Below are 56,509 nucleotides of genomic sequence, written 5' to 3'. Positions count from 1 at the left end.
TCAACGACTACCTCGCCCGGCACCCGAAGCAGGGGGAGATCGGCCGCGAACACCCCGTCGTGCAGGAGGTGCTGGCCGAGACGGAAGACCGGCTGAACCTGCTGCTCGCCGTCGACGGCGACCGCACGCCCGACTCCTTCCACCGCGAACTCGGTGAACTGATGTGGGAGTTCTGCGGCATGGCCCGCACCGAGGGCGGGCTGCGAAAGGCACTGGAGCGGATCCCGCAGATCCGCGAGGAGTTCTGGCGGCGGATCAAGGTCCCGGGGACGGGCGAGGAGTTCAACCAGTCCCTGGAGAAGGCCAACCGGATCGTCGACCACCTCGAACTCGCCGAGCTGATGTGCCTCGACGCGCTGCACCGGAGCGAGTCGTGCGGCGGTCACTTCCGTGAGGAGTCCCGGACGGCCGACGGCGAGGCGGAGCGCCGGGACGAGGAGTTCTCGTACGCCGCCGCCTGGGAGTTCACCGGCACCGGCGCGGCGCCCGTGCTGCACAAGGAAGACCTGGTCTTCGAGTACGTCCACCCCACCCAGCGGAGCTACGCATGAAGCTCACCCTGCGCGTATGGCGGCAGCGGGCCGCCGACGCCGACGGCGCCATGTCCACGTACGAGGTGGACGACATCTCGCCCGACATGTCCTTCCTGGAGATGCTCGACACGCTCAACGAGGAACTCATCCTGCGCGGTGAGGACCCGGTGGCCTTCGACCACGACTGCCGTGAGGGGATCTGTGGGGCATGCTCGCTGGTCATCAACGGGGACGCACACGGGCCGGAGCGGACGACGACCTGTCAGCTGCACATGCGGTCCTTCTCGGACGGCGACACGATCGACGTGGAGCCGTGGCGGGCGTCGGCGTTCCCGGTGATCAAGGACCTGGTGGTGGACCGGACGGCGTTCGACCGGATCATCCAGGCCGGGGGGTACATCACGGCGCCCACGGGCGCCGCGCCGGAGGCGCACGCGACCGCTGTGCCGAAGCCGGACGCGGACTTCGCGTTCGAACACGCGGAATGCATCGGGTGCGGGGCCTGTGTGGCCGCGTGTCCCAACGGGGCGGCGATGCTCTTCACCTCGGCCAAGATCAACCATCTGAACGTGCTGCCGCAGGGGGCGCCCGAGCGGGAGACGCGGGTGCTGGACATGGTGGAGCAGATGGACGAGGAGGGGTTCGGGGGGTGCACGTTGGCCGGGGAGTGCGCGACCGCTTGCCCCAAGGGGATTCCGCTGGTGTCCATCACCGGCATGAACAAGGAGTGGCTGCGGGCCGCCCGTAAGGCCGGGAAGCGGTAGGGCCGTAAAGGATCTGTTGGTTTCGGGGTGCGGGCCGGATGTGGCCGGCCGCGCAGTTCCCCGCGCCCCTGTCGGGGCGCTGAACGTTCGCCGAAGAGTGCGGGCGGGCGGGGCCGGGTGTGGTGCTCAATCCCGGTCCCGCCAAGGTCTTCTGAACGGTGGGCGACCGAGGAGACGCCGGGCCCCGATGCCCCCAGGTCGTCGAACAGCACCCAGCAGTCGTTCTCGCTCTACTCCCGCCTCCTGCGCAACAACCGGCGCAGTGCGCGGCGTACCTCCTCGGGCGGACATCCGGACTGTTCGACTCCAGTCGGTCCCGGGCACCGCGTCCAGGGCCTCCGCCGACAGCTCCGCCACTCGTATGCCCCGACCGTGGATCAGTTGGATCAGTTGGATCAGTTCGTCGATCAGTTCTCAGCGGGACAGTCCCACGGGTCGGGAGGGCGCCCCCGGTCACGGGTCGGTCACCGGTGTCCGCCGGTCACCGCCGCGACACCCGTTCGTCGACGGAGCCGGACGCCCCGGACACCTGGTCCGAGCCGTTCAACCTCCTTACATCCGGGCTCTCGCAACCGGTCACGCGCGTGTCAGCCGGCGTCGGAAGAACTGAGGCGGCGGGCCGCACGTCCCCAGGTCCGCCCCTGACGCCGCCGAGCCGGCCCGTGACCAGGAGATGCCATGACCGCCTCCACCCTCGACAGCCCGCCCCAGTCGACGGCCCTCACCCGCTACACCGTCACCCTGGCCCGCAGCGAGGAGGACGTCCGGGCCGCACAGCGGCTGCGGCACGACGTGTTCGCCGGAGAGATGGGAGCCCTGCTGGCCGGCCCGCAGCCGGGGCTGGACATCGACCCCTTCGACGCCTACTGCGACCACCTGCTCGTCCGCGACACCCTGACCGGACAGGTCGTCGGCACCTACCGGCTGCTGCCTCCGGAGCGGGCCGCCGTCGCCGGACGGCTGTACTCCGAGGGCGAGTTCGACCTCACCGCCATCGACGCCATCCGGCCCGGTCTCGTCGAGGTCGGCCGCTCGTGTGTCCACCCCGACCACCGGGACGGCGCGGTCATCGGCCTGATCTGGGCGGGCATCGCCCGCTACATGCTCGACCGGGGCCACGAGTGGCTGGCCGGCTGCTGCTCCATCCCGCTCGCCGACGGCGGGGTTCTCGCCGCGGCTACCTGGGACCGGGTGCGGGACAAGCACCTGGCGCCGCAGGAGTACCGGGTACGGCCGCTGCGGCCCTGGATCCCGAAGGGCGAGGCCCCGGCCGGCCGTACGGAACTGCCCCCGCTGCTGCGCGGTTATCTGCGGCTCGGCGCCTGGGTGTGCGGCGAGCCCGCGTACGACCCGGACTTCGGCGTCGCGGACATGTACGTGCTGCTGTCGATGCGCCGGGTCAACGCCCGCTACCTGCGGCACTTCCTCTCCCTCGTCCCGGCGGCGTGACCCGATGAGCGTGTGGCTGCCCAGCGCGCCCTGCAGCCCCCGGGCGTGCGTGGCGGCGACCGGGCAGGCCGCCGCCGTGCCGCGGGCCGTCGCACGGTTCGCGGCGGTCGTTGCCCTGGTCGTCGTCGGGGTCCTGGTGAGCCTCGTCGGCCTGCGGCTGCCGGCCGGCGTCGTACGCCGGTGGAGCCGGTGGGTCGTGCGGGCCTCGGGGGTCCGGGTACGGATCTCCGGCGTCGCCCCGCCCACCGGCGGACTGCTGCTCGTCGCCAACCACGTCTCCTGGCTGGACATACCGCTGCTCGGCGCGGTCCGTCCCGCACGGATGCTCGCCAAGTCGGACATTCGCGGCTGGCCGGTGGCCGGCGCTCTCGTCGCGCGGAGCGGGGTGCTGTTCATCGAGCGGGACCGCATCCGCGCGCTGCCGGAGACGGTCGCCCGCATCGCCGACGCCCTGCGCGGTGGTGCGGCCGTCGTCGCCTTCCCCGAGGGGAGCACCTGGTGCGGCCGCGCGCAGGGCCGCTTCCGCCGGGCGGTGTTCCAGGCCGCGCTCGACGCCGACGTGCCCGTGCAGCCGGTGCGCCTCCGCTACCGGTCCGCCGCGGGCGGAGCGAGCACCGCGCCCGCCTACGTCGGGGACGACTCGCTGCTCGCGTCGGTGTGGCGGGTGGTGTCGGCGGACGGCGTCGTGGCAGAGCTGGAGGTACGGCCCGTCATCACCCCGGCCGGCCACCTCGACCGGCGGGCCCTGGCGGAGGCCGCGCAGACGGCGGTGATCGACGTGGCCGCCATGGTCGAGCACGTGCCGGGTGCGCGCGGCGGTAGCCGGGGAGGGCGGCCGCGTTCCACGGCCGGGTTCCCACCGAGGCCCGCGACGGAGATCGGCACCGGCCCGCGACCGGGGGATCGGATGAAGCCCGCGACGGGACCCCTCCTCGGCCTGCGGCTGAGTGGGAGGCGAGGGCGGCGATGGGGAGATCTGCCTCAGCCTGTGACTGAGGACGAGCCGAGGGCCGCGAAGAGGATCGGCTTCAGTCCGCGAACAGGGGATCAGACGAGGCCCGCGAGCCGGGACAGCCTTCGGTAGGAGTCCAGCAGGGCCTCGCGGTCGTACGTGCTCGTCGTGACCAGCACCTCCTGGGGACCCGTCTCCTTGATCACCGACTCCAGTTCGTGCGCGACCTGCTCCTCGGTGCCGTACACGTGGCCGGTCAGGCCGGACTCGTAGAAGCCCCGCTCCTTGGCCGTCATCGTCCGCCGCTCGACCTCCTCCGCCGGGGCGAGCGGCGGGAACGTGCCGTGGGTGCGGGAGTACGCCATGGCCCAGGCCTCCGGGAGGAGGACGCGGTGGGCCTGCTCCGGGGTGCCGGCGACGGCGATCGTGCCGGAGACGACGACGTACGGCTCCGCGGCCCAGGCGGACGGGCGGAACCCGGCCCGGTAGCGGTCGATGCCTTGCCGCATCCTGTCGCGGTCGCGGAGGTCGCCGATCACCATCGGCAGGCCCGCCCGCGCGGCGATCTCGGCGCCCTCGCCCATCGCCAGCACGAACGGGGGTACGGCCAGGCCCTCCGGGGGACGCGCGTGCACCCCCGTCGGGGAGGTGCCGCCGAACCAGCCGAGCAGTTCGTCGAGCTGTCCCGCGAAGTCGGCGGTGTCGGCGGCGTCCTTGTCCCGGCCCAGCGCCCTGCGGACGCCGTCCGTGAAGCCGACGGAACGGCCGAGCCCCATGTCGATCCGCCCCGGGAACAGCGACTCCAGCACACCGAACTGCTCGGCCACCACCAGCGGGCGGTGGTTGGGCAGCATCACACCGCCGGTGCCCACCCGGATGGTGTGCGTGGCCGCGGCGACGGCTGCCGCCAGCACGGTGGGGGCGGAGCCGGCCACCCCGGGGACGCCGTGATGCTCCGAGACCCAGAAGCGGTGGAAACCGAGCAGCTCCGCGTGCCGGGCCAGTTGCACGGTGTCCCGCAGGGCCTCGGGGGCGTCGTGGCCCTCGCGGGTGCGGGAGCGGTCGAGGACGGAGAAGCGGGTGGAGGAGAGTACGGAGGTCACATGGGGTTCAACGTTCTGGGGGTGGGGGGATTCCCTGACGTCGCGGGCTGTGGGTCCGGTGGGGGCTGGTCGCGCAGTTCCCCGCGCCCCTGGAAGCAGGGGCTGCGCCCCGTGCTTTTCGGCCCGAGCGGGCCGTAGGCCCTCAAGGGCGCGGGGAACCGCGCGAGAAGCCCCACCGGAGCCACAGATGACCACGCACCTCCCACCCACCAAAGCGAACCGCGCCCGGAAGGCATCCGGGCGCGGTTCGGTTCAGGTGTCGCTAGGACTCGGTGTTACTTGCGGCCGATGGTGATGCCCTTCGTCGTCGCGGCCGTCTTGTTCTCGTAGACGACCGTGCCGGTGGACTTCTTCCAGATCTTGATCTTGAAGGTGTCCGGGCCGTCGGTGGCGGTGACGCGGAAGAGGTAGCCGCCCTTGCCGTTGACCGTGCCGTAGCCCTGGTAGACGGCCTTGGAGCCGGTGACCACGAGCCAGTCGGAGCTGGTGGAGCGGAACTTCAGCTTGGCCCCGGCGAAGTCGAGCGAGGCCTTCCCGGACGGCGTGGTGTCGCTCTTGCCGTACTTGGCGGTGAAGGAGAAGTCCGCCTTGCCGGTCAGCTTCGGGCCTGCCGGGAACGCCCCGGCGGGTGAGGTGAAGCTGCCGTCACCGGTCGCGGAACCGGCGCCCCGGTCGTAGACGACCAGCTCGGGGATCGTGGTGCTCGCCGAGGCGCCGTCGTCGTCGGTGACGGTGATCACCGGGGCGAAGATGCCGGCCGTGCGGTAGGTGTGCTCGGCCTTGCAACTGCCGGCCGTGACCTTGCCGGCCGTCGGCTTGCCGCCGTCCTTCCAGTCGATCTCGCAGGTGTGCCCGTCGCGGGTGCCCGGGTCGGTGAACTTGACCCTGACCCTGGTGACCTTGCCCGTCTCCGAGGTCTTCCGGCTGGTCACCGAGGTGATCTCCGGGGCCGCGTTGCTGACGGTGACGGTGGCAGTGTCGGTGCTGCGGCCGCCGGTGAGGGTGACCTCGTAGGTGCCGTTGTCGGTGCAGGTGATGGTGGTCTTCGCGGACCTGGCGTCGGCGAAGGCACAGGGTGCGCCCTTCTCGGCCGTCCACGTGGCGGTGCCCGCGCCGGAGACCGTGCCGTTCAGCTGGATCTTGGCGCCTTCCTTGCCGGAGACGTCCGCGCCGGCCCGGGCGATGGTGACCGGGTCGATGCTCTCCAGGGTGGGGACGACCTTCTTCATCAGGCCGTCGGCGTCGAACTCCAGCTTGTCGATGGTGGTTTCGCGGTGGGTGCCGTCTCCGCCGGGGATGGCGAAGCGGTGGTAGGCGATGTACCAGTCGTCGGTGCCGGGGACATGGACCACCGAGTGGTGGCCGGGGCCCTTGATACCGAGTGAGAGGTCCTTCTCCAGGATCACGCCGCGCTTGGTCCAGGGACCGGTGGGCGAGGAGCCGGTGGCGTAGGCGACCCGGTAGTTCTCGTCACGTGTGTCGTTCTCCGACCACATGAAGTAGTAGGTGCCCTTGCGCTTGATGACGAAGGTGCCCTCGTTGTAGCCGCTCGGCGTGATGTCGGTGACCTTCGAGGAGTCGAAGGAGACCATGTCGTCGTTGAGCGGTACGACGTAGGCGCGGCCGTTGCCCCAGTAGAGGTAGGACTTGCCGTCGTCGTCGGTGAAGACCGCCGGGTCGATCATCTGGCCCGCGCGGTCACCGACCTTCAGCAGCGGCTTGCCCAGGGCGTCCTTGAACGGGCCGGTGGGCGAGTCGGAGACCGCGACACCGATGTTCGCGTCGGCGCAGAAGTAGAAGTAGTACTTGCCGTTCTTCTCCTCCATCGCCGGCGCCCAGGCCCTGCTGTCCGCCCAGGAGACGTCCGGACCGAGGTCCAGGATGACGCCGTGGTCCTTCCAGTTGACCAGGTCCTTGGAGGAGTACGCCTTGAACTTCGTACCGCTCCAGCCCTCGAAGCCGTCGGTGGTCGGGTAGATGTAGAAGGTGTCACCGAAGCGGACGATGTTCGGGTCCGCGTTGAGGCCGGGCAGGACCGGGCTCTTCAGCTCCCGGGCCGACACCGTCCAGGTGCGCTTCTTGCCGTCCGAACCGGTCACCTCGTACTTCACCGGCTTGGTGAAGTTCTGCGTGCTGCCGGAGGCGGGGCTGATCGTCGCGCCGTGGGCGAGGGTGAACTCCGGTGCCAGCTTGGTGAGATCGGTGCCCGGCTTCATCGGCAGGGTGACACGGCTGTCGGCGTCGTCGATGATCGCGTCGGTCTTCTGCGCCGGGTGGGTCACCTTGGCGATGCCCGTGGTGTTGCCGCTGATCTCCAGGACCTCGGCGGCCGTCAGGGCCCGGTTGTAGATCCGGAAGTCGTCGACCTCACCGCCGAAGTACGGGTCGGGGGAGTACATGGACCGGCCGATGTAGCCGCCGTAGTCCTTGTCCGCGTCGTACAGCTCGGACGGCTTCACGATCACGTCGGTGGCGCGGGACACCTCGATGCCGTCCACGTAGAGGACGGCCGTCTTGGAGCCGCCGTCGATGGTGACGGTGACGTGCTGCCACTCGCCGACGGTGAGCCGGGCGCCCGACAGCTTCTTCTCCGCGCCCCAACTCGCCGCCGTGATGGCCGAGTAGAGGGACGAGGAACCGTTCGAGGGGCTGGCGAACAGGTACTTGTCGCTGTCCGGGCCGAGGCCGAACAGCCACTGCCAGTTGTCGCCGCCCTTCCACTTCGCGTACGTGGAGACGGTGACGCTGTCGGCGTTCTTCAGCACGCCGCCCGGGATCTTCACGTACGGCGAGCTGGAGCTGCTGTTGCCGCCGGACATCTTGAACGAGCCGCCGTCGACGCCGGTCCCGAAGTCGGGCGTACGGACATAGGTGCCGTGGTAGCCGTGACCGCTGGAGTCACGCGTGATGTTGCCGCCGGTCTCGTCGAAGCCGTAGTGCAGGAGCAGGTCGGCCGGGACGTCCGGGCCCTCGGCGGAGACCGTGACCTCGGCGCTGACCTCGATCGCCGCGTCGCCCGGCAGGTCGCCCTTCACCGTGAAGGTGCCGGCCTGAGCGTACTTCGAGGCGTCCACGTCCTCCCAGGTGACGGCGACGGGCCGCTCGGCGCCGTCGGCGAACTCCGCGATGACGGTGGCCGGCAGGACCGGCGCGTCACCGATGCGCGTCTTGACCTTGACGTCCTCGGCGCTCGTGATGATCTGGTCCGGCTGGTAGGTCTTCAGCAGCCGGTCGTACTCGGCCTGGGTGACCGGGAGCACCGTGCCGTGACGGGGCTTGGACGGCAGGTCGTAGCCGGTGGACGGGGTCCAGACGCCGGTGTCCAGGTCGGTCGTCTCGAAGGGGATGTAGCCGCGCCCGCCGAACTCGTCGAGGAACGCGTACCACTTGTCCTCGGTGTTCGACTTGAACACCAGCGGGCCCTCGGCGGCGCTCATCGCGCCCTTGCCGATGCCCTCGGCGACGGCGGTCCAGGAGAGGTCGCGCAGCGAGTCGCTCTTCTCCTCGAAGATGAACTTGCTGTTGGGCGTGGAGGAGGAGTTGTTCCGCTCGTCCTTGGAGAGGCGGTAGTACTCGCCGTCGTGCTGGATGACGGTGGAGTCGATGACGGAGTAGCCGCGGTCGACCCAGACCTTGGGCTCGCTGAAGGTGTAGAAGTCACGGGTCGTCGCGTACATCATGCGGTTGTACGTGTCGCCGGAGTGGGCCTCGTTGTCGTACAGCTTCGACGCCCAGAACACGACGTACTCGCCGAGCTGCTCGTCGTAGTACGCCTCGGGCGCCCAGGTGTTGCCGGCCGCGTCGGGGGAGACCTTGACCAGGCGCTGGTTGGTCCAGTTCACCAGGTCGGTGGACTCCCAGACCATGATGGACTTGCTGCCGGTGCGCTGGGAGGCGTCCCAGTCGCCGTTGCCGTAGATCCTGAGGTCGGTGGCGATCTGGTAGAACTTGTCGCCCTCGGGGGAGCGGATGATGAACGGGTCGCGCAGGCCCTTCTCACCGAGCGTGGACGTCAGGACGGGCTTGCCTTCGTTCAGCTCCCGCCACTTCAGCGGGTCGTTGCCCTTGCTGAGAGCCGCGTACAGCTGCTCGCCGTCCGAGGTTCCCTCGCCGGTGAAGTAGCTGAACATGTAGCCCTTGAGGGCTTCCTTCTTGGGCAGTTCCGGCACCTTCGCGGTGAAGGCGCGGGTCTTCTTCGCGTCGCCCTTGGTGACGGTCGCGGTCAGCTCGGCGGTCGTGGCGCCGTCGCCGTGCGCGGGACGCTTGACCACGCCCTCCGCGGAGACGACGTCCGTGTTCGCGGAGGACCAGGAGACCTTCGTGCCGAAGGTGCCGGTGGTCGGGAGCGAGAGGTTGCCGCGGGCGTCGTCGAGGTTGTGCACGGTCAGTGCCTCGGCGGCCTGCTTGACGGCGGTCGTGTCGTCGAAGGTGGGCAGGACCGTGACCGCGAAGGTCTTGGTGGCGCTCACCGAACCCTTCTTCAGGGTCGCCGTCAGTGTGGCGTGGCCGTCCGGCTCACCGGCGGCGGGTCGGGTCACCGCGCCGGAGTCCGAGACCACGCCGGTGTTGTCGCTCTTCCAGCTGATGGACGAGCCCCCGGCCGTACCGGTCTTCGGCAGGTCCAGGTCGGCGGTCACGGCGCTGGTGTCGCCCAGGGTGAGGGCCGCCTTGTCGGCGGCGAGGCCCTCCTCGGCGATGGGGAGCGAGAGCTGCTCGACCTCGGAGCCGGCGAGGGCGCGGTTGTAGACCCGGAAGTCACGGATCTTGCCCTTGAAGAGCTTGTCGCTGGTGTAGACCGACTTGCCCACGTAGTTGGCGGTCGTGGTGCCCGAACCGATGGAGCCCGGGGTGGTGGTGACCGACGTGTTGCGGCCGACCTCCACGCCGTCCTCGTACAGCACGGCCGTGTTGCCGGTCTGGGTGTAGGTGAGCTGCTTCCACACCGAGCGGCTCAGGTTGTGCGAGTCGGAGGGCCGGGTGTTCTGCTCGGTCGACCAGTTGCCCGAAGCGATGGCCGTGCGCAGCGAGTTGCCGGTGGCGAAGAGGTAGCCGTTGCCCGCGCCGCTGGTGGTGTTGCCGAAGCCGTAGATGAAGTACGGGCCCACCTGCGACTCGTCCATCAGCACGTCCATGGACACGCTGATCGAGTCCATGCCCTTCATGACGTCGTTCGGCACCTTGATGTAGGTGTCCGAACCGTTGAAGGCGAGGCCCTGGCCATTGTCCGTCCAGCCGGCTGCGCCGTTCACCGTGCCGTCACGGCCGTTGCCGGAGGCGTCGACGGCCTTGGTGCCGGAGGAGGCGTCGAGCTTGTACCAGAGGGCCAGGCCGTCGGTGAGGTCGGCGGCGTCCGCGGCGGCCGGAGCGGCGGGCCCGGCGAGGCCCAGAAGCAGTGACGCGGCGGTCAGTCCGGCGAGCGGACCCGCCCAGCGTCTCGCGCGGCCGCGCAGACGTTCGATGTACGTCATATCGAGTTATCCCTGCTGAGAGCACGGCTGATGAAGGGGTGGCGAAGGAGTTGCGAAGGCAAGAAGAAGGCAAGGAGAGAGGGGGTCGAGAAGGGGCGGGAACCCTCGCCCCGGGCGTCCCGCTGTTTCGACCATGTGACGTCGTGTTGCGAGAGTGTCAATCGGTGTGTGGTGAGGCGTCAAGAGGTTTCGAACGACGTCCGACAGGTCGAACGAAAAAGCCCCGTTCTCCGTGGAGAACGGGGCCTTTGCGTGCTGTGTCTACTTGACGGGACGCACCAGCTCCCAGGTGTCGACCGCGAAGTCCAGCTTCATACCGTGCCGTTCGTAGAGGGCGAGGGCGCCGGTGCCGTTGTCGGTGTCGACGCCGAGGCCGATGCGGTCGCGGCCCAGCGCCGCGTAGTGACCGAAGGCGTGGCGGAGCAGCAGACTGCCGAGGCCCCGGCCGCGGGCCTCGGGCAGGACGCCGATGCTGGCGATCCAGGCCATGCCGGAACGGTCGTTGCGCGACCGCAGGGCCGCCGCGTCACCCACACCGTCGACGTGCGCGATCCAGATCAGCGACCAGTCGACGTGTTCGGCGTCGATGTCGTCCAGCCACTGCTCGTACGTACGCGGCTGGAAGTCGAAGTGGTCGGCGAAGGCCGCCTGGAGCAGGGCGTGGGCCCGCCTGCGGTCCGGTTCGGCGGCACAGGTGCGCAGGGTGACGCCGGGCGGGGGCGTCGGCAGCGGCTCGGCGGGGGACAGGGGGCGGGCCATGACGTGGTAGCGGCGGACCGCGCGCCAGCCGCGCCCGCGCAACGCGTCCAGGTCCATCGTGGGCGCGATGTTGAGGTGCATGTGCACCACGGCCCGGTGCGCCCCGTTGGCCGCCGCGCGCTCCGCCGCTCGGGCCTCCATCAGGTCGTACAGGTGCAGTGCGCCGAGCGGTTGGTCCGGCAGTGTGTAGTGGTCCATGTCGACGCGCTCGCCACCGGACTCGTCCCACAGCAGCCCGTACGCCACCAGCCGGTCCCCGTCGAACAGCAGCCAGGAGTCACGCTCCAGGTCCGCCTCCGGATGCTTCAGATCGGCCTGGACCTCGCCCAGTTCGGTCTCGGCGCGGCCGATCTCCAGCACGTCGATCTCGTTGAGCAGCGCGCACACCGCCTCCGCGTCGTCGAGCGTCGCCGGGCGCACGGTCAGGCCGGGCGGCAAAGGGGTGGTGTGCGTCGTCGTCATGGGGCCACTGTCGGGGGGCGGGGGTGGGGGACGCAACGGGATTTAGGGGCGTGGGTGCGGTGGGCCCGGGTCTCGGGGGGTGATCTCTGCCCGGGCTGGGCGCTGGGCTGGGAGGCGCTTGCCGGCGTCGACAGGGCGCCGCTGCGCCCACCCGTGCCGCCCCGGCGGCACGAGTGCCCGCAGCCATGCGGGGGCGGCGGAGGTGCGCCGCCGTGGGTCCTCGAAGGGGGCGCGGGGAACCGCGCGATCAGCCGCGTACGGCCCGCAGTCGCCGAACCACCCGCACCCCCGAGTCGGAAGGCGCCCCGCCCCATACTTACGCCGCCACAGGCAACCCCGGTGTCCGGAAGACCCGCCGCTCCGCGTCGACCGCGAAGACCTCGCAGCCCTCCCGGGACGCGGCCCACTCGATGCCCTCTGTGCCCATCGCGAAGGCCGCTGTCGCCGTCGCGTCGGCCTCGGTGAGGGACGGGGCCACGACCGTGAGGCTCAACAGGCCCGTCGCGGGGCGGCCCGTGCGGCCGTCGAGGATGTGGTCGCCGCGCTCGTAGCGGGCGGAGGTGGCGACCGCCCCGTCCGTGAGGGACAGGACCGTGCACAGGCGGTCGGCCCGCTCGGGGTGCCGTACGCCCACCCGCCACGGACCACCTGTCGCGGCCACGTCCCCACCCGCGTTGAGGCACAGTTTCGGCGCGCCGAGGTCCGTCAGCAGCTCGGCGGCCCGCTGTACGGCCCAGCCCTTCACCATCGCGCAGGGATCGAGCCCACGCCCCGGCAGCCGTACGTCGAACGCGCCGCCCGTCGCCACCCGGTACTCCTCGCAGAGGGCCAGTACCTCGGCCAGGTCCCGGCTGACCTCGTCCGGTGCCAGCTCACCCCGGTCCAGCCGTGACACCTCGCTGTCGGCGCGGAACGGACTGAACCGCGCGTCGACCTCGCGCAGCCAGGCGAACGCGGGCTCCGTGGCCTCGGCGGTCAACGCCCCGTTCCCGCCGTCTTTCTCGCCGTCCTCGACGAGCAGCGAGATCGGGAACCCCATGATGTGTTCGACGCGGCGCACCGGATCAGGCCTTCGTGTCGATCGCGGCCTGGAGGGACTCCCGGTAGCCGTCGCTGGTGAGCGTGGCGCCCGAGACCGTGTCGATGTCGGCGCTCTGCGCTTCGAGGGTCTCCTCGATCAGCACCGGCACCGCCGCCTCGGTCTGCGGATGGTCCGGCTGCTGGAGCATCCTGACGGCGGTGATCTTCTCGCCCCGGAAGGTCGCCTGGACCTGGACGGGGCCCTTCTCGGTGTCGATCGTCGTGCCTGTGACGACGTTGGAACCGGCCGCGGCGGACGCGGAGGCCGAAGGCGTCGACTCGGCGGTCGTCGTCGTGGACGTCGTGTCGGTCGAGGGGGCGTAACGCCAGACGGGGACCAGCGCGGCGGCGCTCAGGACCAGGGCGGGTATGACTCGTTTCACAGTGCTTTCCTCGTGTCCCTCATCCAGCCAGGCTGAAGCGTTCGAAGTGGATCTGCGGCTTGGGCACGTCCAGCTCGCGCAGGCTGCGCAGGACCGCGTTCATCATCGGCGGCGGCCCGCACAGGAACACGTCCCGGTCGGTGATGTCCGGCACCATGCGTTGCAGTTCGCGCGGAGCCAGCAGGTCGGGGCTGGCGGGGCCGGAGACCAGGTGCAGCTCGGCGCCCTTGTCGAAGGCGAGCTGCTGGAGCTCGTTGTAGAGGACGGCGTCCTGCTTCGCGGCCACCCGGTAGATGACCACGGCGTGCCCCTCGATCTCCTCCAGCAGGGCCCGGATGGGGGTGACGCCGACGCCGCCGGCGATGAGCACGGACTCCGGCCGGGTGCGGTGCATCGCGGTGAAGGCGCCGTACGGGCCCTCGGCGAAGACGCGGGTGCCGACCTTGACGTGTCGCAGGGCGGCGGAGCCCTCGCCGGCCGCCTTCGCGGTCAGCCGCAGCTGCGTGCCGTCGGGCGCGGCCGACAGGGAGAAGGGGTTGGCCTGCCACCAGCGGTCCCGGGTCAGGAAGCGCCACAGGAAGAACTGGCCGGCCCGCGCGGGCATCCGGTCCAGGTCACGGCCGGACATGTAGATCGAGACGACGTTGTCGGCCTCGGGGACGACGGCGGTGACGCGAAGCTGGTGACGCCAGTTGCGCCACAGCGGCAGCACCAGCCGACCCGTGAACACCGAGGCCAGGGCCACGCCCCACAGCACGTACCAGTACGCCGTCGCGGTCTCGGACGAGGCGAACGACGTACCCGCCGCGACCTGGTGGGTGAAGGCCAGCACCACCGCGACGTAGGTGTACAGGTGGATGAAGTGCCAGGTCTCGTAGGCCAGCCTGCGCCGGGCGAAGCGGGCCGAGACGACGCCGATCACGATGATGATGCCGAGCGCGACGATCGCGCGCAGCACTCCCTCGACGGTCTCGGCGAGGTCGACGAGCTGGCTGAGCGGGTCCATGCCCGAGGACTGGGCGTAGCCGAAGCTGATGAACACGCCGTGCGCGACCAGTAGCCACAGCACGGAGAAGCCGGTCCAGCGGTGCCAGGAGGTCAGCCGGTCCATGCCGATGCGCCGGTCGAACCACGGCAGGCGGGCCACCAGCAGCAGCTGGAAGGCCATCAGGAGGGCCCCGTACAGGCCGGTCAGGCGGCCCAGCACGATGAGGGCGTTCGAGGCGAAGCCTGCTTGCACGAAGAAGAAGGTCACCACGGCCACGTTCGCCGCCAGCACCGCGTACAGGCCGGTGCGGGCGACCACTTTGGGGCGCGCTCCCGAGCGGCTGACCGCCACGGGGGGTTGTTGGACAGTGGTCACGGGGACAGCTCCTTGATCGGGTGGGGACTACGAGCTTCGCCGGTGAGTGCTGTCGTTTTCCTGTCGGACAACTTTCAAGTTTTTATCGATCGGCTGCCAACCTGTGAGCGGCTATGGCGCGACGCGATCGGTAGCGCAGTATGAACACGTGGAAAAAGTGCGACTTCTCGTGGTGGACGACGACCCACCGATCGCTGACCTGGTGGCGACCGTCGCCCGCTACGAGGGCTGGGACGCGGTGACGGCGCACTCGGGTGAGGAGGCGCTCAGGCAGGCGGCCGCGTTCCGTCCCGACATCGTGGTCCTGGACCTGATGCTGCCGGGCGTGGACGGCTTCGGCGTGCTCGACCGGCTGCGCCAGTCCGGCACGATGGTGCCTGTGGTGTTCCTGACCGCCCGCGACGGCGTCGCCGACCGGGTCGCGGGCCTCACCCGCGGCGGCGACGACTACCTGGTCAAACCCTTCGCCGTGGAGGAGCTGATGGCCCGGCTGCGCACCGTGCTGCGCCGCAGCGCCGGGCCCGCCTTCCAGCGGTCCGTGCTCCACGTCGCGGACCTGACGATGGACGAGGACACCCGCGAGGTCCGCCGCGGGGAGAAACTCCTCACGCTCACCCCCACCGAGTACGAGGTCCTGCGCTACCTCATGCGCAAATCCCCGACCGTCCTCACCAAGGCGCAGATCCTCGACCACGTCTGGGAGTACGGCTTCGGCGGCCGCTCCAACGTCGTCGAGCTGGTCGTCAGCCGGCTGCGCCGCAAGCTCGACGACACCGGCGAACCGCTCATCCACACCGTCCGGGGCTTCGGCTACGTACTACGGCAGGCCACGGAGTGATCGCCCGGCTCAGGCAGAGCTACCGCTCCATGCGCCTCGGCACCCGGCTGGCCCTCGGCCTCGGCGCCCTGGCGCTCGTCGTGTTCGCCGTCGTCGGCAACGCGCTGACCATGTACATGCGCGACTACCTCTCCGCGCAGCTCACCGAACAGCTGCGGATCGCCCAGATCGCCCAGGCCAAGAGCATCGCGTACGACGGCACGCTCAAGGGCAAGAAGTACTGGGGCTGGTACTACGCGGTCTACGACACCTCGGGGGGAACCCCGGTGCTCCGGAAGCCCGAGGACCCCGCCGACGTCCCCAAGGACATCGAGGACTTCACCCTCGTGGCCAAGGCGCTGACCACCGAGGGCACGGAGGTCACCCGCACCGAGTACCTCAGGGGCGCGGGCCAGTACCGGCTGCGGGCCTGCGAGGTCGAGCCCGGCGTGGTCCTCGTCAGCGCCGCGCCGATGGAGGACATCGACGACACCGTGGCCCGGCTGATCACAATCCAGGTCGTCACGTTCGCCCTCGCCCTGCTGGCGCTCGTGGTGTTCGGCCGGGCCATGCTGCGGCGCGGCCTGAAGCCGCTGAGCGACATGGCGCACACCGCCCGCGGCATCACCTCGCACGACCTGACGGACTCGGCACGGCTGCCGGTCCGCCACGACAACCGCGACGGCGGCTTCGAGGTCGAGGAGCTGCGCACCGCCTTCAACACCATGCTGGAGCACATCGACGACGCCCTCGCCGTCCGCACCGAGGCCGAACAGCGGCTGCGCCGCTTCGTCGCCGACGCCTCCCACGAACTGCGCACCCCGCTGATGTCGGTGCGCGGCTACGCCGACCTCTTCCAGTACGCCGCCGCCCACAGCCCCGAGGAACGCGACAAGCACCTGGCCCGGCTGCGCGCCGAGGCCGCCCGCATGGGATACCTGCTGGACGACCTCCTGATGCTCGCCCGCCTCGACGCCGCCGACGTGGAGACCCCGCTGCGACTGGAGGAGGCCGACCTGGTGGAGCTGGCGCTCCAGGCGGCGGACGCCTTCCGCGCGGGCCACCCCGGCCACCCGCTGACCGTGACGACCGGCTCCGACCCCGTACGGCTGCGCCTGGACCCCCTGCGGCTGCGGCAGGTCCTCGACAACCTCCTCACCAACGCCGCCGTGCACACCCCGCGCGGCACGAAGGTCCGTCTGGAGGTGTCCGTCGAGTCCGGCTCGGCCGAGGTGCGGATCACCGACTTCGGGCCCGGTATCCCGGCCGACGACCAGAAGCGCGTCTTCGACCGTTTCTACCGTGTCGACAAGGCCCGCAGTCGCGACCGGGGCGGCAGCGGCCTCGGCCTCGCCGTCGCCCGCTCCCTGGTCCGCGCCCACGGCGGCACCATCACCCTGACCGGCGAACCGGGCACGACGACGTTCACCGTGCGCCTGCCGTCGGGCGAGAGCGAGGCGCCCGGGGTGTAGGGAGTGGGGCGGTGTCGGTGGCCGGTTCGGTCGACCTGCCGCAGCAGAGGGGCAGGGGCAGGTGCGCGACGGGTCGTGCCACCGGTCGCCGCAGGAGACCGGCCCCCACAGTGCACGTCGGGGACACCACAGCCGTCGGAGCGACCGGCATGACTCCGATCGGGCCCGTGCCCGTGCCGTCGTCGGCGAGCGGCCGACCGCGGTGAGTGGAGCCATGGCCCGGGCCGGGCGGGCCCTGGCGGCGAGCAACGGTCTCGAAGTGACCGTGGACGTGCGCGGGTTGGAGGAGGCCGACGGGCCGCGCCCGCCCGCCGCGGTGGAGGCCGCCGCCTACTTCGTCGTCGCCGAGGCCCTGACCAACGCGGGCGTCAGGGCCCGACAGACGGCAGCGGCCGCTGCTACGGCGGCTCTCCAGGGCCTTATCGGGGGATGTCGATCAGAACGCGGCCGCGGCCGCCGGAGTCGACGCGGTCGTGGGCCTTGGCGATGTCGGCGAGCGGGTAGCGGTCGCCGATCTCGACGGTAAGCGCGCCGACGGCGGCCGCGGAGGTCAGATCACGGGCGGCCTGGAGTTTGGCGTCGGCGGGGAAGTCGTCGCTGCCGATCAGGCGCAGGGTGACGTTGTTGAACAGCAGGGTCCAGAAGGGGATTTCGGTGCGGTCGGCGCGGGTGGCGTAGGCGGCGATGGTTGCGCCGTTGGCGGCGACGGCGTTGTCGAGGTCGGCGTTGTCGGACAGGGACACCTCGATGATCCGGTCCACACCGGCGGGGGCGTGGGCGAGGATCTCGGCGGCCGGGTCGGCGGCGTCGAGGGCGACGGCGTGGGAGATGACCGCCGGATCGACCCGGTCCAGGTCGGCTGTGCGGCGGACGGTGCCGATGACGGTGGCCCCACCCCATGCGGCGAGCTGGGCTGCCAGCGAGCCGACCCCGCCCAGGGCCCCGTTGACCAGGACGACCTTGCCATCGACGGGGCCGTCGGCGAACACGCTGCGGTGCGCGGTGATGCCGGGGATGCCCAGGCTCGCGCCGAGATCGTCGGAGAGGTGGTCGGGCAGCGGGACGGTGAGGCCGACGGGCACGACTGCGTACTGGGCGGCGGTACCGAAGGCCCGGTAGGACTGGGCGCCGTACACCCACACGCGCTGCCCGCTGCGGCGCTCGTCGACTCCGTCGCCGACCGCGTCGATCACGCCGGCGGCGTCGCTGTGCGGGATCACCCGCGGGTAGGGCATGCCGGAGCCGGTCCAGCCAGTGCGCTTCTTGGTGTCGCCGGGGTTCACCCCCGAGACGGTGACGCGGACCCGGACCTCGCCAGGGCCGGGGGTGGGGTCGGGCAGTTCACCGACCTGCAGTACCTCGGTGGCCGGGCCTTGTGCGTCGTACCAGGAAGCAAGCATGGGGGCGCCTTTCGTTGTCTGTCAGCTCGCCGATGCGTCGAGCGGGGAGGAGGCGTGTGGGTCGCGCGTGGGGCCGGGCCCGGGGGTGTCCTGGCCGAGGGACTCGCGGATCCAGGTTCGTTCGGCCTGGCTGGTGGCGCGGGCGGTGAGCAGCATGCCGCGCCGGTAGGGGTCTGCGACCTCCTCGGCGCGCAGCGGCGTCTCTCCGTCGTAGAAGAAGCTCGCCGATTCCTCCAGGAAGGCGAGCCGGCGCCTGAGCACCGCGTGCTGGTCGGCCACGTCCGGGAGCAGGGAGAGGAAGGCCAGGATCGTGAACCAGCGGGGGAAGTCGGTGAGTTCGTGCTCGGCCGGCTCGCGCAGCCGCCGGAGCATGTCCTCGCGGCCCGTGTCGGTCAGGTTCAGCACATACCGGCCGCCTCCTGCTTCCGGCGCGGGTCGCCGCTGAATCAGTCCGGCCTTGGTCAGGCGGTTGATCGCCGGGTAGAGGGTGCCGTCGCTGACCGGTCGGCTGTATCCGGTGAGGTGCGTGACGCGGCGGCGCAGCTCGTGTCCGGGAAGGGGGCCTGCGGCCAGGAAGCCGAGTATGGAGAGTTCCAGCATCCCTCCAGGGTGACATATCGAAACGAGGTTCACATCGATTCGATGTCACAGTCGTCACATCGAAACGAGGTTCACATCGATTCGATGTTATGGTCGTCATGGTCCTGCCGTTCGCTTCGAACACCACCACGCAGGCAGAGAGGCAGAGGCAAATGTCACCGGAATCCGTTGAATCAGTGATGAAGCGCTTCGTCGAGTTCATCAACACAGCCGACGAGGACCTTGCCCGGGAGGTCATCGCCCCCGACGCGGTGTTCCACGCACCCAGTCACGCTGAACCGCTGCGGGGCCCTGAGGGCTACCTGGAAATCATCGCGATGATGCGCAGCGCATTCCCCGACGTCCGGTGGACGCTGGAGGAGAGCATCACCGAAGGCAGCACGGTGGCCGCACGGTTCACCATGCGCGGCACTCACGAAGGCGAGTTCTTCGGCATCCCTGCCACCGGCAACAAGATCGCGGTCCAGGCCATGAACTTCTACTACCTGGCCGATGGACGCATCGTCAAAGAGCGGGGTCAGCCCGATCTCCTCGGGCTCATGCAGCAGATCGGCGCCGTACCGGCGCCGTGAGGCAGACAGGCGCCTCCTCCTCCCGCGCAACCGTCCTGGTCCGCGCTGCCGCCCTCCCGCAAGGCACATCATGGAATCCCTCGCACCCACCTCGCCCGCTCAGGCGATAGCCGTCCTGCCCCGGTCCTCCATTCTGGTGGCGGCCCTGTCCACCGTCGTGGAGTGGTACGACTTCACGCTGTACCTGTACATGACCACCGTGCTGTCCCGGGTGTTCTTCGGCACCGGCTCCACCTCGCTCCTGATCACCCTGGCGGTCTTCGCCGTCGCCTACCTGATGCGCCCGCTCGGCGCGATGGCCTTCGGCCACATCGGGGACCGGCTCGGGCGCCGCAAGGTGCTGCTCGGCTCGATGGCAGTCATGACCGCCGCGATGCTGGCCACCGCCCTGCTCCCGACCCACGACCAGATCGGCTCCGCCGCCGGGGCACTGCTGTTGCTGCTGCGCTGCGTCATGGGCTTCGCCGTCGGCGGCGAGTACACCGGCGTCACCGCCTACCTGGTCGAAGGCGCCCCACCCCATCGGCGCGGCCTGGTCGCCTCGCTGGCCTCCGCCGCCAGCGAGATCGGCGCGCTGCTCGCCGCCGGCGTCGCTGCCCTCACCGTCACCCTCGTCCCCGGTCCCACCCTGGACGCGTGGGGGTGGCGCATCCCCTTCCTGTTCGGCACGCTGCTCGCCACCACGGTGCTGATCGCCCGCTCCACCATGCGCGAATCCCCCGCCTTCGAGCAGCAGCCCCCGCCCGACACCAAGGGCGCGGGCCCACTGATGACCACTCTGCGCACCCAGCGCCCCGCGCTCTACCGGACGTTCGCGATCTCGGCGCTCGGCTCGGTGACGTACTACGTCGGCATCAGCTACGTCCCCACCTACCTCGGCGCGGTCAGCGGCTTCAGCGAGTCCGACGCCCTGTGGCTGTCGACCATCGCGGCCCTCGTCGTCATCGTCGTCACGCCGTTCGCGGGCGCCCTGTCCGACCGTGCAGGCCGCCGCCCCGCACTCACGCTCTTCGGTGCCCTGGCGGTGATCCTGCCGCCGGCCATGTTCGGCCTGATGACCCAGGGCAGCTTCGCCGCCGCACTGGCCGGCGCGGTCGTCCTGGCCTGCGTGGCAGGCGGCATCAGCGCGGTCGCGGCCTCCGCGATCGCCGAACAGTTCCCCGTCGCCCAGCGCCTCAGCGGCCTCGCGCTCGGCGCCACCGCAGCCACCGCCCTCTTCGGCGGACTCACCCCGTACGCCTCCCAGGCCCTGGTCGACTCCACCGGCTGGGCCCTGATCCCCGGCGCCCTGGTCGCCGCCACTGCCCTGGCCGTCCTGCCCGTCCTGCGCCGCCTCCCGGAAACCGCGCCGGCCGTCCGTGCACCCCAGCCCGGCCCTCTCGCCCCGGAACCCGAACCCCAGGCCCGCTGAGCAGACTTCGTGCGCTGCAACAACCTCACCGACGCCGCCCGGCCCGCCGCACTCTTCGCAACCCGGCACAGTCCGTACCCGGACCTTCGACACCCCGGAGCCCCGCGGCATCACCGTCCACGAGCTCAAGCGCCTGGCCCGCCGCAAGGACTCACCGCTCGACTCGCTCACCCCGCGCGAGCGCGAGGTGCTGAAGCTGATGGCCGAGGGACACGACAACGCCACCATCGCCAGGACCCTGGTCGTCACCGAACGCGCGGTCAGCAAGCACATCGGCAACGTCTTCCTGAAGCTGGGCCTGCCGACCGGCGACAGCGGCCACCGCAGGGTGCTGGCCGAGCTGGCGTACCTCGACAACAGGTAGCCCGGCCACGCACGGCGAGGGGCCCGCCGCCGGCGACGAACCGGCGGCGGGCCCCTCGCCCCTCAGGACCGCGCCGTCCTACTCGTCGAAGGTGACGACCACCTTCTCCGCCGCCCCCGGCGTCAGCGCCAGCTCGAAGGCCCGGTCGACGTCGGCGGCGGGCACCCGGTGGCTGATGAGCTCGGCGAAGCGCTCGTGGTGCTCGACGATCTCGGGGGTGACCTCGAAGATCTCCGTGGGGTAGCCCTGGGAGGCGATCAGGGTCAGCTCGCTGCGGAGCATGCCGCCGAGATCGATCTCCGAACCCTTCTTCTGCACGGCGACCATGACGAGCTTCGCGCCCCACTTGGCCGAGCCCACCACGGTGTTGAACACGGCGGGGGCCCCGGCCGCGTCGATGAAGACGTCCGTGCCGGGCCGGGGCTGGCCGAGCGCGTTGGCGGCCCGGCCGTGCAGTTCGGTGAGCCGCGCGGCGACATCCTCCTGGGCGGAGTCGATGACGGCGTCCGCGCCCACGGCCAGTGCCTTCTCCAGCCGGGAGGGGATCACGTCGGCGACGACCACGTGCTTCACACCGCGCAGCTTCAGCCAGATCGCCGCGCCGAGGCCGATGGGCCCCGCACCGAAGACGACGACCTTGTCGTCCGGTCCCGCCCCGGAACGGTTGACGCAGTGCCGGGCCACGGCCATCGGCTCGTTGAGGGAGGCGATGTCGAAGGGCACGGTGTCGGGGAAGACGGCCACGCCCTTGCCGACCTCGGCGTTCTCGATCAGCAGGTACTCGCTCATCCCGCCGTACCTGCCGCCGCAGCCGATGATGCCGGTCGGCGCGTCCTGCGGGTTGACGACCACCCGGTCCCCGGCGGCGAGACCGGTCACCTCGGCGCCGACCTCGACGATCTCACCGGCCGGCTCGTGGCCGAGCGGCACCGGCACCATCTCACCGCCCTGGTGACCACGGGCGGGCATGCCTCCCATGTGCAGGAAGGTGACGTCGGTGCCACAGATGCCGCAGGCGCGGACGCGGACGAGCACGTCCTTGGGGCCGGGCACGGGGCGCTCGACGTCCACGACCTCGACCTTGCCGACACCGGCGGTCCGGACGGACTTCATCGTCGCCATGAGGAGACTCGCTTTCTGGGGAACTGGAGGAGAGGTGCCGCCGCCGTGGGCGTGCGGCGAGAGGTGTCGCCGGTCGGGCCGTGCCCCGGAATCCGTCCGGGGCCCGGCCCGACCGGGGTCAGCCGTGGCCCGGGGCCGTCAGACGGCGGCCCACGCGTCGTCGACGGGCAGGACCACGCCGTTGACGAACGCGGCGGCGTCGGAGGCGAGGAAGAGGATCGCGTCGGCCTGCTCCTCGGCGGTGCCGAGGCGGCCGATGTTGGCGCCGATCAGCCCGCCGATGACCGCGGGGCCGTGGGCCTGCTGGTCGGCGTCGACCTGGATGTTGGTCATCGTGGGGCCGGGGGCTATCGCGTTGGCCCGGATGCCCTGCTTGCGGTACATCACCGACAGGCTCTTCACCAGGCCGACGACACCGTGCTTCGACGCGGTGTAGGCGGCACCGGCCGCGCTGCCGCGCAGTCCGGCCTCGGAGGCGGTGAAGACGATCGTGCCGCGCCCAGCCTTCAGCATGTGCGGCAGAGCGGCCCGGGTGAGCAGGAACGGCGCGGTCAGGTTGACGCGGAGGACCCGCTCCCACTCGGCGTCCGCGACGTCCGCGAGGGCCGACATCCGGTCCATGATCCCGGCGTTGTTCACCAGGACGTCCAGCCCGCCGAAGGCCTCCACGGCACGCTCGACGACCTCGTCGACGACCGACTGGTCGCTGAGGTCGCCGACGACCACGACAGCGGTGCCGCCGGCCGTCCCGATCGCCTGGACGGTCTCCTCGGCGGCCTCCTTGTCGAGGTCGGCGACCAGGACCTTCGCGCCCGCCGCGGCGAACTTCAGGGCCGCGGCCCGTCCGATGCCGGAACCGGCACCCGTGACGACGACACTGCGGCCGTCGAGACCGTTACTGCTCATGAACTGTCCTCTTTTCGTCGGGTGGGCAAGGCCGCGGGGCGCGATGATGTCCGCCCGCACCGGCCCACGATCAGTGGTCCGGTGGTTCAGGGGTGTGCCGCGAGGGCGTGCAGGACCGCGTCGGCCATACCGCGCCCGCCGCGCTCGTCGGGGTGGACGGCCGCCGCGGGGGAGCGCGGCACGAGTGGCTCGATCCAGCGGGTGTCCTCGGCGGAACAGGCGTCGTGGCCCTCGGACGGCCCGTACGTGTCGACATACCGGGCCCGGGCGGCCTCGGCGCGCTGCCGCAGCACGGTGTTGAGCTCCCGCTCCTTGTCGCGCACGAAGTCGAAGTCACCGGGGGTGAGGGGCAGATCCCGGCCGCAGTCGCCGCAGTCGCCGCCGTCGGACGGCAGGATCGCCGGGTACCCGACGACGTAGACCCGGGCCTTCGGCGCCCGCCGTTCGACCTCGTCCAACGCGCGGGCGAGCCGTCCGTCCGCCGCCTCGATCTTCCGCCGTACCTCGTCGACGTCCCCGGACACGTAGCGCTCCTCGCAGGGGGCGTCGCCGTCGCCGTCCCGGCCGCCGGTGACCTCGTACAGCACGCCGCTCGTGACGCACCGGCGGATCACCGAGGCGAAGCCGATGTCGTTGCCGCCGATGCCGACCGTGACCAGCCGGGTCGTGCGGGACAGCGCGTCGAACTGCGCGGGGTTGGTGCCGTCGTCGGTCGGCTGGGGGGCGGACAGGTCGGCGATGGTGGCTCCGGTGCAGCTGACGTCGTGGAAGTCGGACGCCTCGATCTTCAACCGCGCGGCGACGAGGGCCGGGTAGTTCCGGCCGGACCGCTCGCAGCCGGCGGGGGTGCCGCTCCGGTCGGGGATCCCCGGCCCGGCCGTGTAGGAGTCGCCGAGCGCGACGTACGGGCCGGTCGGCGGCGCCGACGCGTCTCCTCCGCCACCCCCGTCCCGTCCGGCGCTCATCGCGGTGACCAGCACGCCACAGGCGAGCGCCCCAGCCAGGCCGGCTCGTAGAGAGGTGTTCATCGGTGTCCTGTCTTCCGTCCGGGGTGGTCCCATGCGGGGGCGGGCGGTGCGCTGTTCGCTCGGCCGGGGGAGGGCGGCTGGGACGGCCGAGCGAGCTTCGGGTCGTACGGGGCTGGTGCGTGGGGAGTGGGGTCTGAAAGGGGTGTCCCCGGACCCGGCGCCGTTCGGGGGAGTGATCGGCTGCCGGGCCCGGGGCGCCGACCCCGTCCCCACGGGTGCGGCGCGTAGGGGCCGTCCCGCTCGAACGGCCCCGGTCCTTGGCCCCACGGCCGGGGAGGCCGGGGGACTCGGGTGGCGCACCACTTCCTCCGGTCGTCCGGCCATCCGACCCGGGTGCGGGAGTGACTGCGCCACGTCGCCTTGCTTGAGTTAGGCAAGCATATATGACTTACTTGAGTCAAGCAACTGAGCCCAAAACGGGATTGCTTGAGTTAGGCAATGAGAAGGGTAGGGTGATGCTCATGTCCCCATCGCCGCCGACGGCCGGTCCCGCCTCCCCGGAAGTGATCGAGATCGAACGGGCTCTGACACAGATCACCTATCTGAGCACCAGGGCCCGGCAGCACGAGCGACTGATGGCCCTCGCCGGAGTGCCGCTGGACCGGGCCGCCGTGGCGCTGCTGCGACAGGTGGCCGACTCCGAGCCGCTGCGCCCGGGGGAACTGGCGGGCCGACTCGACGTCGAGGCCTCCCATGTCACCCGCCAGGTGCAGCGGTTGGAGAAGTCCGGCTACGTCACCCGCGTCGCCGACCCCGGTGACCGCCGCGCCCTGCGTGTCCGCCTCACCCCCGCCGGCCAACAGGCCGTCGACCGCATCCGCGAAGCCGGCGCGGTCGGCATGGGCCTGGCCCTCGCCGACTGGCCACCCGAGCAGATCCACCAACTCGCCGCGCTCTTCCACCGGATGGTCGAAGTGTTCCTCGCCTACGCCGTGGACGAGGGCCAGGGCCCCGACGAGGGTCCCCCGGGTCCTCCCGACTGAGGGCGGGGGAGTGCGGGACCGCAGCCGTGGAGGGCTGGGCCGGAGCCGCGGCAGGTTGCGGGGGCGGACGCTCCGTCGGTGAGAGGAGTGGAGTTGGTGGGGGGGTGACGAGGGGCGGGTGGAGTGCACGTGGCCGAGGGGCCGGGCGGAGCGAACAGGGGGCGAAGAGTGTGCGGGAGCCGGTGTAAGGCGAGGGCGCGGAGTCCGGAGGGCGGCGAGCGCGCAGGAGCCGCCGCCGGTGAAGGGGCCCACGCGTGCGACCCCCGGCGAGTCGTCTGCCCTCGTCCGCAGCGGAGCCGCGCTCCGAAGGGGCGCGGGGAACCGCGCGAGCAACCACGCACCACCCGTACTCGCCCGCTCAGCGGCAACCCGCACGGCGAACGGGCGCCCATCGCCCCGGTTGGGCCCGATCGCCCCGAAGCCCCTGGCCGCGCACTCGAACCGGCCGACCGCCGGAGGCACCTCGCAAGGAAAGAGCCCTACACGAATGGCCTTAACCATGTACGGCAGTGCCAGTGAGAAACCCTCGCTCCCCCGGGGCGCGGGCCAGCACCTCCTGATCGTGGTCGACGACCCGGACATCGCCGAACTCCTCTCCACGACACTGGAGTTGGCCGGCTATCGGATCCAGACGGCGGAGTCGGGCACGGAGGCGGTGGCGCGGCTCACCGAGCAGCGCTTCGACCTGGTGGTGCTCGACCTGGCGCTGCCGGACCTGGAGGGCCTCGGGCGGGAGCGCCGCCCCGTCGCCCACCGCCCGCCGGTGCTGTTCCTGACGCAGTACGACTCGCTCGGCAGACTCCTCCCCGAAGTCGGCCTGGGTGAGCAGGACTACGTCACCAAGCCCTTCCGTATCGCCGAGGTACTGGCCCGCGCCCAGGTCCTGCTGCGCGGGCGGAAAGCCGTCCGGCGGGACAACGAACTGTCGTACCGCGACCTGGTCCTGGACGACCCCGCCTGCCAGGCCCTGCGCGCCGGCCGGGCGTTGAACCTCACCCCGGCGGAGTACCGGCTGCTGCGCTACCTCCTGGTCAACGCGCACAAGGTGCTGTCGAAGGAGCAGATCGGCCGCTATGTGTGGGGTGACTTCCATGGCGACAACGCCATCGAGCAGCTCGTCTCCCGCCTCCGCCGCAAGGTGGACCGCGAGGGCCCGGCGTTGATCCACACCCGCCGGGGCTTCGGCTACTGGCTCGGCAGATCCGGCGACCAGGAGCGGTGAACGAATCCCTCGACCAGGAGCGCTGAACGAATCCCTCGGCCAGGGGCGCTGAACGAATCTCTCGACCACGAGCGCCGAATGAAGCCTTCGCGGACACTTCGAGAAGCAAATGCACCCGCACCACGTCGGGATACGTGACAGCCCACGACATCGCCGGAAAGGGCGGCGCCGGAACCCCGGCGCCGCCCTTCTCCGACCCCGCAGCTCCCGCCCCGGACATTTCCGTGTACGTCAACTCATCTCCGAGGCAAGCTGGTTGAGGCGCGGCATCAGTCCCGTGCGGTCCACCGTCGAGGCCCGAGGTGTGATCTGGGTCACGTCAGGTTCTTGTCAGGCAACTGACCGGGAGCCGTCAGACCGCTCTGTTTGCATGTGCTCATCGAGGCCTCGAAGCATCCCCCGGCGCTCCACCCCACCGGAGCCCCCACCACCGAGGAGACACCATGGCCGACACACTGACCGACGCCGCGTCCGGCACGAGCGGACAGGTCCCCGAGTACCCGATGTCCAGGGCGTCGGGCTGCCCGCTCGCGCCGCCGCCGGCCGCGGCGGAGCTGCGCGGCGACCAGCCGGTCACCAAGGTGCGGATCTGGAACGGCAGTACCCCGTGGCTGATCACCCGCCACGCCGACCAGCGGACCCTGCTCACCGACCCGCGTGTCAGCAACGACGACCACGAGCCGGACTTCCCCCATGTCAACGCCCACCGGGCGGCCATCGCCCCGCACACCCCGAAGCTGATCACCAACACGGACGCGCCGGAGCACACCCGGCTGCGCCGCTCGGTCAACGCGCCGTTCCTGGTGAAGCGGATCGAGGCGATGCGCCCGGCCGTGCAGAAGATCGTCGACGACCTGATCGACGACATGCTGGCCGGCCCCAACCCGGCCGACCTGCTCACCGCGCTGGCCCTGCCCGTCCCCTCGCTGGTCATCGCCGAACTGCTCGGCGTGCCCTACAAGGACCACCACTTCTTCCAGGAGAACAGCAACCGCGTCCTGGACAACTCCCTCACCGCCGAGGAGGCCCAGGAGTCCAGCCGTGCCCTCGGCGGGTATCTGGACGCCCTGTTCCGCGAGAAGCTCGAACAGCCGGGCGACGACGTGCTGTCGGAGATGGGCACCCGGGTCAAGGCCGGCGAGATGACCCACCAGGAGGCCGTCAGCATGGGCGTCGCCATGCTGATCGCCGGGCACGAGACCACCGCCACGATGATCAGCCTCGGCACGCTCGCCCTGTTCGAGCACCCGGACCAGCTGGCCGTGCTGCGGGACACCGAGGACCCGAAGGTCGTCGCGGGCGCCGTCGACGAACTGCTGCGCTATCTGTCCATCGTCCACTCGGGTCTGCGCCGGGTCGCCAAGGACGACATCGAGATCGACGGCCAGGTCATCCGCAAGGGCGACGGCCTTCTCTTCGACCTCCAGACCGCCAACTGGGACCCGATCACCTTCCCCGAGGCCGAGCGCCTGGACCTGAGCCGCCCCGCCCGTCAGCACAACGCGTTCGGCTACGGCCCCCACCAGTGCCTCGGCCAGAACCTGGCCCGCCTCGAACTCCAGGTCGTCTACGGCACCCTCTACCGGCGCATCCCCACCCTCCGCCCGGCCGCCCCGATCGAGCAGCTGGCGTTCAACCACACGGGGACGACGTACGGCGTGAAGTGCCTGCCCGTCGCCTGGTGACACCTCGCCCGGTGACTCCCCACCCGGTGACACCCCCACCTCGCCCCCACAAGTACCAGGAACCGAGGAGCAATCCATGCGTGTGGAACTCGACGAGCCCAAGTGCGTGGCCTCCGGCCAGTGTGTGATGGCCTCCCCCGAGGTGTTCGACCAGCGGGACGACGACGGTGTCGCGATCCTGCTGGAGGAGCACCCGGCCGACGACCTCATGGACGGCGTGCAGGAGGCCGTCGCGATCTGCCCCGCCGCCGCGATCCGACTGGTGGACCGGTGAGGCGCATCCTGGTCGTGGGTGCCTCGGCCGCCGGACTGGCTGCGGCCGAGACACTGCGCCGCGAGGGCTACGACGGCACGCTCACCCTCGTCGGCGACGAACCTTACGCCCCGTACGACCGGCCCCCGCTGTCCAAGCAGCTCCTCGCCGCGGAGTGGGACACCGACCGGCTGACCCTGCGCACCACGGCCCACCTCGACGGCCTCGATCTGGAGCTGCGCCTCGGGACCGCCGCGACCGGCCTCGACCTGACAGAACGTCAAGTACGGCTCGCGGACGGCGATTCGGTGCCGTACGACGGACTGGTGATCGCCACGGGCGTACGGCCGCGACGGCTGCCCGGTGAGGGTGCGCATGTGCTGCGCACCCTGGACGACGCGCTGACGCTGCGGGAGCAGCTGACGCCGGGGACGCGGCTGGTCGTGGTCGGTGCCGGGTTCCTCGGGGCGGAGGCCGCCGCCGTCGCCTGGCGGCTCGGCGTGAAGGTCACCCTCCTCGAACCGGCGCCGGTACCGCTGGCGCACGCGGTCGGCGGGGAGGTCGGCGCGGTGTTGTCCCGGGCCCACCTCGACCACGGAGTGGACCTGCGCACCGGCGTCACCGTCACCGAGGTGACCGAGGACGGGGTGCGGCTCGCGGACGGCGGGACGGTCGAGGGCGACGAGGTGCTGGTCGCCATCGGTTCCCTGCCCAACACCGAATGGCTGGCGGACAGCGGCCTGGCCGTCGGCGACGGCGTGCTGTGCGACAAGTACTGCGAGGCCGCGCGGAACGTGTACGCGGCCGGTGACGTCGCCCGCTGGCACAACCCGCTGTTCGGCGTGTCGATGCGCGTCGAGCACCGTACGAACGCCGCCGAGCAGGGCATGGCGGTCGCCCGCAACCTGCTGGGGCCCGAGACACGCACGCCGTTCGCACCGGTGCCGTACTTCTGGTCGGACCAGTACGACATGAAGGTCCAGGCCTACGGCCATCTGCAGGGCCACGACGAGGTCGCCGTCGTCGACGGGGACCTGACCGATCGCCGGTTCGTCGCCGTCTACCGCACCGACGACCGGGTGACCGGCGCCCTGGCCGTCGGTATGCCACCCAAGGCGATCCGGCAGTGGCGGCAGGCCATCGCGTCCGGTGCGCGCTGGCACGAGGCGGTACCCGACAAGAATCCAACCCTGCGGGAGGAGGCCGAACATGGTGGAACAGCTGCCTGACCGAGGCGGTGACGTGGTCGTCGTCACCGGCGCCGGCGGCATGGGCGTGGCGATCGCGCGGCGGCTCGGCAGCGGGCGGACCGTTCTCCTCGCCGACGCCTCGCGCGGTCAACTCGACCGGGCCGTCAGGGCGTTGCGCGACGAGGGGTACGCGGTGCGGGGTGTCCTGACCGATGTGTCCGACCGCAAGTCCGTGGACGAGCTCGCGGCGGAGGCGGCCGGTGCGGGCCGGGTGGCCGCCGTCGTGCATACCGCGGGTGTCTCCGCCGTCCAGGGGTCGGCGAAGACGATCCTGGAGGTCGACCTGCTGGGCACGGCCCACGTCATCGACGCCCTCGAGGCCGTGGCCACGCCGGGGACGGCCATGGTCTGTGTCTCCAGCATGGCCGGCCATGTCGCCTCCCTCGGCCCGGAGGACGAGGCCGCCCTCGCCACGGCCCCGGTGGAGGAACTCCTCGGGATCGGTGCCGTCGAAGCCGTCGGGGACAGCCCGACAAGGGCGTACATCGTGTCCAAGCGGGCCAACCACGTGCGTGTCGAGGCGGCAGCGCTCGCCTGGAGCCGGCGCGGCGCCCGCATCAACAGCGTCAGCCCGGGGGTCATCGCCACCGCCATGTCGAAGGCGGAGGCCGAGGGCCCGAGCGGCGCGCACATGCTCGCGATGCTGGAGGCGAGCGGCGCGGGCCGCACCGGCACACCGGCCGAGATCGCCGACGCCGTGGCATTCCTGGTCGGCCCCGAAGCGCGTTACATCACCGGCACGGACCTGCTCGTCGACGGCGGGCAGGCCGCCTGGCTACGGCGCCACCGACCGGCCTGACACGACGGCGCGCCACAGGAGGGCACCACCGCACTGCCGGGAACACCGGCACCACCGGGAACACCGCACCACCCACAACTCCACACCAGACGTATCAGGACCGCAGAGAGGACACCGATGTCCACCCCCCACACTCCGACCGGCCCCACGTCCATCGACCCGGAGAAGCTGGGCTTCGACCCCGAAGCCCTCCGCGCCCGGTACCGGACCGAGCGCGAACGCCGGATCCGGCCGGACGGCGGCGCGCAGTACCGGCGGATCGCCGGTGAGTTCGTCTCCTACGACGACGACCCCTACGCCGACCAGGAGTTCACCCGCGAGCCGCTGCACGACCGGGTCGAGGCGGTCGTCGTCGGCGGCGGCTTCGGCGGGCTGCTCGCCGCGGCCCGGCTGCGTCAGGCGGGCGTCGAATCGATCCGGGTGATCGAGAAGGGCGGCGACTTCGGCGGCACCTGGTACTGGAACCGCTACCCCGGCATCCACTGCGACATCGAGTCGTACATCTATCTGCCGCTGCTCGAAGAGCTGGGCTACGTCCCGAAGTGGAAATACGCGCCGGGCGAGGAGATCAGGCAGCACACCCGGGCCATCGGCCGCCACTTCGACCTCTACGGCGACGCCTGCTTCCAGACCGTCGCCACCGAACTGCGCTGGGACGAGACCGAGTTGGAGTGGGTCGTCGCCACCGACCGCGGCGACCGCATGCGGGCCCGCTACGTCGTCGTCTCCAGCGGCACGCTCAGCCAGCCGAAGCTCCCCGGCATCCCTGGCATCGAGACCTATCTGGGCCACACCTTCCACACCAGCCGCTGGGACTACGACTACACCGGCGGCGACGCGAACGGCGGCCTCACCGGGCTCGCCGACAAGCGGGTGGCCGTCATCGGCACCGGCGCCACCGCCATCCAGGTCGTTCCCCACCTCGGGGCCGACGCGGCGCACGTGTACGTCTTCCAGCGCACCCCCTCGACGGTCGACGTACGCGGCAACGGCCCCACCGACCCGGAGTGGGCGACGACGCTCACCCCCGGCTGGCAGGGGCGGCGCATGGACAACTTCCTCAGGACCGTCACCGGCGTCCGGGCCGGGAAGGACCTGGTGAACGACGCCTGGACCAGCAGCGCCCGCCTCCAGGAGAAGCTCATCCCGACCGACGCGTACGCCGACGTACCGGCGGACGAGCGCGAACGGGCGTACGAGATCGCCGACTTCCAGAAGATGAACGAGCTGCGCGACCGGGTGGCGGCGATCGTCGAGGACCCGGAGACCGCCGAGAAGCTGAAGCCCTGGTACCGCTACATGTGCAAGCGGCCCACCTTCAGTGACCACTACCTGCAGACCTTCAACCGGCCCAACGTCACCCTCGTCGACACGGCCGACACCCACGGCGTCGAGCGGATCACCGACAAGGCCGTCGTGGTCGGCGGGGTCGAGTACGAGGTGGACTGCGTCATCTTCGCCACCGGCTTCGAGGTCGGCGTCTCGGGGCTGCTCTCCGGCCGGCTGCCGGCGTACGGCCGGGACGGCGTCGGCCTGCTGGAGACCTGGATGACGGCCGGCCCGAAGACCCTCCACGGCTTCTACAGCCACGGCTTCCCCAACCTCTTCCAGCTCGGCCCCATGCAGAACGCCAGCGCCGTCAACTACGTCCACATCCTCGACCAGCAGTCGATCCACGTCGGCGAGGTCGTCGCCGAGGCCCGCAGGCGCCACGCCCGGTACGTCGAGCCGACCGCCGAGGCCGAGGCCGCCTGGGTCGCCACCATCCGCGAGAAGGCCGCCGACCTGCACACGTTCCAGGCGGAGTGCACCCCTGGCTACTACAACAACGAGGGCCGGCCCAGGAAGCGCAGTGAGTCGTACGGCGACGGACCGGTCGCCTTCCACGAACTGCTCCGCCACTGGCGCTCCGACGGCGGCATGGACGACGTGCTCGTCGGCGCCGAGTGAGGCCGGGCGAGAGAGCGGGAGCCGACATGAGCACGCGGCCCAACCGTTACGACGGGACCGGCGATCTCCGTACCACCAGTGCCCGTTGGCGGGCGCGACGGCTCAACCCGCCCAGTCCGCTGTGGGGTTCCAACGGGGTCGCGTTCGGCCCCGACGGGCGGCTGTACGTGGCGCAGTTCCTCGCCGGGCAGATCAGCGCCGTCGACCCGGCCACCGGGGACGTCGACGTCGTCGTCCCGATGGACAGCCCGGTGCAGTCGCCGGACGACCTCGCCTTCGGAGCCGACGGCTCGATGTACATAGCAGACCTGGTGCCCGGCCGGGTGACGCGACGGACCCCGGCGGGGGAGTACAGCCTCGTCACCGACGACGTGACGAACCCCAACGGCATCGCCTGTATCGGGGACCGGCTCTTCGTCAACGAGATGAAGCCCAACGGCCGTCTGATGGAGCTGTTCCCGGACGGCGGCGACCCGGTGGTACTCACCGAGGGCCTGGCCCTCGGCAACGCGATGCAGCGCGGCCCGGACGGCCACCTCTACTACCCGCACATGATCACCGGGCAGGTCTGGCGCATCCCGCCGGACGGCGGCACGCCCGAGGTGGTCGCCGAGGACGTGCACGAGCCGGTCGCGGTCCGCTTCGACCAGGGCGGTGTCCTGCACGTCGTCTCCCGGGGCGTCGAGGGCATCGTCACCCGCATCGACCTGCACGGCAGCGGCACCCGCACGCTCGTCACCAGCGGTCTGAAGGGGCTGGACAACGCGGCGTTCGACGCCGAGAACCGCATGTTCGTCTCCAGCTATGCCAGTGGCGGCGTCACCGAGCTGTACCCCGACGGCCGCACCCGCGAGATCGTGCGCCGCGGCCTCGACGGCCCCTACGGCGTGACGGTCGACCTCGGCGGTACGGTCTACGCCGCCGACCACTACCGGCTGGCGAGCCCGGCGGCCACCGACGAGGGCGAGCCGGTCGGTACGTCCGCGGAGGCGGGGCCCGGCGGGGTGAGAACCCACCTTCTGCTGCCCTTCGCCCACGGCATCACCGCCGACGGTGAACTGCTGCACTACACCTCGCAGTTCGGCATGGTGCAGACGTACGACACCGTGAGTGCGGCGGTCCGGGAGCGGGCGCGGGGGCTGAACCGCCCCATCGGCATAGCGGTCGGACCGGACGGTTCACTCGTGGTCGCCGAGACGGGCGCGGGCCGGGTCGTGGCCATCGGGGACGAAGGCGCCACCGATTCCGGCACCGGCACCGATTCCGGCACCGCCACCGTGACCGTGCTCGCCGAAGGCCTCGACCGGCCCACGGACGTGGCCTTCGACGCGGAGGGCCGCCTCTACGTCAGCGAGGAGCGGCTCGGGACGGTGCTCCGGATCGATTCGGACGGCCGGACGGCCCTCGTCGTGGACGGGCTGGGCGCACCCCAGGGCCTGGCGGTCCTGGGCGAGGAGCTGTTCGTGGTGGAGACCGGGCCGCGCAGGCTTCGCGCGGTCTCCCTCACCACGGGGGAGCGTCGGATCGACGCGGAGGACCTGCCGGTCGGGCCGCCCCCAGGTGTCGCCCCCCGCACCGAACCGGCGCTGTTCGCGGACATCATGCCCGGTATGGCCCGCCGCTTCGCGGGCCTCGCCGCCGCTCCGGACGGCACCCTCCTGCTGTCGGCCAACGGTGAGGGCACCGTGCTGCGGCTGACGCCGAGGACGGGGGCTCAGCCGGAGCGGTAGAGCGCCGTCAGCAGTTCGATGGCGGCCGGGGTGGCGGGATGCGGGTCGTCCCGCCACCAGGCGAGCCGTACGGCGATCGGCTCGGCGTCGAGCACCGGCCGGTAGACGACGCCGGGCCGCCGGTACTGGTTGGCGGTGGACTCCGCCGTCACTCCGACGGCACGGCCCGTCGCGATCGTGGTGAGCCACTCGTCGACGTCGTGCGTCTCCTCGGTCGCCGGACGGCATCCGGGCGGCCACAGGTCGGTGGTGGTCGTGCCGGTCCGGCGGTCGACCAGCAGGGTGTGCCCGCTGAGGTCGGCGAGCCGCACCGACCGGCGGCGGGCAAGCGGATCGTCGCTCGCCATCGCGCACAGCCGCCGTTCCAGGCCCACGATCGCCGAGTCGAACCGGCGGTCGTCCACCGCCCACCGGACCACCGCGAGGTCGCAGGAGCCCTCCGCCAGCCCGGCGGTCGGGGAGTTGGCCCGCACGAACTGCAGATCCGTCGCCGGGTGCGCGGCACCCCAGCGGCGCTGGAACGTCAGCGTGTGCCGGCCGAGCGCCGACCAGGCGTACCCGATCCGCAGCCGCACCTGGCCCGAGGTCGCCTCCCGCACCAGGTCGTCCACCTCGCCGAGCACTCGCCGCGCGTGCGACACCACCCGCAGTCCGGTCGGTGTGGGCGTCACCTCGCGGGAGGTCCGCCGCAACAGACGTACGCCCAGGGCCCGTTCGAGCGAGGCCAGCGTGCGGGACACCGCCGCCTGGGAGACGCCGAGCGCGATGGCCGCGTCGGTGAAGGTGCCCTCCTCGACGATCGCGACCAGACAGCGCAGCTGTCGCAGCTCCACAACCCTGACGGCCGGGTCCGGATCGTCGCCCCGCCGCCGACGCGTGTCATCCATGACTCCAGCGTATAGATCGGGACGGGGATGCATTTTGGGCCATCGGTCGCCCGGGCGCACGATCGGCTCATGGACACCGCCGCGGCCTCCGCTCCCGACTCCTCCGGTACGGTCCCCGCCTCCCCGACCCCCACCCCGGCCTTGGCTACGGCTACGGCTACGGCCCCCGCTTCCGAGCCGGGTGGGGCCCGCCTGGCCGGGGTCCTCACCATGGTCGGCTGCGGGGTGTCCAACCAGGTCGGGGCCGCGCTGGGTTCACTGGCCTTCCCCGTGCTCGGGCCCGCCGGGGTCGTCGCGATACGGCAGTACGTCGCCGCGATCGTCCTCGTGGCCGTCGGCCGGCCCCGGCTGCGGTCCTTCACCGCGCGGCAGTGGTGGCCGGTGGCGCTGCTGGCACTGGTCTTCGGGACGATGAACCTGTCGCTGTACACGGCCATCGACCGCATCGGTCTCGGGCTCGCGGTGACCCTGGAGTTCCTCGGCCCGCTCGCCATCGCCCTGGCCGGCTCGCGCCGCCGGGTGGACGCGTGCTGCGCGCTGATCGCCGCCCTCGGCGTGGTCACCCTGATGCGTCCGCAGCCCTCCGCCGACCACCTCGGCATGGGGCTCGGCCTCCTCGCCGCCGTCTGCTGGGCGTCGTACATCCTCCTCAACCGCACGGTCGGCCGCCGTATCCCCGGCGCGCAGGGTTCGGCCGCCGCCGCCGGGCTCTCCGCCCTGGCCTTCCTGCCGGTCGGCATCGTCGTGGTCGTCCGGCAGCCGCCGACCGCCGGGGCCGTCGGCTACGCGATCGCCGCCGGCGTCCTCGCCTCGGCCGTGCCGTACCTCGCGGACGTGTTCACCCTGCGCCGCGTGCCCGCCCAGGCCTTCGGGCTCTTCATGAGCGTCAACCCCGTCCTGGCCGCCCTCGCCGGCTGGATCATGCTCGGGCAGGGCCTCGGGTGGATCGAGTGGGCCGCGATCGGCGCGGTGGTCGCGGCGAACGCGCTGAGCATGCTCGTGCCCCGCCGCTGACGCACCTGGGTGAGAGGGCCGGGGGCGGATCCGCTCGGTGTCGGCGGTCACGGCCACTTGCTCATTTCGCGCTACGCCCGCAACCCGGGCACGGGCGAGCCCCTCGCCACCGCCACGACCCTCCGCGCGGCCGACCAGAGCGTCCACCACGGCCCGGAGCAGCCCTCGGCCGTGCTCCTCCCGGTGCGCGTAGCCCTGTAAGCAGCGCGAACCCTGTGAGAACAAAATTGTTGACAATCCTGTTGCCCTGGATTTACGTTCGACAGGCACTCACTCAGGGAGGGCATCATGCAGGAGGAAGCCCGTCCGGGCACCGGCGAGCGGGCCAAACAGCTCGCGGTGGCGAAGCTGCGGCAGGCGATCCTGGACGGCGAGATGGCACCGGCTCAGCGGCTGGTGGAGAACGAACTCGCCGAGCAGTTCGGTGTGACACGGGCCAGCATCCGCGCGGCACTGATCGATCTGGCGGCCGAAGGGCTGGTCGAGCGGATCCGCAACCGGGGCTCGCGGGTGCGGGTGGTGACCGTGGAGGAAGCGGTCGCCATCAGCGAGTGCCGCATGGTCCTGGAAGGGCTGTGCGCGGCGAAGGCGGCCACGGTGGCCACCGACGACCAACTCGCCGAACTGGCCGACATCGGCACGGCGATGACCAAGGCCGTGGCCGACGGCGAACCGGTGACGTACTCCGGGCTCAACCAGCGACTGCACGCCCGCATCCGGGAGATCTCCGGTCAGCAGGTGGCGGTGGGAATGCTGGAACGGCTCAACGCCCAGCTGGTGCGCCACCGATTCCAGCTCGCGCTGCGGCCGGGACGGCCCCAGCACTCCCTGGGTGAACACCTGGCCATGATCGAGACGATCACGGCCAGGGACCCGCGGGCGGCCGAGGAGGCCGTCCGCGCCCACCTCACGAGCGTGATCACCGCGCTGCGCGCATAGCCGCGCCACGCACGACGCCCCGGGGTGGGCAGACAGGCCCGTCCACCACGGCGAGTGAGCCGAAGGGGCGCGCCTGTGTCGGGACGGCGAACGCGCGGAGGCCCGAAGGGGCGGGCACGATCGCCGTTCCCGACACAGGCTCTGGCGCCCCGGAGGCGAACCGAGCCTCAACAGGGAGTGAGCCGACACATGGCCGACGGCACGGCGTCCGCCGCCGCCCCACCTCGATCGACACTCGTCATCACCGCCCACGCGGGGGACTTCGTGTGGAGGGCCGGCGGCGCCATCGCCCTGGCGGCCTCGCGCGGCGAGAAGGTCACCGTCGCCTGTCTGACCTTCGGGGAGCGCGGGGAGTCCGCGAAGGCCTGGCGCGAGGGCCGGAAGCTCGGCGAGATCAAGGCGATCCGCCGGGAGGAGGCCGAGAGGGCCGCCGCCGCCCTCGGCGCCGGGATCGTCTTCTTCGACGCCGGCGACTACCCGCTGCTCGGCACCCCCGAACTGACCGACCGGCTGGTCGCCGTCTACCGCGCGACCCAGCCGGACGTCGTCCTCACCCACCCGCTGGAGGATCCCTACAACGGGGACCACCCGGCCGCCGCCCGCATGGCCCTGGACGCCCGCGTACTCGCGCAGGCCATCGGCTACCCCGCCGAGGGCGAGATCATCGGCGCCCCGCCCGTGTTCTTCTTCGAGCCGCACCAGCCCGAGATGTGCGGCTTCCGGCCCGAGGTCCTCCTCGACATCACCGACGTCTGGGAGACCAAGCGCAAGGCCATGGAGTGCCTGGGCGCCCAGCGGCACCTGTGGGACTACTACACCGACCTCGCCGTACGCCGTGGCGTCCAGCTCAAGCGCAACGCGGGACCCAACCTGGGCCTCGCCCACACGACCATGGCCGAGGCGTACATGCGCCCCTACCCGCAGGTCACGGGGGTGCTGGACTGATGGGCGGCGTGATCGTCACCAACCCGCCGAAGGCGGACGCCGAGGACGTCGAGGCGATCGGCCGGTACGGGGTCGCCACCGTCCACGAGGCGATGGGCCGCACCGGCCTGCTCGGAACCCACCTCCGCCCCGTCCAGCAGGACACCCGGATCGTCGGCACCGCCGTCACGGTCCTGTCCTGGCCCGGCGACAACCTCATGATCCATGCCGCCGTCGAGCAGTGCGGCGAGGGCGACATCCTCGTCGTCACCACCACCTCGCCCTCCACCGACGGCATGTTCGGCGAACTGTTCGCCACCGCGCTCGGGCGGCGGGGCGTACGCGGCCTGGTCATCGACGCGGGCATCCGCGACACCTGCGAACTGCGCGCGACGGGCTTCCCCGCCTGGGCCGCGGCCGTCAGCGCGCAGGGCACCGTCAAGGCCACCGGCGGCTCCGTCAACATCCCCGTGGCCATCGGCGGCCAGGTCGTCCGTCCCGGGGACGTGATCCTCGCCGACGACGACGGCGTGGTCGTCGTCCCCCGGGAACGGGCCCGGCGTACGGCCGAGGCGTCCGAGGCCCGCGAACGGAAGGAGGCCGCCTCCCGTGCCGCCTTCCTGGACGGCCAACTCGGCCTGGACCGCTACGGGTTGCGGGAGACCCTCGTACGACTCGGGGTGACGTACCGGTCCTACGAGGAGTACACGGGCGAGGAGGCGGACTCGTGAGGCCGTACGCGAGGTACGCGGGCGAGCGCGGCCGAGCCGGGAAGCCGCACGGGGAGCACGTCGGCGCGGAGGCCCGGCCGTGACCGGGTGGCCCGACGGGATCCGCTGCATGCTGATGCGCGGCGGCACCTCCAAGGGCGCCTACTTCCTCGCCGGGGACCTGCCCGCCGTCCCGGCCGACCGTGACGGCCTGCTGCTGCGGGTGATGGGCGGCCCCGATCCCCGCCAGATCGACGGACTGGGCGGCGCCCATCCCCTGACCAGCAAGGTGGCCGTGGTGTCCGCCTCGGCCGATCCCGAGGCCGACGTCGACTACCTCTTCCTCCAGGTCGGCGTCGACCTGGCGGAGGTGAGCGACCGTCAGAACTGCGGCAACCTGCTCGCCGGAGTCGGTCCGTTCGCCGTCGAACGCGGACTGGTGAGCGTCGGCGAGCCGGAGACGTCCGTACGGATCCGCATGCTGAACAGCGGTGATCTCGCCGTCGCCACCTTCCCCACCCCCGGCGGCCGGATCGCGGTCACCGGGGACGCCGGGATCTCGGGGGTGCCGGGGACGGCCGCGCCGGTGGTGATCGAGTTCCCGTCGGGCGGCACCCCGCTGCTGCCCACCGGCAACGCCCGTGACGTCGTCGCCGGCACCGAGGTGACCTGCGTGGACAACGGCATGCCGACCGTCCTGATCCCCGCCGCCGCGCTGAACGTCACCGGCCACGAGACCCCCGAAATCCTGGAGGAGGACCTCGCGCTCGCCGACCGGCTGCGCGGGATCAGGCTGGCGGCGGGCCCGCTGATGGGTCTCGGCGACGTCGAGCACACCACCGTGCCCAAACTCAGCCTGCTCGCCCCGCCGCAGGACGGCGGCGCGGTCGCCACCCGCACGTTCATCCCGGTGCGCTGTCACACCTCGATCGGCGTACTCGGCGGCGCGAGCGTGGCCGCCGGGCTGCGCGTGAAGGGCGGAGTCGGCGACGGCCTGGCCCAACTCCCGCTCACCGGTGACCTGTTGCGCATCGAGCACCCCACCGGCTTCCTCGACATCGAGACCCACGTGGCGTACGGCCCCGACGGCGGCCCCTCGGTGAGCCGCACCGCCGTCGTCCGCACCGCCCGCAAGATCTTCGACGGCACGGTCTTCCCCCGGCCCGCAGACCCCGCCTCCCGCCCCTAAGGAGTCACCGATGACCCCGCCGCTCGGCGACATCGCCCACCTCGGGCACGTCGAACTGCTCACCCCCGACCTCGACCGCAGCCTCTGGTTCTTCACCGAGATCCTGGGCCTCACCGAGAACGGCCGCTCCGGCGGCTCCGTCTACCTGCGGACCTGGGACGACTACGAGCACCACAGCCTCACCCTCACCGCCCACTCCACCAACGGCATCCGCCGCACCGCCCTGCGGGCGTCCGGCGAGGAGGCCCTGCGGCGCCGGGTCAAGGAGCTGGAGAGCACCGGGCGCGCGGGCCGCTGGGTCGAGGACGAACCGGGGATCGGCCCGCTCTACGTCACCACCGACCCCGACGGGCACGAGCTCGCCCTGTACTGGGAGAGCGAGTGGTACGAGGCGCCGGCCGACCTCAGGCCGGGGCTGAAGAACCAGCCCCAGGCCAAACCCGGCCACGGCGTCGGCGTACGCCGCCTCGACCACGTCAACTACCTCGCCTCCGACGTCGGGGCCAACGCCGAGTTCACCCGCGAGGTGCTCGGCGCACGCCCCACCGAACAGATCGTCCTCGACACCGGGAAGGTCGCCGCCCAGTGGCTGACCTTCACCAACAAGTCGTACGACGTCGTCCACACCGAGGACTGGACCGGCTCACGCGGCCGTCTGCACCACATCGCGTTCGCCACCGACACCCGCGAGGACATCCTGCGAGCCGCCGATCTCTGCCTCGACCAGGGCGTGTTCATCGAGACCGGCCCGCACAAGCACGCCATCCAGCAGACGTTCTTCCTGTACGTCTACGAGCCGGGCGGCAACCGCATCGAGCTGTGCAACCCGCTCACCCGGCTCGTCCTCGCCCCCGACTGGCCGCTCGTCACCTGGACGCAGGCGGAGCGCGCCAAGGGCCAGGCCTGGGGCCTGCGGACCATCGAGTCGTTCCACACCCACGGAACACCGCCGGTCGGCTGAGAGAGCGCAAGTCCCCGTCCCCGACAGGGTGAACACCCCGTGGAGGGCCGGCCCGCGGTCGCGGACCGGCCCTCCACGGGGACGTCGCCGCCCTACGACACCCTCTCCTCGAACGCCCGTCGCACCTGCTCCGCGATCAGCGGGTACACCTCGCGTGCCCTGGCCTCGTCCTGGCTGTCGTAACCGTGGTCGGCGCCGGTGACGTCGTGGTGGCCGACCAGCGATCCGGCCGTGCGGAGGCGGTCGGCGTAGGCCACGCCCTCGGCCTTGAGGAGGTCGTACTCGGCGGTGACGACGAAGGCCGGCGCGATGCCCTTGAGACCGGCGGTGTCCGAGGGGTGCGCGGGCGAGGCCAGCCGGTCGCCCCGCTGCTTCGGGTCCGGGATGTACGCGCTGTCGAAGACGTCCGCCATCCAGGGGCGCAGCAACGGCTTGGCGATCGCGGCCCGCTTGTCGCGGGCGGCGGTGGCGAGGTCGAGCGGCGGATAGTGCAGGACCTGGAGGGCGATCGACGGGCCGCCCTCCTCCAGCGCCTGGCGGGCCACCGCCGCCGCGAGGCCGCCGCCCGCGCTCTGGCCGCCAACGGAGAGCCGTTCGCCGTCCCAGCCGTGCTCGCCCCCGTGCTCGGCGACCCACCGGACGACCTCGAACGCCTGCCGGGGCGGCGCGGGGAACGGGTGCTGCGGGGCGACCACGTAGTCCACGTTGAGCACGGCCACACCCGCCTCGACGGCTATGCACCGGCACAGCGAGTCGTCCAGCTCGATCTGCGGCATGACGTAGCCGCCACCGTGGAAGTTGACGTGGACCGGCGGGGGAGGGCCTCCCTCCGCGTCGGCGGGCACGTACAGCACGGCGCGGGCCGGGCCGAACGAGGTCGGTACCGTCAACTCGCGCGTGGTGCAGGTGTATTCGGGGAGGCGGGCGTGCCATGCGGCCGTGGAGCCGGGCCCACCGGCTCGTCGGCTCGCCAGTGCCGCGAGCCGTTGCATCGCCTTGGCCGCGAAGGCGGCCACCGCCGGGCGGGCGAGAAGGGACATGAGGGCTCCGTTCGGTCGCGGGGGCTACCCGGGCGATGAACTTACTTGAGTTAGGCAACAAGATGGTAAAGTAGATCCCATGCCCCCCTCACCGCTACCCTCCGACCCGGCTTCCCCGGAAGTGATCGAGATCGAGCGAGCCCTCACTCGCATCACCTACCTCAGCACCCGGGCCCGGGCGCACGAGCGTCTGATGAGCCTGGCCGGGGTGCCGCTGGACCGTGCCGCCGTCGCCCTGCTGCGTCAGATCGCCGACTCCGAGCCGCTGCGTCCGGGGGAGCTGGCCAACCGCCTAGGTGTCGAGGCCTCGCACGTCACCCGCCAGGTCCAGCAGCTCCAGAAGGCCGGCTACGTCACCCGCGTACCCGATCCGGACGACCGCCGCGCCCAGCGCATCGAGCTGACGGCGGTCGGCAAGCAGGCCATAGGGCGCATTCGGGAGGCCGGTGTCCGCGGTATGCAGATGGCGCTGTCCGAGTGGTCGCCCGAGGAACTCCAGCAGCTCGCGGGACTCTTCCACCGGATGGTCGACGACTTCCTCGCCCACGCGAACGACCTCGTGGAGCAGGAGCCGACGGGTGCGGTCCGGGTCGACTGACCCTTTCGAGGTGGGGTGCTCGGCCGCGGGCGGGTGGGCCGTGTCCCGCCCCCGCCGCTCCCTCGGGGGAGGCCCGAGTCTCACGCGGAGTAGCCGAGCTGCTTCCGTATATACGGCGTCATCAGTGTCTTCGCCTTCGCCAGCGTGGACGTGCGCGCGCCGAGCACGGCCGTCTCGCCGCCCGGCACGGGCAGGAGGGTGATTCCGTCGGCCGGACCGAGGGGCACGATCAGCGGGGTCCGCCGGATCGGCCGGTACAGACGCGGCTCCTTGCGGTGCTTGCCCGAACTCCCCAGATAGGCGCGGATGTTGTGGGCGGCGATGTCCGCCTGGGCGAACGCGACGGGGGAGACCTTCAGCTCGCTGACGTCGTTCACGTCACCGACCGCGAACACGTCGAGCCGCCCGTCGACCCGCAGCATCCGGTCGACCTTGACGTGCCCGGCGGCGTTGAGCCAGTCCCCGTGCCCGGCCAGCCGCAGCCAGAGGGTGTTCGGCGTGGTGCCGTTGGCCCAGAAGGAGAGGTCGGCCTCGATGAGGTTGCCCCGCCCGTCCCGGTAGGTGCCGAAGTCGGGCCCGGGGGAGACGAACGAGTCGAGCCGTACCTCCACGTCGTGCGACTCCAGCCAGGCCAGGGCCCGCCGTCCGGCCCACTTGCTGCCGGTGGAGTTGAGCAGCTCGGGCCCGGCGTGCGCGAGGGTGACCCGCGCGTCCGGCCGGGCCAGCCGGATCTCGGCGGTGAGTTCCACGCCGCCGGGTCCGCCGCCGACGATCAGGACGTGCTCGGCGGCGGCCACGCTCTCCTGGTGCACGGCGAACGTCTTGCCCGCCTCCTCGGAGGTGGTGCCCAGGAAGCGGGCCGGCTCCGGATAGTCCGCGCCGGTCGCGATCACCACCACGTCGTACGGCAGCCGCTCACCCGTGGCGAGCTTCACCTGCCGCTCGGCGGTGTCGATCCCGACCGCCTTGCCCATCACGACACGGCCGTTGCGCAGCAGCCGGTCGTACGGGATGAAGGGCGTCGTCGTCCATGCCTCGTGCACGCCGGCGCGCAGCGCGGCGATGCGGTGGAAGAAGACCTCCTTGCGGTCCACAAGGGTGACCCGTGCGACCTCGTCCAGCTGCTTGGCGAGGCGGATGCCCCCGTATCCGCCGCCGATCACGATTATTTCGCCGTCAAGCACGCCCGTTCTCCTGTGCTGTGTGGGGGGAGAGATGACGAGCGTAACGTTTGAAACTTAAAGCTATTAGCGGAGTTTGTGTTTGTTGTGTGAAGCGACGACGGACGACACGAGTCATCTGCTGCCTAGGCTGGTGCCGTGACCGACAACGACCGGCCCCTCGCCGTATTCGACCTGGACAACACCCTCGCCGACACCGCGCACCGGCAGCGGTTCCTGGAGCGGAAGCCGCGCGCCTGGGACGCGTTCTTCGCCGCCGCCCCGCACGATCCGCCGCTGGCCGAGGGCGTCGCGCTGGCGCGGGAGAGCGCGCAGGAGTGTGAGGTCGTGTACCTGACCGGGCGGCCCGAGCGCTGCCGCCGCGACACCGTCGACTGGCTCGCCGCGCACGGGCTGCCCGAAGGGCGGATCTGGATGCGCCGTGACAACGACCGCAGGCCCGCCCGCCGCACCAAGCTGGAGATCCTCCGCGATCTCGCCCGGACCCGCGAGATCCGCGTCCTCGTGGACGACGACGCACTGGTCTGCGAGGACGCGGAGCGGGCGGGCTTCACGGTCGTACGGGCGCGCTGGGCCGTCGGCTCCAGCGCGCTGAAGGTGGCGCAGGAGCGGGAGGGACGGACCTGAGCGCCCGCCGGGGCCGCTGGGTCAGTCGGTGTCGTCGTCCAGTCGGAAGCCGACCTTGAGGCCGACCTGGTAGTGCGCGATCTGCCCGTTCTCGATATGCCCCCTGACCTGCGTCACCTCGAACCAGTCCAGGTTGCGCAACGTCTGGGAGGCGCGGGCGACGCCGTTGCGGATGGCGTGGTCGACGCTCTCGCCCGAACTGCCGACGATCTCGGTGACCCGGTAAACGTGGTCGGTCATGCGGGTTCTCCTTGTCGCGTGCTCCGCCGTGGCCGGTGCGCCACACGTCATTCCACGGTGCCTCAGAGTGCGCGGGTCCGCGAGACGTCGATTCGATCGCCCCCGAGGGGCGCGTCGTCGGGCGCGGATGGGTGGGGCTTCTCGCGCAGTTCCCCGCGCCCCTGAAAGACCAGACCCCTGCGGGCCTGAGAAGCACGGGGCGCAGCCCCTGCTTCTCGGGCCCGCGGGGAACTGCGCGACCAGCCCCCATCGGACCCGCGCTGTGGGGGTGAAGGGGCGCAGCCCCTGGGGATGGGACGGGTAGGGGCGGCGGGGGCGAGGAAGCCGCTACGCCACGCGGCTCAACGACAGCGCGAAGCGGCCCTCCCTGTCCGTCCACCAGTGGGTCAACTCCAGCCCGCAGGACGCCAGCTCGGACCGAACACCACCCTTCCTGAACTTCGCCGAGACCTCCGTGCGCAACTCCTCCCCGGCCGCGAAGTCGACCGCCAGGTCAAGCGCGGGGACCTTCACCGTCTGGGCCTTGCGGGACCGCAACCGCATCTCGATCCACTCGCACTCGGCGTTCCAGAGAGCGACATGCTCGAAGGTGTCGGCGTCGAAGTCCGCCCCCAGCTCCCGGTCGACCACGTTCAGCACGTTCTTGTTGAACTCGGCCGTCACCCCGGCCGCGTCGTCGTACGCGGCGACCAGCACCGCCGCGTCCTTGACCAGGTCCGTGCCCAGCAGCAGCGCGTCACCGGGCGCCAGCAGCGCACGGACGGCGGCCAGGAACGCGGCCCGCTCCACGGGCACCAGGTTGCCGATCGTGCCACCCAGGAACGCCACCAGACGTGGCCCCGGAGTCCCGGGCAGTTCGAGCCCGGCGGTGAAGTCGGCGATCAGGGCGTGCACGTTCAGCCCCGGCCGCTCGGCGATCAGCGCCTCGCCCGCCTGCCGCAGCGCGCTCTCGCTGACGTCGACCGGCACGTACGTGTGCAGGTCGGGCATCGCGTCCAGCAGGTGCCGGGTCTTCTCGGACGAGCCGGACCCCAGCTCGACCAGGGTGCGCGCACCGCTCGCCGCGGCGATCTCGCCCGCCCGGCCGACCAGGATCTCGCGCTCCGCACGGGTCGGGTAGTACTCGGGCAACTCGGTGATCCGCTCGAACAGTTCGCTGCCACGCGCGTCATAGAACCACTTGGGCGGCAGCGTCTTCGGCGTACGGGTCAGACCGTCCAGGACGTCGGCGCGCAGGGCGGCGTCCGTGGCGTCCTCGGGCAGGGTACGGGTGAGAAGGAACGGGCTCACGCAGGGGGCTCCTTCGGAAGGACGGGTGGGGAGTCGTCGTTCGGGCGGGTGGGTACCTCCGGCTCCTTGAGTCGGGTGGGTGCCTCCAGCTCCTTGAGCGGGGTGAGCAGGACGTCCGTCCGGCTCGCCGCGAGCAGTGTGCGGTCCGGGACCTCCACCCAGCGCGGATCGTCGTCGTACGGCTCGGACGCCACGACCGTGCTGCGGCCGGGCTCGGCGAGATACCAGAGCGTGTCGCCCCAGGCCGTCGCGGCGATCGTCTCGCCGTTGGTGAGCAGCAGATTGAGGCGCGACCCGGGGGCCGCCCGGGCGACCTCCAGGACCGTGTCGGCCAGCGCCTGGCCCTCCGTGTCGCCGGCCCGCAGCCGGTTCAGGACCATGGCCCACACGAGCGCCGAGTCGTTGCGGGCCTCCATCGACAGCACCTCGGCGGCGGGCAGTTCGGCGGCGAGCGGCGCCAGGGACCGGGGCCATCCGGCGACCGCCCCGTTGTGGCTGAACAGCCAGGGCCCGGCCGTGAACGGCGCCGCCGCGGCCTCGTCGTCCGCGCCCGCCACCGTGGCGTCCCGGACGGCGGCCAGCAGCGCCCCGGTGCGGACCACCCGGGCGAGGTCCGCGAAGGACTGGTCGCCCCAGATCGGCCCGGCCCGCCGGTACCGCCCCGGCACCGGGTCGCCCTCCGCGTACCAACCGACCCCGAAACCATCGGCGTTGACCGTCCCGTACCGCTGCCGCCGGGGCGCCCACGACTGGCGGAACAGACTGTGCGGCGGGTCCACCAGGGCCCTGCCCAGCGGCAGAGCGGGCCCGAGATAGGCGATATGGCGACACATCAGACGACCTCCGGGGAGGCGTCCCGTGCCGTGCGGAATCCGCTGAAGATCTGCCGCCGGATCGGGTAGTCCCAGTTGCGGAACGTTCCCCGGCACGCCACCTGGTCCACGGCGAACGCACCACCGCGCAGCACCTTGTACTCGGGGCCGAAGAACACCTCCGAGTACTCCTTGTACGGGAACGCGGTGAACCCCGGGTAGGGCAGGAAGTCGCTCGACGTCCACTCCCACACGTCACCGATCAACTGCCGTACGCCCAGCGGCGACTCGCCCGCCGGGTAGCTGCCGACGGGTGCCGGACGCAGATGCCGCTGTGCGAGGTTGGCGTGCTCGGGCGTCGGGTCGGCGTCGCCCCACGGGTAGCGGGCCGAGCGGCCGGTGACCGGGTCGTGCCGGGCCGCCTTCTCCCACTCGGCCTCGGTGGGCAGCCGGCGCCCCGCCCAGCGGGCGTACGCGTCCGCCTCGTACCAGCACACGTGCAGCACCGGCTCGTCGGCCGGCACGACCTCGGTGACGCCGAACCGCCGCCGCAGCCACTGCCGGCCGTCGCGCCGCCAGAACAGCGGCGCGTGGATGCCGCGCGCGCGAATGTGGTCCCAGCCCTCGGCCGTCCACCAGCGTTCGTCGTCGTAACCGCCGTCCGCGATGAACACCTGGTACGCGCCGTTCGTCACCGGCGTGGTGTCGATGTGGAACGCCGGGACGATCCTCCGGTGCGCGGGCCGCTCGTTGTCCAGCGCCCACGGCTCGGTCGAGGTGCCCATCGTGAACTCCCCGCCGGGCACGAGGACTTCGGCAGGGCCCGTGAAGAAGGGGACGGGCTCGGGGTCCGGCGCCGACAGCACGGCGGGGCCCCGGCGGAGCTGATGGGTGATCAGCATCGTCTCGTCGTGCTGCTGTTCGTGCTGGGCGATCATGCCGAAGGCGAAGCCCGCGTCGGTGAGCCGGGTGCCGCGGAAGTCGGTGCTCTCCAGCACGTCAAGGGCCCGGCCGCGCACCTCGTGCAGATACTGCCGGGCCTCCTCGGGAGCCAGCAGTGGCAGCGAGGGCCGCACGGCCCTCGGATGCTCGAAGGCGTCGTACAGTCCGTCGATCTCGGGCCGCATCGCCTCCCGCCCGGCGACGTTGCGCAGCAGCCACAGCTCCTCCTGGTTGCCGATGTGGGCGAGGTCCCACACCAGCGGGGACATCAGCGGCGAGTGCTGCGCGGTGAGGTCGGACTCGTCGACGGCGGTCGTCAGGAGCGCGGTGCGGGCCCGGGCCGTGGTCAGCGCCGCCAGCGCGCGCTCCCGGAGTATGTGGGGGTCGGTGTCGGCCGTCGGGGCCGGCGTCCGGGATGCGGTCATGCGGGGATGTCCTTCCCGTGGAACAGGTCGAGCACGTCGTCGGCGGGGCAGCGGCCCCGGGCCACATAGCGGTCGGTGTACGCCGCGACCGCGTCCTGCACCTCGGAACTCGCGCCGAGCCGGGGCAGTGCCTCGGCCGCCGCGGCGAAGCAGACGGCCGCCGCTTCCCGCAGTTCGGGATCGGTCAGGCCGTCACGCGTGGCCGCGTCCCACAGCGGATTGCGCGGTGGCGGCTGCGAACCCGCCCGCTCCGCGAGGGGCTTGACCGTCCGGTACGCGATCTCGGCGGCCTCCGGGTCCTCGAACAGCGCCGTCGTCACCGCGAGCGGCACGATCCAGCCGTCCTCGCCGGGCTGCGCGTCGATCATGCGGAGCTCCAGGTGGCCGCGCGGGCGCACCGGCGGGAACAGCGTCGTCAGGTGATAGTCGAGGTCGGCGCGGCTCGGCGGGGTGTCGGATCTCGTCCACTCCCGGAACGTCATCGCTCCGGGCACACCCCAGGGACCCTCGTCCGCCCGTACGCACATCACGGGCGCGTCCAGCACCAGCCGCGCCCACGCCGCGCGCGGGTCGCCGTCCAGCGCCGGGGCGTTGGTGCGCGCCGGGTCCATCCCCGCCCACAGCGCCTGCCTGGTCGAACGCCAGCCGGTGACCCGGCCGCGTGCCAGCGGCGAGTGCGCGAACGCGGCCACCAGCACCGCGCCGAGCTGGTGCGCCAGCCACCAGCGCCGCCGGTGGCCGAGGGTGCCCGGCTCCTCGTACCCGGCGTCGAGACACACCTGCACCGAGGCGGAGGAGCACATCATGGCCCGCCCCTCGGGTCCGAAGCGGTCGAGATAGATCTCCATCGCGTCGTACCGGGGCTCGTGCCGATAGCGGGTCGGGGGGTTCCAGGGTTCGTGGCCGAAGCCGCTGATGCCGAGACCCGCCTCGCGCAGTGTGGCGCGTACGGCGGTGAGGTCGGCCGAGACGGACCCGACGCACTCCATCAGGGAGGCGGCCGGCGCCGAGCTGAGCTCCAGCTGGCCGCCGGGCTCGACGGTCAGGGGTGAGTTCAGGGTCAGGGTCCGCAGTGCGGCGTAGGCCGCTTCGAGTCGTGCGGGTGTTGCCGGGAGCCGCGGGTCACGCAGCTCGTGGACGTGCCATTCCAGTTCGACACCGAGGGTGCGGGGTGGACCGGTCTTGAAGCAGATGCCCCGTACCAGGGCCTCCACCTCCGCCTCGGTGACCACGGAGCGTTGCTCCGTACAGCCACTCAGCGCATCTGACATGTCGGGATCCTCCTGAGATGCCAATCTCGTCGGCCAAGCCGCCGGTCCGTTCCCGTATGGGGTCGGACCGGCGGTGCTCGTCCCACCCAAAACCCTCACGCCGCTCTCGCACAAGGGGGCACATCATGGCAATGCGGATCGACGATCTCCGTTTCCGGGAACTTCAGGCACGCCTTCCCGCTCCCGTACGAACCATTCACACGAGGAAACTCCGTTGCGGTCACTCACCAGCATCGCCCAGGATGCGCCCATGAGCACGACGGGGGAGAACGCTGCGCCGGCGGTGCGCACGGGGGTGGCGCCATGAGCGCACGCCTACGCGCAATCGCACGCGAGACCGAGAGGATCGTCGAGGCCGGGCGCTATCGCGCGCCCACCGGCCACGAGGTGTCCATCGCGGCCGAAGTGGCGGCCGCCCGGGCCGGCACCCGTCTGTACGGCCCGGACCCGGTGGAAACCCCGCAGGCCGGTGCGGTGAAGGCGGTCATCGAGGTCACCGGTGAGAGCAGCCTGGAGGCCGCCCACCGCCTGACGGCCACCGAAGCCCCCGTGGCCGTCCTCAACTTCTCCTCCGCCCGAAACCCCGGCGGCGGCTACCTGAACGGCGCCCAGGCCCAGGAGGAAGCCCTCTGCCGGGCCTCCGCGCTCTACACCTGCGTCCGCGAGGCACCCGCCTTCTACGACCACCACCGCACCCACCGCGACCCGTTCTACACGGACCGTGTCATCCACTCACCCGCCGTGCCCGTCTTCCGGGACGACCGCGGTGCCCTCCTCGACACCCCGTACACCACCGGCTTCCTGACCTCCGCGGCCCCGAACGCCTCGGTCGTCCGGCGTACGACACCGGAGCGCGCAGCCGAGCTGCCCGGAGCGCTGGCCGTACGTGCGGAACGCGTCCTGGAGACGGCCGCGGCGAACGGCTACCGCCGACTGGTCCTGGGCGCCTGGGGCTGCGGGGTGTTCGGCAACGACCCGACCCAGGTGGCGGCCGCCTTCCGCGCGTTGCTCACGGCCGGTGGACGATTCGAGGGATTCTTCGAGCACGTGGTGTTCGGAATCCTGGACCGCACGAAGGGCACGGCGATCCGGAGCGCCTTCGAGCGAGAGTTCGCAACAACCGCGGTTCCCCGCGCCCCCGATCAGCCACGGACGACCCGCAGCAGGCCCACGGGCTAACGCCACTCGTACCGTTCCCGCAACCGGTGCACGACGGCGTTGAACCGCATCCGGTCCAACGCGCACGCCTCCCGCCGCATCCCCGCCTCGTGCAGCCGCAGCACCCGGTCCACATCCACCCAGGAATCCCGACCGGACCGATCCCACGGCCCACTCCCGATCGGCACCCACTCCCGGTCCCCGTCATGCCGCTTGCTGGACAACTGCACGGCGAGCAACGTCCCTGCGGCCTCCCGGGCGACCACGAGCACGGGCCGATCCTTCCCCCGCCCGTCGTTCTCCTCGAACGGCACCCACGTCCAGACGATCTCCCCGGGATCGGGATCCCCGTCGTGCGCGGGCGAGTACTCGGTACGCACCCGTCCGACATCACGGGGATCGGCCTCGGTGGTGGCCGTGGGCCCGTGGCGTCCGGGCACTTCTTGATCAGCGAAGGAAGTCACAGCCACACGCTAACCCGCGCCCCTTCAGGGGCGCGGGGAACCGCGCGACAAGCCACAAGCGACCCGCAGCCGACGACTCACAGTCGGGACTGCGGTGCTACGACTCCCTGTCGACCTGCACCTTCTCCACGGCCACCTTCTCCACAGGCACCCCATTGACTCCGGCCGAGCCGCCGGCAGGCACTCCGTTGTGGTTCATCGAGGACAACAACTGCCGAGCCAGCCCCAGCCCCGTCCCACCCATCGTGAGCGCCTTGGCGAACATGTCCGCCATCCCGTCGGCCCCGTTGAGCAGCACCATGTTGTCGACGTTGCCGAACGCGGACGCGCCGGCCTGCACGATCTCCGGCCACTGCTCGGCCAGTTGCTGCGCGATCACCGCCTCCTGGTTCTCGGCCAGCGCGGCGGCCCGCGCCTTGATGCCCTCGGCCTCCGCGAGCCCCTTCGCGCGCGCGGCCTCGGCGGCGGCGAGCCCCTTGGCCTTCCGGGCGGCGGCCTCGGCCTCACCGGAGATCTGGGTCGCGGTCGCCTCGGCGGCGGCAGCGAGTTCGGTCTCCTTGGCCTTGGCCTGCGCGGCGGAGATACGGGCGTCGCGCTCGGCGTCGGCGAGGGTGCGCTTCTCGTAGGCCTTGGCGTCCGCGGGTTTGCGGACGTCCGTCTGGAGCTGCTGCTCGCGCCGGGCCGCCACCAACTCCGCGACCCGGGTCTCCTGGACGACGACCTCCTGCTTGGCGGCCGCCTCGGCGAGCGGCCCGGCCTGTTTGGCCTTCGCCGCGGCGTTGTCCCGCTCTGCCTGGTAGCCGGCCTGGAGGATCTCGCTGTCCCGGGTGGCCTCCGCCATCCGCGCCGCGGCCATCTGCTCGGCCTCGGTGGCGAGCCGGTTGGCCTCGGCCTGCGCGATACGGGCGTCCCGCTGGACGGCCGCCGCGTGCGGCATGGCCAGGTTCTTGATGTAGCCGGTCGGGTCCTCGATCTCGTGGATCTGCAGGGAGTCGACGATCAGACCCAGCTTCTCCATCTCCGTACCGCACGCCGCCCGTGTCTGACCGGTCAGCTTGTCGCGGTCGCGGATCATGTCCTCGACCGTCAACCCGCCCACGATGGACCGGAGATGACCGGCGAACACGTTGTGCACCCGCTCCGAGACCCGCTTCTGCTGGTCGAGGAAACGGCGGGCCGCGTTCGCGATGGACACGAAGTCGTCGCCCACCTTGAAGATGACGACACCACGGATCTTCAGCGGAATGCCCTGATGGGTCACGCAGTCCACGGAGAGCTCGGTCTGGTTGAGGTCGAGCGAGAGCTTGCGCACCGCCTGCACACCGGGCAGCACGAGTGTGCCGCGCCCCGTGACGATACGGAAGTTCATGCCCTCCTCCAGGCCCTCCATCTTGGTCTTGGAGCCGGAGATGATGAGCGCCTCGTTGGGTTCGGCGACTCGCCACATGAGTTTGAACAGACCGACCACTACCAGGACGGCGCCCAGGGCCGCCCCCACGATCATGCCGACGAACATCGGCACACCCCCTCAGCCAGGTGCCCTTACGGCACCGAACGTCGGGAGTGTCCCGCGTGGTTCAGTGGTGGTACAGGTACCGGGAGACCGTTGTTGCAGTCCTGATGCGAACCGGTGCCACAAGGCCGACACAGCGCGCCCCGGGGACCCCGCGGACCGTCAACTGTCGTACGCCGCCGACACGTACACCGTGCGCGGCGGCAGATACTCCATCACCATCACGAGCGTTCCCGGCGCGATCCGGTCCTTCGCGGAGGCGGGGTACGCGAGAAAGTGCTCGGCGCCGCCCCGCACCCGGACGATCACCTCGCCGACGAGCCCGGGACCGACCGCACCGGTCACCCGTCCCATCAGCCCGACCATCGACGCTTCGTCCATGGTCACAGCGTACGGGTCACATCGCGGGCGCCGAACCCGCTCACACGGCGGGCGGCGAGTCCGCTCGTGCCGCGGCGACGGTACGCGACGCACCCACCGCACGGCCCGACCGGCTCACATCGCCGGTGAGTCCGCGGCGCTCCGCTGCGGCGGCCACTGCTCGTGCCAGCGCTGGTCCGCCTCCAACTGCGCGGCCAGCGACAACAGCAGAGGCTCGCTGTTCGCCGGGCCGAGCAACTGCGCGCCCACCGGCAGCCCGTCGCCCACGAACCCCGCCGGTACGTTCACGCCGGGCCAGCCCAGTACGTTCCACGGCCACGCGAACGGACAGGCCGCGATCACCGCGCGGTCGGTGCCGAGCCCGCCGAGGTTCAGCATGGAGCCGATGCGTGGCGGGGGAGCGGCGGTCGTCGGCGCCAGCAGCACGTCGTACGAGTCGAAGAGCGCGCCGATCCGCCGGTGCAAGCGTGACCTCCGCGCGGCGGGCCAGCCGCAGGGGAGCCCCGCCGAGCAGCCGGCCGAGGCGGGCGGCGTCGAGGGTGCGCCGGTCGAGGAGGCCCTGCTCGCTGATGGCGCCGACGCGTTCGGCGATGCCGGCGGTGGCGCGGGGGATGAAGGTCAGCCCGATCTGCCCGTACCGGGGCTCCGCCTCCTCCACCACGTGCCCGAGCGCGGCGAGCCGCTCCGCCAGGGCCCGCACCCGCACCTGTACGCGGGGGTCGAGCCGCGCGGGCAACGCGGTGAACGGCGGTTTCAGGGACAGGGCGATTCTGAGCCGCCCCGGCTCTCTTCCGACGGCCTCGGAGGCGTTGACGGGGGTCGGCCGGTGCAGGTCGCCCTCGTGGTTTCCGCAGGCCGCGTCCAGGAGGCGGGCGGCGTCGGCGACCGTGCGGGCGAGGGTGCCGTTGACGGTGATGCCCTGGAAGGACTCCGCGTGCGGTCAGGTCGAGATGCGGCCGCGCTGTGGCTTGACGCCGATGAGGTGCGTCCAGGCGGCGGGGATGCGCACCGACCCGGCGCCGTCCGAGCCCAGGGCGGCCGGCACGAGCCCGGCGGCCACGGCTGCCGCCGAACCACCCGAGGAACCGCCGGGGGTGTGGGTCCGGGTGCCAGGGATTCCGGGTGGCCCCGAAGGCCGGCCCCTCCGTGAACGGCCACTGTCCCAGCTCGCACGTGTTGGTCTTGCCGACGACGATCGCCCCGGCCGCGCGCAGCCGCCGTACGGCCTCGCCGTCCTCGGGCAGCGACGGGAACTCCCCCCGGCAACCGAACGCGGTCGGTTCGCCCGCCACGTCCATGTCGTCCTTCACGGCCACCGGCACGCCGAGCAGTGGCCGCCGCCCGCCCTCCGCCAGTTCCTGGTCCGCCGCGTCGGCCTCCATCAGCGCCGCCTCGGCCCGCACCCGCCGGAACGCGTTCACGGTTTCCTGACTCGCCTCCGGGGGGGGCGGGACCATGGTCATGGTTCTCCTCGTGCGGGTACCGGCGCCCACGGTGCCTACCGCGAGACGCGTGCCAACGCTTCGTACCGCGATGATGAGCGCGACGGCAAGCGCGCGGACGCCGTCGTACTGCGGTGGATGCCCGCCATCGGGCGGGTGGCCCACGGGAAGCCGGGAGCGGCACGTCGGCGGGCGTACCGACCGGTGTTCGCCCCCGCATCGAACACACAGTTCACGCCATAGCTTTCGGGCGTCGCTACCACCGGTGCCCACTCCGGCGGCCGTCGCCGGACCAGGGGAGCAATGTCCCACGAACGCCGCGCGCGAGTCAGGCGCGCGTCCTTGGCCAGGCACGCGACCGCCCACCGTGCGCCGACCCTGAGCTGCGGATCGGCTCCCGCCACCAGCGGAACCCCGGTGCGCCGCCGCGTCACGAGCCCGCGGCTGTCCCGGACGGAGGCCGGTCACCCGCACACCGAGCCGGAGGGGAGAGCAGGCCAACCATCTGTTCGGGCTCGCCATGGGCACACCTGTGTTGAGATGGCGCGAAATGGTTGACCGGTTGAACAGATTTCGAACACATTCGTCAAACTGCCCTGCCACAAAGATCGGTGGCCCGAACCCCGAGCTCCCGCGTGGTCGGTACTCCCCCGGCCGGAACGAACTTCACCGCTTCTGCAAGGATGCAATCCTCATGGTGCAGATACCGAAAGAGCCCGCCCCGCCCTCGCCCCTGCAGCGATCCGTGCCCACGAGCGCCGATGTGGCACGACTCGCGGGTGTCTCACGCGCGACGGTCAGCTATGTCCTGAACAACACCAGCGCCGTCCGCATCAGCGAGCCCACCCGCCGCCGCGTCCACGAGGCTGCCAAGGAACTCGGCTACGTTCCCCACGCGGCGGCCCGCAGTTTGCGCGCCGGCCACAGCCGCCTGGTACTGATGCCCACGCCGAACGTGCCCATCGGCCCGCTCTACAGCCAGTTCATCAACGAGATCCAGTGGGCCCTCAGCCGTCTCGACTACACCGTCGTCCAGCACGGCGGCTTCGGCCTGCGCGGCGACGACGCCGCCCGCGCCTGGGCCGAGCTGCGCCCGGTCGCGGTGATCGTGCCCGGTGTCGGCATCGGCCCGCAGGGGGTGGCCGTCCTCAAGCGTTCCGGCGCCAAGGCCGTCGTCACCCTCACCCCCGAACCCGTCGAGGGCGCCCACGCGTTGATCCTGGACCACGCGGGCGTCGGCCACAGCGCCGGCCGGCACCTGGTCGAGCGCGGCCGCCGCCGTATCGGTGTCGTCGTGCCCGAGGAGCCCGGCTTCGGGGTCTTCTCCCACCCTCGCCTCGCCGGCGTGCGACGCGCGGTGCAGGGGACGGAGGCCACGGTCACCGAACTGCCGCTCGCCTACGACGAGGCGGCCGCGGCCCGGCTCGCCCGCGACTGGCGCTCCCTCGGTCTGGACGCGGTGTTCGCGTACAACGACGAATACGCGATGCTGGTGGTGCGGGCCCTGCAGGACGAGGGCATCGACATCCCCCGCGAGGCTGCCGTGGTCGGAGCCGACGACCTGCTGCTCGGCAGGCTGCTGCGGCCGCGCCTCAGCACCGTCCACCTGGAGCTGCCGTCCGGGCGGCACCTCGCGGAACTGGTCGACCGTCTGGTGCGCGACCCCGCGTCCGTCCCCACGACCCACGACGTGCTGGGCGCGCGGATCGTCCACCGCGAAACGAGCTGAACGGACAGGGCTGAACGGACAGGGCGGGGCGGACCCCCGCCTCGGGATGCGCGTCGTGCGCACCACGGTCGGCATCATCGGCGGCGGCCCCGCCGGGCTCCTCCTCGCCCGGCTGCCGCACCGGGCGACAGTGGCTGCGTGGTCCCGGAGAGCCGGTGACCGCGTGTACCTGGAACAGCGCCGGGCCGGGATGCCGGAGCAGGCCACGGTCGACGCGCCGCGCGAGTGCGGCGCCGCCGAACGCCTGGAGATCGAGGGCCTGGGTGCCCCACGGCATCGAGGTGCGCCTCGATCATGGGCGGCACCGCCTCGACCTCCCGGTCCTCACCGGCGGCCGTACGGTCACGATCTACGCCAGGACCGAGATCGTGCAGGACCTCGTCGCCCTCCAACTCGCCGACCGGCCACCGCTGTTGTTCCGGACGGAGGCACTCGGCGTCGAGGGCCGCTCGGCGGGCGACCGGGCACTCGGCGTCGAGGGCCGCTCGGCGGGCGACCGGTGGTGCCCTTCGTCCACGACGGCAACCAGGAAGGGCCGTCCCGCGAGTCGGTGGTCGGCTGCGGCGGTCCGGCGAGGCTTCCGCGACATCTCCCGCCACGTGTTCCACGCCTCGACCGCCCACGCCGACCCGCCGGGTACACGCGCACGGGTACCCGTACTCCTGGCTGGGTGTCCCGGCCGAAGTCCCGCCGCCCTGCGCGGAGTTGATCCACACGCACGGAGAGGGCGGCTTCGCCCTGCAACGTATGCGCGTCCGGGACGAACTCGCCGCGCGCTTGGCGATCGACGCCGACCGCAGCCCGGAACGCGGACCGGGCACCGCCAAGTCCGCGCCCCCCCCGCGCGGTCACGGCCACGAGCCGACGCGCCACGGGCGCGCCGCTGCTCGCC

50 protein-coding genes and 3 pseudogenes (1 of these 53 cut by a window edge) are annotated in these 56,509 nt (G+C 71.7%); 30 read left to right on the top strand and 23 right to left on the bottom strand.

The annotated features are described in order from the left end of the window. The 4 genes from AWZ10_RS40785 to AWZ10_RS40770 form a co-directional block, all read left to right on the top strand. A protein-coding gene (locus AWZ10_RS40785; protein WP_060893597.1) for a fumarate reductase/succinate dehydrogenase flavoprotein subunit crosses the window boundary here: on the top strand, window positions 1–551 show its 3' end. 1,408 nt of this gene lie to the left of the window's left edge; 551 of the gene's 1,959 nt are visible here — the last part of the coding sequence; its start codon lies beyond the left edge, outside the window; its stop codon occupies window positions 549–551. Continuing rightward, a complete protein-coding gene (locus tag AWZ10_RS40780; RefSeq protein ID WP_037698864.1) occupies window positions 548–1,297 on the top strand; it encodes a succinate dehydrogenase/fumarate reductase iron-sulfur subunit in 750 nt (249 codons plus the stop codon). The genes AWZ10_RS40785 and AWZ10_RS40780 overlap by 4 nt, the downstream gene beginning before the upstream one ends. A 678-nt stretch (window positions 1,298–1,975) precedes the next feature. After that, window positions 1,976–2,746, top strand: a complete 771-nt coding sequence (locus AWZ10_RS40775) for a GNAT family N-acetyltransferase (RefSeq protein WP_060893596.1) — start codon at window positions 1,976–1,978, stop codon at window positions 2,744–2,746. Window positions 2,747–2,750: 4 nt separating this feature from the next. Next, complete coding sequence (locus AWZ10_RS40770) at window positions 2,751–3,830, top strand: lysophospholipid acyltransferase family protein (protein ID WP_208618644.1); 1,080 nt, start codon at window positions 2,751–2,753, stop codon at window positions 3,828–3,830. Here AWZ10_RS40770 and AWZ10_RS40765 read toward each other — a convergent pair. From AWZ10_RS40765 to AWZ10_RS40740, 6 genes are all read right to left on the bottom strand, one after another. Further along, a complete protein-coding gene (locus AWZ10_RS40765; RefSeq protein ID WP_060893595.1) occupies window positions 3,794–4,801 on the bottom strand; it encodes an LLM class flavin-dependent oxidoreductase in 1,008 nt (335 codons plus the stop codon). The genes AWZ10_RS40770 and AWZ10_RS40765 overlap by 37 nt on opposite strands. 275 nt (window positions 4,802–5,076) lie before the next feature. Beyond that, window positions 5,077–10,269, bottom strand: coding sequence for a family 43 glycosylhydrolase (locus AWZ10_RS40760; protein WP_060893594.1), 5,193 nt, complete (start codon window positions 10,267–10,269; stop codon window positions 5,077–5,079). Between the two features lie 261 nt (window positions 10,270–10,530). Beyond that, window positions 10,531–11,490 (bottom strand): GNAT family N-acetyltransferase, encoded by a 960-nt coding sequence (locus tag AWZ10_RS40755; RefSeq protein WP_060893593.1) that lies wholly within the window; start codon window positions 11,488–11,490, stop codon window positions 10,531–10,533. 316 nt (window positions 11,491–11,806) lie between these two features. Further along, a complete protein-coding gene (locus AWZ10_RS40750) occupies window positions 11,807–12,550 on the bottom strand; it encodes an FAD:protein FMN transferase (RefSeq protein WP_046705898.1) in 744 nt (247 codons plus the stop codon). 4 nt (window positions 12,551–12,554) lie between these two features. After that, window positions 12,555–12,953 (bottom strand): FMN-binding protein, encoded by a 399-nt coding sequence (locus AWZ10_RS40745; protein WP_060893592.1) that lies wholly within the window; start codon window positions 12,951–12,953, stop codon window positions 12,555–12,557. A gap of 19 nt (window positions 12,954–12,972) precedes the next feature. After that, window positions 12,973–14,316 (bottom strand): ferredoxin reductase family protein, encoded by a 1,344-nt coding sequence (locus AWZ10_RS40740; protein ID WP_234361007.1) that lies wholly within the window; start codon window positions 14,314–14,316, stop codon window positions 12,973–12,975. 148 nt (window positions 14,317–14,464) lie between these two features. On the opposite strand from AWZ10_RS40740, the gene AWZ10_RS40735 reads away from it, so the two are divergent. Both AWZ10_RS40735 and AWZ10_RS40730 read left to right on the top strand, forming a co-directional pair. After that, window positions 14,465–15,154, top strand: a complete 690-nt coding sequence (locus AWZ10_RS40735; RefSeq protein WP_078935434.1) for a response regulator transcription factor — start codon at window positions 14,465–14,467, stop codon at window positions 15,152–15,154. Further along, complete coding sequence (locus AWZ10_RS40730) at window positions 15,151–16,605, top strand: sensor histidine kinase (protein WP_060893591.1); 1,455 nt, start codon at window positions 15,151–15,153, stop codon at window positions 16,603–16,605. Before AWZ10_RS40735 ends, AWZ10_RS40730 begins: the two co-directional genes overlap by 4 nt. A 419-nt stretch (window positions 16,606–17,024) precedes the next feature. On the opposite strand, the gene AWZ10_RS40725 is transcribed toward AWZ10_RS40730, so the two are convergent. Continuing rightward, window positions 17,025–18,005, bottom strand: a complete 981-nt coding sequence (locus AWZ10_RS40725) for an NADPH:quinone reductase (protein WP_060893590.1) — start codon at window positions 18,003–18,005, stop codon at window positions 17,025–17,027. Window positions 18,006–18,026: 21 nt separating this feature from the next. After that, complete coding sequence (locus AWZ10_RS40720) at window positions 18,027–18,605, bottom strand: PadR family transcriptional regulator (RefSeq protein WP_046705893.1); 579 nt, start codon at window positions 18,603–18,605, stop codon at window positions 18,027–18,029. A gap of 179 nt (window positions 18,606–18,784) precedes the next feature. Here AWZ10_RS40720 and AWZ10_RS40715 point away from each other — a divergent pair, with 179 nt between their 5' ends. From AWZ10_RS40715 to AWZ10_RS40705, 3 genes and pseudogenes are all read left to right on the top strand, one after another. After that, complete coding sequence (locus AWZ10_RS40715) at window positions 18,785–19,177, top strand: ester cyclase (protein WP_232648458.1); 393 nt, start codon at window positions 18,785–18,787, stop codon at window positions 19,175–19,177. A gap of 70 nt (window positions 19,178–19,247) precedes the next feature. After that, window positions 19,248–20,588: an MFS transporter gene (locus AWZ10_RS40710; RefSeq protein ID WP_060893589.1), complete on the top strand. Its 1,341-nt coding sequence runs from the start codon at window positions 19,248–19,250 to the stop codon at window positions 20,586–20,588. 133 nt (window positions 20,589–20,721) lie between these two features. Beyond that, window positions 20,722–20,952: pseudogene (locus tag AWZ10_RS40705) on the top strand (helix-turn-helix domain-containing protein); the annotation flags it as partial. A 78-nt stretch (window positions 20,953–21,030) separates the two neighbouring features. On the opposite strand, the gene AWZ10_RS40700 reads toward AWZ10_RS40705, so the two are convergent. From AWZ10_RS40700 to AWZ10_RS40690, 3 genes are all read right to left on the bottom strand, one after another. Next, window positions 21,031–22,074 carry a zinc-dependent alcohol dehydrogenase gene (locus AWZ10_RS40700; protein WP_060893588.1) on the bottom strand — a complete coding sequence of 348 codons (1,044 nt, stop codon included), beginning with the start codon at window positions 22,072–22,074 and terminating at the stop codon, window positions 21,031–21,033. Window positions 22,075–22,212: 138 nt separating this feature from the next. After that, a complete protein-coding gene (locus AWZ10_RS40695; protein ID WP_060893587.1) occupies window positions 22,213–22,980 on the bottom strand; it encodes an SDR family NAD(P)-dependent oxidoreductase in 768 nt (255 codons plus the stop codon). 86 nt (window positions 22,981–23,066) lie between these two features. Then, a complete protein-coding gene (locus tag AWZ10_RS40690; RefSeq protein ID WP_060893586.1) occupies window positions 23,067–24,008 on the bottom strand; it encodes an SGNH/GDSL hydrolase family protein in 942 nt (313 codons plus the stop codon). 461 nt (window positions 24,009–24,469) lie between these two features. Here AWZ10_RS40690 and AWZ10_RS40685 point away from each other — a divergent pair, with 461 nt between their 5' ends. From AWZ10_RS40685 to AWZ10_RS40650, 8 genes are all read left to right on the top strand, one after another. Beyond that, window positions 24,470–24,991, top strand: coding sequence for a MarR family winged helix-turn-helix transcriptional regulator (locus AWZ10_RS40685; RefSeq protein WP_060893601.1), 522 nt, complete (start codon window positions 24,470–24,472; stop codon window positions 24,989–24,991). A 499-nt stretch (window positions 24,992–25,490) separates the two neighbouring features. Beyond that, window positions 25,491–26,213 (top strand): response regulator transcription factor, encoded by a 723-nt coding sequence (locus AWZ10_RS40680; RefSeq protein WP_060893585.1) that lies wholly within the window; start codon window positions 25,491–25,493, stop codon window positions 26,211–26,213. Between the two features lie 443 nt (window positions 26,214–26,656). Continuing rightward, window positions 26,657–27,898: a cytochrome P450 gene (locus tag AWZ10_RS40675; protein ID WP_060893584.1), complete on the top strand. Its 1,242-nt coding sequence runs from the start codon at window positions 26,657–26,659 to the stop codon at window positions 27,896–27,898. Between the two features lie 76 nt (window positions 27,899–27,974). After that, window positions 27,975–28,172, top strand: coding sequence for a ferredoxin (locus tag AWZ10_RS40670; RefSeq protein WP_046707169.1), 198 nt, complete (start codon window positions 27,975–27,977; stop codon window positions 28,170–28,172). Then, window positions 28,169–29,380 (top strand): NAD(P)/FAD-dependent oxidoreductase, encoded by a 1,212-nt coding sequence (locus AWZ10_RS40665; protein ID WP_208618643.1) that lies wholly within the window; start codon window positions 28,169–28,171, stop codon window positions 29,378–29,380. Before AWZ10_RS40670 ends, AWZ10_RS40665 begins: the two co-directional genes overlap by 4 nt. Then, window positions 29,361–30,200 (top strand): SDR family oxidoreductase, encoded by an 840-nt coding sequence (locus AWZ10_RS40660; protein WP_060893583.1) that lies wholly within the window; start codon window positions 29,361–29,363, stop codon window positions 30,198–30,200. Before AWZ10_RS40665 ends, AWZ10_RS40660 begins: the two co-directional genes overlap by 20 nt. A gap of 117 nt (window positions 30,201–30,317) precedes the next feature. Next, entirely contained in the window at window positions 30,318–32,150 is a 1,833-nt protein-coding gene (locus AWZ10_RS40655; protein WP_046707171.1) for a flavin-containing monooxygenase, read from the top strand. A 26-nt stretch (window positions 32,151–32,176) separates the two neighbouring features. Then, window positions 32,177–33,880, top strand: a complete 1,704-nt coding sequence (locus AWZ10_RS40650; protein WP_060893582.1) for a hypothetical protein — start codon at window positions 32,177–32,179, stop codon at window positions 33,878–33,880. Here the strand turns inward: AWZ10_RS40650 and AWZ10_RS40645 are convergent. Then, entirely contained in the window at window positions 33,865–34,767 is a 903-nt protein-coding gene (locus AWZ10_RS40645) for a LysR family transcriptional regulator (RefSeq protein ID WP_046707173.1), read from the bottom strand. The genes AWZ10_RS40650 and AWZ10_RS40645 overlap by 16 nt on opposite strands. Before the next feature lie 69 nt (window positions 34,768–34,836). On the opposite strand from AWZ10_RS40645, the gene AWZ10_RS40640 reads away from it, so the two are divergent. The 7 genes from AWZ10_RS40640 (at window position 34,837) to AWZ10_RS40615 (ending at window position 40,504) form a co-directional block, all read left to right on the top strand. Then, window positions 34,837–35,781: an EamA family transporter gene (locus AWZ10_RS40640; protein ID WP_079104642.1), complete on the top strand. Its 945-nt coding sequence runs from the start codon at window positions 34,837–34,839 to the stop codon at window positions 35,779–35,781. 57 nt (window positions 35,782–35,838) lie between these two features. Then, window positions 35,839–35,982, top strand: a complete 144-nt coding sequence (locus AWZ10_RS51975) for a hypothetical protein (protein ID WP_159015126.1) — start codon at window positions 35,839–35,841, stop codon at window positions 35,980–35,982. Window positions 35,983–36,069: 87 nt separating this feature from the next. Further along, the gene (locus tag AWZ10_RS40635) at window positions 36,070–36,720 is read left to right on the top strand and encodes a GntR family transcriptional regulator (protein ID WP_046707175.1); all 651 of its coding nucleotides are present in this window, start codon (window positions 36,070–36,072) and stop codon (window positions 36,718–36,720) included. Window positions 36,721–36,909: 189 nt separating this feature from the next. Next, on the top strand, window positions 36,910–37,665 hold the full coding sequence (locus AWZ10_RS40630) for a PIG-L deacetylase family protein (RefSeq protein WP_046707176.1): 756 nt from the start codon (window positions 36,910–36,912) through the stop codon (window positions 37,663–37,665). Next, window positions 37,665–38,375 carry a 4-carboxy-4-hydroxy-2-oxoadipate aldolase/oxaloacetate decarboxylase gene (locus AWZ10_RS40625; protein WP_046707177.1) on the top strand — a complete coding sequence of 237 codons (711 nt, stop codon included), beginning with the start codon at window positions 37,665–37,667 and terminating at the stop codon, window positions 38,373–38,375. Before AWZ10_RS40630 ends, AWZ10_RS40625 begins: the two co-directional genes overlap by 1 nt. Before the next feature lie 79 nt (window positions 38,376–38,454). Continuing rightward, window positions 38,455–39,543 (top strand): 4-oxalomesaconate tautomerase, encoded by a 1,089-nt coding sequence (locus AWZ10_RS40620; protein WP_208618642.1) that lies wholly within the window; start codon window positions 38,455–38,457, stop codon window positions 39,541–39,543. 10 nt (window positions 39,544–39,553) lie between these two features. Next, entirely contained in the window at window positions 39,554–40,504 is a 951-nt protein-coding gene (locus AWZ10_RS40615) for a catechol 2,3-dioxygenase (RefSeq protein WP_046707178.1), read from the top strand. 92 nt (window positions 40,505–40,596) lie between these two features. Here AWZ10_RS40615 and AWZ10_RS40610 read toward each other — a convergent pair whose 3' ends face one another. Then, complete coding sequence (locus AWZ10_RS40610) at window positions 40,597–41,544, bottom strand: alpha/beta hydrolase (RefSeq protein ID WP_046707179.1); 948 nt, start codon at window positions 41,542–41,544, stop codon at window positions 40,597–40,599. 79 nt (window positions 41,545–41,623) lie between these two features. Here AWZ10_RS40610 and AWZ10_RS40605 point away from each other — a divergent pair, with 79 nt between their 5' ends. Continuing rightward, window positions 41,624–42,142: a MarR family winged helix-turn-helix transcriptional regulator gene (locus tag AWZ10_RS40605; RefSeq protein WP_208618641.1), complete on the top strand. Its 519-nt coding sequence runs from the start codon at window positions 41,624–41,626 to the stop codon at window positions 42,140–42,142. 80 nt (window positions 42,143–42,222) lie between these two features. On the opposite strand, the gene AWZ10_RS40600 is transcribed toward AWZ10_RS40605, so the two are convergent. Further along, window positions 42,223–43,326: an NAD(P)/FAD-dependent oxidoreductase gene (locus tag AWZ10_RS40600; RefSeq protein WP_046707180.1), complete on the bottom strand. Its 1,104-nt coding sequence runs from the start codon at window positions 43,324–43,326 to the stop codon at window positions 42,223–42,225. Window positions 43,327–43,461: 135 nt separating this feature from the next. Here AWZ10_RS40600 and AWZ10_RS40595 point away from each other — a divergent pair, with 135 nt between their 5' ends. Continuing rightward, window positions 43,462–43,950 carry a phosphatase domain-containing protein gene (locus AWZ10_RS40595; RefSeq protein ID WP_046707181.1) on the top strand — a complete coding sequence of 163 codons (489 nt, stop codon included), beginning with the start codon at window positions 43,462–43,464 and terminating at the stop codon, window positions 43,948–43,950. A 21-nt stretch (window positions 43,951–43,971) separates the two neighbouring features. Here the strand turns inward: AWZ10_RS40595 and AWZ10_RS40590 are convergent, their stop codons facing one another. The 5 genes from AWZ10_RS40590 to egtA all read right to left on the bottom strand — a co-directional run bounded on the left by AWZ10_RS40590 (window position 43,972) and on the right by egtA (window position 48,930). After that, complete coding sequence (locus tag AWZ10_RS40590) at window positions 43,972–44,190, bottom strand: dodecin (protein ID WP_037698916.1); 219 nt, start codon at window positions 44,188–44,190, stop codon at window positions 43,972–43,974. 327 nt (window positions 44,191–44,517) lie between these two features. Beyond that, complete coding sequence (gene egtD, locus AWZ10_RS40585; RefSeq protein WP_046707182.1) at window positions 44,518–45,480, bottom strand: L-histidine N(alpha)-methyltransferase; 963 nt, start codon at window positions 45,478–45,480, stop codon at window positions 44,518–44,520. Further along, complete coding sequence (egtC, locus tag AWZ10_RS40580; protein WP_046707183.1) at window positions 45,477–46,313, bottom strand: ergothioneine biosynthesis protein EgtC; 837 nt, start codon at window positions 46,311–46,313, stop codon at window positions 45,477–45,479. The genes egtD and egtC overlap by 4 nt, the downstream gene beginning before the upstream one ends. Further along, window positions 46,313–47,659 carry an ergothioneine biosynthesis protein EgtB gene (egtB, locus tag AWZ10_RS40575; RefSeq protein ID WP_060893580.1) on the bottom strand — a complete coding sequence of 449 codons (1,347 nt, stop codon included), beginning with the start codon at window positions 47,657–47,659 and terminating at the stop codon, window positions 46,313–46,315. Before egtB ends, egtC begins: the two co-directional genes overlap by 1 nt. Beyond that, window positions 47,656–48,930 (bottom strand): ergothioneine biosynthesis glutamate--cysteine ligase EgtA, encoded by a 1,275-nt coding sequence (gene egtA / locus AWZ10_RS40570; protein WP_046707185.1) that lies wholly within the window; start codon window positions 48,928–48,930, stop codon window positions 47,656–47,658. Before egtA ends, egtB begins: the two co-directional genes overlap by 4 nt. Window positions 48,931–49,233: 303 nt before the next feature. Between egtA and AWZ10_RS40565 the strand changes: the two genes are divergently transcribed. Beyond that, window positions 49,234–50,109, top strand: coding sequence for a TIGR02452 family protein (locus AWZ10_RS40565; RefSeq protein WP_046707186.1), 876 nt, complete (start codon window positions 49,234–49,236; stop codon window positions 50,107–50,109). Here AWZ10_RS40565 and AWZ10_RS40560 read toward each other — a convergent pair. The 4 genes and pseudogenes from AWZ10_RS40560 to AWZ10_RS55375 all read right to left on the bottom strand — a co-directional run bounded on the left by AWZ10_RS40560 (window position 50,106) and on the right by AWZ10_RS55375 (window position 53,909). Continuing rightward, window positions 50,106–50,552, bottom strand: coding sequence for a type II toxin-antitoxin system PemK/MazF family toxin (locus tag AWZ10_RS40560; protein WP_060893579.1), 447 nt, complete (start codon window positions 50,550–50,552; stop codon window positions 50,106–50,108). The two genes, AWZ10_RS40565 and AWZ10_RS40560, sit on opposite strands and share 4 nt — an antisense overlap. A 97-nt stretch (window positions 50,553–50,649) precedes the next feature. Then, window positions 50,650–52,068, bottom strand: a complete 1,419-nt coding sequence (locus AWZ10_RS40555) for a flotillin family protein (protein WP_046707187.1) — start codon at window positions 52,066–52,068, stop codon at window positions 50,650–50,652. Window positions 52,069–52,227: 159 nt separating this feature from the next. Beyond that, window positions 52,228–52,452: a hypothetical protein gene (locus AWZ10_RS40550; RefSeq protein WP_012999015.1), complete on the bottom strand. Its 225-nt coding sequence runs from the start codon at window positions 52,450–52,452 to the stop codon at window positions 52,228–52,230. A 108-nt stretch (window positions 52,453–52,560) separates the two neighbouring features. Next, window positions 52,561–53,909 (bottom strand): annotated as a pseudogene (locus AWZ10_RS55375) (amidase). A gap of 673 nt (window positions 53,910–54,582) precedes the next feature. Between AWZ10_RS55375 and AWZ10_RS40540 the strand changes: the two are divergent. The 3 genes and pseudogenes from AWZ10_RS40540 to AWZ10_RS56070 all read left to right on the top strand — a co-directional run. Next, on the top strand, window positions 54,583–55,617 hold the full coding sequence (locus tag AWZ10_RS40540; protein WP_046707188.1) for a LacI family DNA-binding transcriptional regulator: 1,035 nt from the start codon (window positions 54,583–54,585) through the stop codon (window positions 55,615–55,617). 46 nt (window positions 55,618–55,663) lie between these two features. Next, window positions 55,664–56,326, top strand: a complete 663-nt coding sequence (locus tag AWZ10_RS55590; RefSeq protein WP_425264531.1) for an FAD-dependent monooxygenase — start codon at window positions 55,664–55,666, stop codon at window positions 56,324–56,326. After that, window positions 56,323–56,509 (top strand): annotated as a pseudogene (locus AWZ10_RS56070) (4-hydroxybenzoate 3-monooxygenase); the annotation flags it as partial. The gene AWZ10_RS55590 and the pseudogene AWZ10_RS56070, both read left to right, overlap by 4 nt.

The organism is Streptomyces europaeiscabiei (genome assembly GCF_001550375.1).
Taxonomy (GTDB): Bacteria; Actinomycetota; Actinomycetes; order Streptomycetales; family Streptomycetaceae; genus Streptomyces; species Streptomyces europaeiscabiei.
The sequence above is the reverse complement of the archived record's forward strand: the minus strand, read 5'-3'. Positions and strand labels throughout refer to the sequence as shown.

What these genes read in the sequence shown, in the direction of transcription:
- AWZ10_RS40590 (WP_037698916.1), bottom strand. Translation starts at nt 44,190, where the DNA reads ATGACCGACCACGTTTACCGGGTCACCGAGATCGTCGGCAGTTCGGGC.
- AWZ10_RS40540 (WP_046707188.1), top strand. Translation starts at nt 54,583, where the DNA reads ATGGTGCAGATACCGAAAGAGCCCGCCCCGCCCTCGCCCCTGCAGCGA.
- AWZ10_RS40670 (WP_046707169.1), top strand. Translation starts at nt 27,975, where the DNA reads ATGCGTGTGGAACTCGACGAGCCCAAGTGCGTGGCCTCCGGCCAGTGT.
- egtC (WP_046707183.1), bottom strand. Translation starts at nt 46,313, where the DNA reads ATGTGTCGCCATATCGCCTATCTCGGGCCCGCTCTGCCGCTGGGCAGG.
- AWZ10_RS40720 (WP_046705893.1), bottom strand. Translation starts at nt 18,605, where the DNA reads ATGCTGGAACTCTCCATACTCGGCTTCCTGGCCGCAGGCCCCCTTCCC.
- AWZ10_RS40775 (WP_060893596.1), top strand. Translation starts at nt 1,976, where the DNA reads ATGACCGCCTCCACCCTCGACAGCCCGCCCCAGTCGACGGCCCTCACC.
- AWZ10_RS40725 (WP_060893590.1), bottom strand. Translation starts at nt 18,005, where the DNA reads ATGCTTGCTTCCTGGTACGACGCACAAGGCCCGGCCACCGAGGTACTG.
- AWZ10_RS40695 (WP_060893587.1), bottom strand. Translation starts at nt 22,980, where the DNA reads ATGAGCAGTAACGGTCTCGACGGCCGCAGTGTCGTCGTCACGGGTGCC.
- AWZ10_RS40760 (WP_060893594.1), bottom strand. Translation starts at nt 10,269, where the DNA reads ATGACGTACATCGAACGTCTGCGCGGCCGCGCGAGACGCTGGGCGGGT.
- AWZ10_RS40770 (WP_208618644.1), top strand. Translation starts at nt 2,751, where the DNA reads ATGAGCGTGTGGCTGCCCAGCGCGCCCTGCAGCCCCCGGGCGTGCGTG.
- AWZ10_RS40650 (WP_060893582.1), top strand. Translation starts at nt 32,177, where the DNA reads ATGAGCACGCGGCCCAACCGTTACGACGGGACCGGCGATCTCCGTACC.
- AWZ10_RS40690 (WP_060893586.1), bottom strand. Translation starts at nt 24,008, where the DNA reads ATGAACACCTCTCTACGAGCCGGCCTGGCTGGGGCGCTCGCCTGTGGC.
- AWZ10_RS40675 (WP_060893584.1), top strand. Translation starts at nt 26,657, where the DNA reads ATGGCCGACACACTGACCGACGCCGCGTCCGGCACGAGCGGACAGGTC.
- AWZ10_RS40615 (WP_046707178.1), top strand. Translation starts at nt 39,554, where the DNA reads ATGACCCCGCCGCTCGGCGACATCGCCCACCTCGGGCACGTCGAACTG.
- AWZ10_RS40710 (WP_060893589.1), top strand. Translation starts at nt 19,248, where the DNA reads ATGGAATCCCTCGCACCCACCTCGCCCGCTCAGGCGATAGCCGTCCTG.
- AWZ10_RS40715 (WP_232648458.1), top strand. Translation starts at nt 18,785, where the DNA reads ATGAAGCGCTTCGTCGAGTTCATCAACACAGCCGACGAGGACCTTGCC.
- AWZ10_RS40605 (WP_208618641.1), top strand. Translation starts at nt 41,624, where the DNA reads ATGCCCCCCTCACCGCTACCCTCCGACCCGGCTTCCCCGGAAGTGATC.
- AWZ10_RS40635 (WP_046707175.1), top strand. Translation starts at nt 36,070, where the DNA reads ATGCAGGAGGAAGCCCGTCCGGGCACCGGCGAGCGGGCCAAACAGCTC.
- AWZ10_RS40565 (WP_046707186.1), top strand. Translation starts at nt 49,234, where the DNA reads ATGAGCGCACGCCTACGCGCAATCGCACGCGAGACCGAGAGGATCGTC.
- AWZ10_RS40555 (WP_046707187.1), bottom strand. Translation starts at nt 52,068, where the DNA reads ATGTTCGTCGGCATGATCGTGGGGGCGGCCCTGGGCGCCGTCCTGGTA.
- AWZ10_RS55590 (WP_425264531.1), top strand. Translation starts at nt 55,664, where the DNA reads ATGCGCGTCGTGCGCACCACGGTCGGCATCATCGGCGGCGGCCCCGCC.
- AWZ10_RS40640 (WP_079104642.1), top strand. Translation starts at nt 34,837, where the DNA reads ATGGACACCGCCGCGGCCTCCGCTCCCGACTCCTCCGGTACGGTCCCC.
- AWZ10_RS40625 (WP_046707177.1), top strand. Translation starts at nt 37,665, where the DNA reads ATGGGCGGCGTGATCGTCACCAACCCGCCGAAGGCGGACGCCGAGGAC.
- AWZ10_RS40660 (WP_060893583.1), top strand. Translation starts at nt 29,361, where the DNA reads ATGGTGGAACAGCTGCCTGACCGAGGCGGTGACGTGGTCGTCGTCACC.
- AWZ10_RS40680 (WP_060893585.1), top strand. Translation starts at nt 25,491, where the DNA reads ATGTACGGCAGTGCCAGTGAGAAACCCTCGCTCCCCCGGGGCGCGGGC.
- egtA (WP_046707185.1), bottom strand. Translation starts at nt 48,930, where the DNA reads ATGTCAGATGCGCTGAGTGGCTGTACGGAGCAACGCTCCGTGGTCACC.
- egtB (WP_060893580.1), bottom strand. Translation starts at nt 47,659, where the DNA reads ATGACCGCATCCCGGACGCCGGCCCCGACGGCCGACACCGACCCCCAC.
- AWZ10_RS40645 (WP_046707173.1), bottom strand. Translation starts at nt 34,767, where the DNA reads ATGGATGACACGCGTCGGCGGCGGGGCGACGATCCGGACCCGGCCGTC.
- AWZ10_RS40630 (WP_046707176.1), top strand. Translation starts at nt 36,910, where the DNA reads ATGGCCGACGGCACGGCGTCCGCCGCCGCCCCACCTCGATCGACACTC.
- AWZ10_RS40755 (WP_060893593.1), bottom strand. Translation starts at nt 11,490, where the DNA reads ATGACGACGACGCACACCACCCCTTTGCCGCCCGGCCTGACCGTGCGC.
- AWZ10_RS40780 (WP_037698864.1), top strand. Translation starts at nt 548, where the DNA reads ATGAAGCTCACCCTGCGCGTATGGCGGCAGCGGGCCGCCGACGCCGAC.
- AWZ10_RS40685 (WP_060893601.1), top strand. Translation starts at nt 24,470, where the DNA reads ATGTCCCCATCGCCGCCGACGGCCGGTCCCGCCTCCCCGGAAGTGATC.
- AWZ10_RS40655 (WP_046707171.1), top strand. Translation starts at nt 30,318, where the DNA reads ATGTCCACCCCCCACACTCCGACCGGCCCCACGTCCATCGACCCGGAG.
- AWZ10_RS40700 (WP_060893588.1), bottom strand. Translation starts at nt 22,074, where the DNA reads ATGGCGACGATGAAGTCCGTCCGGACCGCCGGTGTCGGCAAGGTCGAG.
- AWZ10_RS40610 (WP_046707179.1), bottom strand. Translation starts at nt 41,544, where the DNA reads ATGTCCCTTCTCGCCCGCCCGGCGGTGGCCGCCTTCGCGGCCAAGGCG.